We start from the raw sequence: 54455 nt of genomic DNA, 5'->3' as shown, positions 1-54455 counted from the left end.
TCACTTGCTCCCAGCGTCGAAATCAGCTTCATCAAGAAGAACCCCCGCCACGACCCTTTCCATCCCATCCTGTACGTGGGCGGGCGCCTATCTGCCATCTGGCACCAAGATATGCGTACTGCAGCGCAGATGCAGTGGGATGGCACGGTGCGGTTCCATGTGCAAAGTGGTCTGCGGCGCGTCAATGTTTTTGCGGAGTACGGGCCCTCGGGTCTGCTGCATCTGCGCACCGAGCCGGATGGCACGCTCGCAAACAACCTGCTCAGCCTGCCCGAGTTTCCTTTCTTCTACGACTTGCTCCTCGGGGGCACGCCCGCACCGCAGGATACTTTTTCCGGTCTTGGGCTGATTGGTGGAGCGCTCAGAGATCGTGCCTTCGGGCCGATCAACCGCTGAAGGCGCTGGACCGCGCGCCCTGCCCGAAGCGGCAATGGCGTGGCGAAGGGCAAGTAGATTGAGAGCGTCTTCTCGCCTGGTCAGTCCACATCCACGCAGAAATCCACTCGGAACTGCGCATTTCGCATGCGCCCCCCAAGGCGCCCGTAACCTCTGGGATTGGTGACGATCCGCGTCCCCCGCACCAGGTAGTCCAGGCTCTCATGGATGTGACCATGAATCCAAGTCCCGGCCTTCCCCATCAGCGCTTCCAAGTCGCTTGCGTAGCAAGGTGACAAAGGATGTTCCGCGAACTTTGCTGGGATGGATTGGGCATGGGGTGCATGGTGTGTGACTACTACCGTGTTCTCTGGATCGCCCAGACGCAACTGCTCCTCCAGCCAGCGTCTGTTCGCGACATGCCGGAGCCCAGCCATCGCCGGAGCCAGACGTTGCTGATGCTGGCAGTGCAGCTCCGGTGGCAGAGTGACCCCGATGCGCTTGTAGTCACTCATGCGATAGCGCGCCGTGTCCATCGCCATCAGCTTCTCCTCGGCGCCGTGAAGGGCGTAGTCCGTCCATAGCGTGCATCCCAGAAACCGCACACTACCGATCACGACTGCATCGTTCTCCAAGTAGTGGATCTGATGATCCTGGGCCAGTTTGCGCATCACGTCGATGTGCTTGTCCCAATGCTGGCCGTAGAACTCATGGTTGCCGTCCACGTAGATGATGGGCTTGTCTGGGAAGGTCTCTCGAGCCCAGCGCAGCCCACCTGTACCTTCGATGGTGTCGCCCGCCAGAACCACCGCATCGATGGTCTTGAGGAACCCTGCGCTCAGCTGCGGTTTGAAGGGAGACAGGTCCAGGTGCAGATCCGAATAGACAAGCAGATTCATAGAGGTTCCGTTGGAGGTGTCGTATGGACTCAAAGCCAACTCAACGGCGGCGAGGCTTCCTACTGGCCCGGACCAGCGGCGCGAAGCCTGCGCGCTGAATTCGCCCAGACATCCATCGACCTTTAAGCAGGGCTCCAGGTTCGGTCGAAATCACAAACTCTGGTGGCTCATCTCCATCTCTCTTGCCTCTGGCCTGCGAGAAATACACGCGGGTCCCTACCGTCCACCCCATACCTGACGGCAAGGGGATGCGATTGCGACTGTCGATATGCACCCTGCGCGTGGGCTCAGATCGCTTTTTGACGGATCGAGGGTTCAGAGGCATGGAAATCCTTGGGTGATGTCGCAACTCATATTCAGGAACCGGGGTCCGGTTTTGGCGTCGCGGTGTGCAGAAGGTGACGGGATCGCTCCGTGGCCAGCAGCAATGCGGGCGTAGAGGTACCAAATTTCCACCTAAATGCGACTAGTTAGACGTGGTCTTTTTAGTCGCTATCAGCGGAAATCGAGTGGATGCCAACTCGAAAGTCAGATCCGCCAAAAGCTGCCGTCGGTCGTGCGCTCAAGGAGCTGCGCACCGCTCGCGGCTTCACGCAGGAGGATCTGATGTCGTCGATCAGCCGTCGGCACGTTGGACGTCTTGAGCAGGGCGAACAACTTCCCAGCATTGGCATGGTGGAACACCTCGCTGAAGGCCTGCAGGTCCATCCCGTGACCCTCCTGGCCGTGGCATATGCGCGCCGATTTGATGCAGCATCGGTTGAAAAGGTACTGAAGTCGGTGAAATCCGACCTCTCTACACTGCTGCCCGAGGACGCGTCCTAGACTTCTTTGCCCGCTGTGGGTGGCTTGCTTCGTCCATGATGGCTTTGATGCCTGTCAACATGGTCAGCGATTCGTCGTCGTTTGGACGATTGAGCAGCCTGTTCACAATCTCGCGGTCCGCAGCAACGCTCAGGACCATCAGCACTTCGCGCAACTGTTGCATGCTGCCTTCAAAGAGCTCGCCGTTTGCTGGAGGTGAGGGATGGCTCTTTGCCATCAGCAGCAATGCCATGGCAATCGCCGCGTTGGGTGTGCCGTCAGGCTCTTGCGTGACTTCGCCCCACAACATCGCCCGAAGCTGATCGGAAACGCAGACCAGTTGGCTGTCGCTGAGGCTCTTCGGTAGGATTGCGCTCCAGCCACCGGCGTCAAGGATTCCTGCGAGGTCCATCTCACTGAAATGGCCTATCTGTTCTCTGTCTAACTGCAGCATACTCGTCAAATATTTAGGGGACTAGTTGGTCCCATTTGGGACTGAGCGTGCGAAGATAGCTGAACTTCTTGCGCGCAAACACCGTTTGAAACCGGCCGTGCGCAAATGGAAAGTTACCGGTTGTCTTGCAGTCACATGTACGCAACCGAAGCGTTGTCTTGAAACTTTTGCCACCCGCCCTTGACGAGTCGATTGGATCTTTCCCGCTTGGTTGAACTTGACAGCCAGCTTCGCGAATTGGCGAAGCTGCAAGGTGCAAGCACGCCCAGGAGCGGCTGGGTGAAGACTGTGCGCCTGGCACTTGGGATGAACTCCAAGACCTTGGGTCGCCGCATTGGCATTTCTCAGCAGGGAGTCAGGAGGCTTGAGCAGTCGGAAGCTGAAGGCTCGATTTCTCTCAACACGCTGGCCAAGATTGCCGATGGACTGAACTGCGACGTGCGGTACGTTCTGGTCCCCAGGATCAGCTTGGTCGATCAGGTGATGGCGCGCGCCATTGAGCACTCCAAAAGCACAGACCCAATGGGAGCCGGCAGTACACCCATGAACATTGACGGCCAGTCGCTGGTTTTGCTCGCGTCGCTTCTTTCGCGCATCGACAAGCAAGCATTTTGGTCGTCATGACCGATGGCAACTGGCTGCCGACCGACTGCCATCTGTGAATCGCGCCCCCTCAGCTTGGTGGCCAGTTTGCAGAAATTGTCCATGCTGTCCAAAACGCCCGAACTGCGTGTCCAACTCCTACCGGGTGACGTGTCCAGGACAAATTGCTCTCCCTGTCCAAGTGACTCCGAAATATGCAAGCTAGCGTTGTGCGAGTGACAAGCAGAGTGTGCGGCCTGGCGATTTGCCAATCGGCCGGCCTATACCCAATAGGTTGCGGTCGATGACCCGCCTTGCCTATTCAGGCCTTTTTGCCCCAACCTGTTTCTGGTCGATTGCAAACGAGGCCTTGATGAGCAATCGTCGCAATTGCTGCGAGCGAGGCTAAATGAACTATTCCGATAGGCGTGCCGCGTTGCGGCACGCAGGCTTATCACTTGATCTCGAATTGAGCGCGGTCCTTGTTGGCTATCCACAGCGGTGCCTTGCCGCGGCCAGTCCAGGTCGCGCCGGTGCTTGGATCCCGGTACTTCGGCGCTACGGTCGATCCCTTCGACGCGCTCTTCGCACGACCTGCTGGGAAAACGTCGGAGGCAGTCAGTCCGAATTCCTTGACCAGGCCCTGAATCGTGGAAAGCGCTTCGCTGATCTCGGATTTGCGGGCAGCTTCGATCTGAGCTTCGAGGTTTTGTTTTTGAGCGAGGAGTTCTTTGTAGCTTGGCATGTTGGCTTTCAAAAAGGAATAGCGAAATTGGTCCGTCGCGGATTGTGGCGACTGGTCACAAATAGTTCTGTAGGCGAAGTTCGCATGCGCTGCGAAACAGTTGTTCCCTCAATTCCCGATTATGCAGCCTTGTCGCTGTCCCGTTGCACACTCGAAATTGCAAACTGCACTCTCCATGAAAATACTTGTTCTCTCAGAACTTCACGTCGAGTTCGCACCCTTCCGTTCATCGCTTGAATCAGCGGCATCTGCAGATGTGGTGGCGCTCGCCGGCGATATTCACCAGGGAACTATGGCTCCATCGTGGGCTCGCCGGACATTCCCCGACAAACCCATCGTGCTGGTGGCTGGTATCCACGAGTTCTACAACGGCCATTGGGAAAGGACGCCCGCCTCCATTCGACAAGCTTCGTACGCGCATGAGGTGCACTTACTGGAGGACTCCGCTGTCACGATCAGCGGGGTGCGCCTCCAGGGGCCCACTTTGGACCGACTTCGAGTATATCGGCGAGGCGCTTCGCCATGCCGCCCCGCTGGCGGCGCAACGCTGCATGGCCGACTACCGGTTGGTCGAGGGTTGAACCCCGCAGGCCACCGTTGAGTGAACGCCATGCAAGCAAGCCCAGGAGCACGGCTCCCTTCGTCCTGCCCCAGGAGGAGTGGCGTGGGCCTCAGAACCAGCCTCTCCTTGCTCGGATATGGACGCAGCCAGACAGAACTCATCACGCTGGCTCGGCGCCCATGCTGGCGCCGCCAAGAATTGTGAAAGATCCCCATGCATCACCCCATTTTTGGCAATGACCGCCCCGCGCCAGATGTGCAGACGCAACCTCATGTCGAGCTGCAGCACTGGCGCATCTTGCAGCGCGGCAATGGAACATTGCATATCGCCGCGCAGCTCGCGTCCGGATCCTTCAGGCTGACCTCGGCGTTGATCGCCATCGATCTTCAGCGGGCCCTGGTCAGGACGGAGTCCGGTCGCTGCTATCACTTGTCCGTGCCACCGGAAGAGGATGAGTTCCTGCGCAACGTGATAGATGCCTGCGCAGCACGGGAACTGATTGTTGTGTCGAGCGATGCAAGTGACGTCATCTGGGGGGCGGTCTTGGCTGGGAGCTGGCCTGCGCAGGGCACGCTGTTGCCGCCGTTTCAGTAGACTTTTGGACGATGTCCCTTCACCTGGTCGTGCCAGGGGCGCCATGGAGCAAGTTCAATTGCAGGCGGAGCTGCCATTGTCTGGGGATACGAAATTGAGTGGTAAGCCGATCATTGCGCTGGATGGAGACGGCGTGCTTCTGGACTACAGCCTAGCTTACGCGCCGCTGTGGGAGCGTGCTTTTGGATACCGGCCTGTAGAACGAGACAAGGATGCCTACTCTCCACTTGACCGTTGGGCCGTTGAGCGGCTGGAGGGGGAGCGCCTTGCTACGCTGCAGGCGTGTATGGATGAACACTTCTGGTCTACTATGCCGCCTTGCGCTCGCGCTGTGGCGGATTGTCATCGGCTCCACGATGCTGGGTTTGAACTGGTGTGCGTGTCCGCCCTGCCTTTGCAATTCGAAGCTGCGCGGCTGAGGAATCTGCGAGAAGTTGATTTCCCCATTGAACGAGTGATCGCGACGGGAAGCGCAGTCGAAGGAAGAAGCCCGAAGGCGGATGCGCTGGAGTGAAAATTGCAACTGACGGCCGAGGGATGCCCGCTATATCGCTGGTGTGGACGCCCCAAGGCCTCATCTGCGCGGTCGATCGCTGGTAGCCGCACTTCCTAAGCCTAGATGGCGGCGCGATGGCACAGCCATGCTACGCACTCAACCATCTCATGCCCAATGGCCGTTGTCTCAAGTGGTTGGACTCCTGGCCGGGCCGCGGTTCGAGAACAAACATCGATGCAAAATATCTTCCAAACAATCGCTTCAATCCCATCTCATCTAGGCGCGCTCTCATATGAATGACCACTCCATGGGCTTCGTCTCTCCTGGAAATCCAACTCGGGACATATGATATAGGTGCTGGAATATCATTCCAGTCTAGCGCGGTCAATGATGTTCCTCGGCGAAAACTGGCCAGCAAAATCCCAAATAGACCAATTATTTCCAGCTGCAGCAATCGCACATCGGCCGCATGAAAAACCAATATTTCTTGGGTAAAGCGCTTAAACCCAGACTCCCTGGTTCTACGCGAAAGTTGTTGAATTTCTCCCAAGTGAATTCTACGAAAATCTTGCATCAGTCCATAGCAATATAGGGTTTTACACAGGAGTGCCGCGATCGCGCTAGATTGCAAATTTATCGCACAACCACCCGGATCGTGCCCTAACCGCTCCGCAAGACGGCATGCCTCATCGGAAAATGGGCAATTCTCACTTAACCATTTCAGCGTTATCGCCACGCCACTAGCCAAGACATCTTGAGAATAAGGCTCTCGATCCTGGGATATGGGAAATTGCATTTCATCAAACTTCTGCGAGCAAAATTCACCTGCATCGTAAAAGACAACTGCCCGCCGGATGTATCTACTCTCAACTGCTGTAAATCGCCTATATTGATTCAGACTGCTGTTGATGTGATGTACATTTTTGACTTCTGCGGCGGATTTCGCCAGGAAACCACGTCCTTGCGAAAGAGCTGCATCGCTGAAAAAACTGGATCTAGACTCATTAATATCAACCCCCAGCAGAGAATATTCACATTGCGGGCAATACCATGGAAAGTTTCTCGCATTTCGGATTGTAGGCACGATAGGACTACTGCAGTGCGGACATCCCTGAACAAGTCGCTGCGCATGCAACTCACAGTGAGAGACTGCAAGATGCTGATACGTGATGGAATGGTAGCCAAGCTTCAAGCATTGAGGGCAAAACCTGACATCCTCGCATAATGACAGACCGAGCGCACTTGTACCCTTTAAATCCTGGCCACTCAGGCTAGAGAATTCATCTGGCGTGCATCCGATGAACATTGATACCTCCATCGCGTCGCCTGCAGACCAGTTCGAAAACAATGGTCGATCCAGCAAGTGCCATGACGGCAAGCTTTCATCCAATCGATCCAGGTGAACATGAAAAAATGAGGCAGTACGACTATAGAGCGATTCATTCAGCAAGTCTTTGCGAAGCCCTATAGGTGAACAACTAAGCTGTCGCAGGGAAATTGGATTCTTCACAAAATCCCATCCTTTCAAAAAGGTTTCAAATAATATTTTATCGCTTGATGTAATACGCGAGGCTTGAAGTAAAGCCAGTATCCTTCAGAGCCTGAAGCACTGACGCCGTGGAAACCTGTCGGGGATCCTTTTTTTCCGTAATCACTCGATTAAGTACAAGCAACAGAGAGGAGCGAAGCATTTGCATGGGCAAATGCAATCCTTCTGGGATATTGTGCTCCACCATCAGCACCTCCATCGCCTCCTTATACAAAGACGCCCATGCTGACATCCTCCATTCAGTCCCCAAAACTTGAGGCATCAATTGACCGCTGAGAAACCCGTCATCCTCGTTGGGCTCATCAAATGCATCGAGAACCACTTCAATATCATCAATTCCAATCCCATAAAACCAATGGCGCCTGGTGAAAAATCGGCCTATCACTTGCATTCCGTTCGTTTCCTTCCAGCTTTCAGTTGCATTCCCCAGTTCAGGCTGCCCGACAAGCATGAAAAATGGTCGTATATTTAGGTCCTCCAACCCATTAAAGCAGTGAATTAACCAGTTATATTCTTCATATTGCAGATTTTGCGCCTCATCAATCATAATTACGATTGATCGGGAGCCTGCCGAGATCGCCATTTCGGACAAATGCATTAGAAATCGCCGCCATAAAATTGCCACGTCTCGATGTGCTACGGCCATGCATCCGCTCTGAATTAGCCTATCCTGAACGAACGCTCTCTCCTTTCTGGCTATCCGGCCTCCAGATCCTGCAATACTCCATCGCACCACAGCGACCCGATGACCTAGCGACATCGGCAAAAGACTCATGAGATAGCGAGTGGCGAAGCTTTTCCCATTGCACTGCTGCCCCATCACTGCACAACCTCGCGACTGCATCCTCATGGACTCAATGATGAATTGGTTTACCTTCTCAATCTCCGGCGTCCATATGATTTTATCCGGGAGTAAAAACGAAAAATCATCTTCCGAACCGCTCTTCCAATCAATCATTCGATTTCCTTTAATATATTCATTTATAATCCAATATCAGTCTCAACGACCTATACTTGGTCGCGGCTTGAAAATTTTCTTGTCCGCCCTACCGTCTTTCAAAGCTCCTTCTGGAGGAAGGCTTTTGGCAGGTTCTACCTGACTTTTTTGAGGCGCCGCAAGAACAGGCGGCAGCGCCGATTGCACTGATGCAGGTGCCTTTATAGGTAAAACACCAATATCATTTTTAGCCTGCTGAAAACCACGCCATTCGTTGACAGCTTCATTAAGTTCAGGACCAAGCGCTACGAAATTTCGCGTCAGGTATTCCAGAATATAGCTAAGTTGGAGCGCAGCTTTGCGATCTCTTGGTGCTTTCTTGCGCAAGTGTTCAAACAACGCTTCCAACGGGTAGTCATCTGCGCGATCACCCAACTCTCCGAGGCGCTTAAGCCTGCCAAAAATTCTTCTCATCCGCTGATCGTGGGGAAAAGAACTCCAACTTCCAAGCACTTGCGCTACTCCATAGAACCTTCCATCCTCGCGAAATAACATTACTGTTCTTAAATTTCGAAGATCAGGACGTAGTAGCAGCGTCCCTCCTTCCATTGAAAAATCCCTTCCCAATTGTGCACTGCTATACCGCATATACAGATAGTTCACATACGGTCTAACCCCTTTGGCAATATTCCCCTTAACAGCCACACGCACCGGCTGTGAAAAAAAGTAGGGCTTTCGCTTATCAGAGTCGAGGTAGACGGGCTCCAACACACCCGCTTCCAACTGGCGACGAAGCCTTTCGAGGGGTGCGATGTTCCCAGAGGCCGCAGCAGGTGTCACATTCTCATTTCGGCAATACGCGTCGAGCACTTGCAGCAACTCATTGGCTCGAACCAATTTATCAACAGGCACGGCAGCTCGTTTGCGTACTGGGTCCTTCGGCCCGGACCCAGTCGTTCCCGGAAGCTGGTGCAAGACCCTTCGCGCTTGCAGAGAAAATCGACTTTCAATTTCGGCACGCTCCCGCGGTGTCCTGGCCGGACCTAAAATCACCGTCCCTCCGAACAAGCTGGTAACAACACTTTGGACGTGCCCAGCCAAATGTGAAAGCGCGCGGTCCATATGAACCACCGCAGGAAGCGCAAAGCGCAATTTCGACAGTATCACCGAAGGATATCCTGCGCCTTCAAGAAGTGTCTCACCCTCAATTGGCTTTGAAACTTCCGGCGGACCATTCAGTGCATCCCAGAACAATTCTGAAATATCATCCGCAGTTGCCTGCGGAGCAAATATCAGACGCATCGCCAAGTTAGCTCCCGATCCCTTATCGATAAGACGGATCATGAAAAATCGAGCCAACTCCAGTTCTTCCCAGTCGCCAGCGGCACTCGGGATCTCGTACCGTGCAGAAACATCCATGGTAACTTCGTCGAAAGTCCATTCACGGAATTTCGCTACTGGTCGGCTTGCACTACCATCACCCTCTCCATATCGGCTAAGCGATTCCGCCTCAGGCCCATGCTCCAAGCCAACAAATCTATTTGCATTAAGTGGCAGATAAACATTGTCAATCCAGCCACGCAGAGCCTTTCTACCGCGCTCGTTGGTACAGAAAGGATATTCCTCTTCCGTAATTCCTTCGCCCGCACAGATCTTTAAAAACCTCCTGTGGATTGCTCGAAACTCCACCCTGTTCGGACGCGTTGATCTCTTTTTTCCTGGCGCGTTGAGATATTCAGTAAGCGCTCTTGCAATACCAGGCTTATCTGACAGCAACTTGCCAAAAGCGCCAGACCATCCACCTTTCGAACCTGGAGATGCCGAAATGCTTGCTATTCGCTTACGCCCGCCAATGGAACGGCCTGCAACCAAGGCGGACCAGCCATAAATCCTACCATCAGGAGTCAGCTCTCCACATTTATGAAAAATCTTAAAAAATCGCCCTTCACTCATTTTCAGATCTGTTAGAACAACCTCCATAGATGAAAAATTCAAATATTTACTGATCGCACTTTTCAACAGATTGAATCTCTTTTTAACCTCAACATCCAAGCCCTTTTCATCGAATGGCGGCCAGTTTTCTGTATTCAAATAGTACTTAGGCATCTTTGTGCGACCACCTTCAAAGCAATTTGATTTTTGTTTCTTTTCCATAGATGGCCTCATCAATATTTAGATTAATTACTTTCTCGCGATAGAGAAAAATAACGGCGTACTCTGCCTCCAACTGCGCCAAACCCTGCGACTGAAAGCCTTCCAGAACTTCTCGCACGGTCGCGTTTGGCGCATTCTTTAATATTCCTAGAACGTGGCGCATTGCCATCCTATCCAAGACTCTAGGAAGTGACTGAACAAGCTTTTGCCTAATTCGGTCCAAATTGTCCAATAGAATATTGTTTTTTCGAATATCATCAGGCAGACGAAGACAAGGAATAAATCCATGCGCCTTTGCAATCTTTTGAAAATCAGTCCACTTTTTATGGCCTTTCTCATCCATTTTTCGCAAAACCAAATCCCCAACTACTCCTTTCGGAGTTTTCAAAATCAATGAGCATCGAGTGCTGATAATTTTCCCGTGATCAAGAGCCTTGAATGACTCCATGGGTACATGGCACTCCAGGCTTCGACTGAAGCAACTCAAAATCCAGTTTTCGGAATGAAGAACAGTAGGAAAATGCAGCATGCTGCCGCCAAGGAATGGATCAACCATTCGGACTTCTTTGAAATGTCCGTGCCTACGCAATCCTTTCAATCCGCCAAATCGATATAGCTCGATTTCGCTGAAAGCTGAAGCGGTAATTTCAGGCGACTTTGAAACCCCCTCTCCCTGAGGGGCAACGACTGGCGCAAGTGAGCGCGCCGACAGATGTTTGGCCAATGCGGTCTCTATCTCTGCGCACGAGCTTGCCTGCGCTGGCTACCGTGCGCTGTGATCTAGGCTCGATGGGCACCAATCGAGCGGAAAGGGCAGGACCGGGCGGGCTTGACGGCCAGCCAAAGGGGCTTCACAATAGAGGCGTACTAGGACCTTCTGTGAAGCTGCTTTGCAGGAAGAGCAAAAAACGACCGTTGCGTTGGCGCGCTTCGGTCGTTTTTCCTTTTGTACCTGGTCTCTTTCTTGGTGGATTAGCTCACAGCAAGGGGTTCCTTTCCATGTTCGAGGGATAGCTCTCAAGACCGAGCGAGGCCTGCCAGACCATGACATCAATGGTCCTGGCGAACCAGCCGCGCCGCCCTTCTATCTTTTTCAATGGCACCTCAATGCGTCCGGAGCGAAGCGCCGCCCGGAAAGCCTCCCCACTTCTGAATCCCAGCGCCACCCTCAAGTCTTGCCCCCCGAGAAGCTCCGTCGGGTGTGCTGCAGCTGCATTGAGCGGACTAACGTTGTTCATACAGAGAGGGTCTGCAAAGGTGCATTGCGTATTTAACGGTAGATACGAACAGTACCGGCTCATGCGTGTTCGGACTAGGGCAAAGATTGCGTACACAATTCGTTCCCTAGACAGACTTCTCGATTCGCGCTAGTGCTGCTTGCCCTGGCAGCACATCACGTTCGGCATGCACTCAATTCCCATCTTTTCCAACGGTTTCTCCTACGCTGCGATGAGCCAATGCTGACCCTTGTGGACTTAAGTGGCTTGCCTTCGATCACCGAACGGGAAATGGAGCGATCCATCGAATGCTTGCAAACCAAGGCTTTCGTGTTCGAAGCAAGGAAAGAGGCTGGCGCCACATCCAACTACAAGCTGGAGGAACTCATGATGGAGGGCCTCGACAGCGTAGTTTTCCCGGATGATCGGCCAAAAATATGCGATCGCATGGCTCGCAGCGGGCGACCATCTGTGGCGAAGATCTTGAACTCGAAGACGCGGACAGATCCTCGCAATAACGAGTGGATCGATCGAATCTTGGCGCTGGCTCCTCGTTCTACCGAGGCTATCTCTTTGCCACTATGGAGGGCAATCGATCCCAGGCCAATGACGCATGTTCAATGGCACGCCGTAAGCTCAGATTTGGGTGAAGAAATTTTGCGACTCCAAGAGTCCGAGGAACACGCTAGGGCTCAGTGCGCATGGATGGTGAGGACAAAGGCAAGCGAGAGCGAGGATGAGGTCGAGCACTACATTCCCTTCATCGGCGAGCGCCCCGATCGACTATCTCTCGCAATTCTGACAATGCAGATTCGTAGATGGGAGGCGATAGGCGACCTTGTCGGCTACACCCTCGCCCTTCAACAAACACTGCGAGTGGCAAAGCACAAAACTGCCGCGCCCAACCTGGCAGCCCTCCAGCCCGACGTTGGGAAATTTATTGCCCAGTGCTATGGCCCAGTGTTGATCGCATATCCCGAGTCCAATCTCGAGTATCAACGTGATCGGGTCACTGCAGCAAACAACGCATGGGAAAAGCGTGTGCTGGTGGGAGACGATGCAGCTAGCCAAGCCAGCCAGTTTTAGACGTGGATGCAGCCAACGCGATCCCACGTCAATCAAATGCAATACGGCCTCTCTGCCGCTTGATCCGAAAGCAGTACGGCTTCACTTCCACTCTTTCAACTGCTCACCAACTTGTGTGCCTGCAACCGACAGGTGATCAACTTGTCCTCCGCTTCGCTCGGAGGGAGTTTGGCCATCACATTGAAAAACCCCTTATGAATCAATAAGGTTGAGCTCTCCAACTTCTCTACCGTCGCACACTTTTTTTGAGGCTGTTTAACCCCGTTTCCCCATGGTGTTCGTTTCATCCAGTACCAACACTTTGATTGATGGAGCTGCCATGAAATCCGGTTCAATGATTCTTCCCGCCCTGACGGCCCTGACCTCCGCGCTATTGCTGGCCAGCCCGCCGGCCCAGGCCATCGGTCGGCTGGCGGACGTCACCATCGTCGACCGCGACACCGGCGCCACGCTGCCGGTGCACTACGCCCGTGGCGAATACTGGGTTGCCGGGCGTCCCGGAGCGCGCTATGCCGTCACCGTGCACAACCGCACCGGCGAGCGGGTGCTGGCCGTGCCGTCGGTCGACGGCGTCAATGTGCTCAGCGGCGAAACCGCCGCCTGGGACCAGCGCGGCTACGTGTTTTCGCCTTATGAGCGCTACCAGATCACAGGCTGGCGCAAGAGCAGCAGCGAAGTCGCCGCGTTCGAGTTCTCCAGCATTGCCAACTCCTATGCCAGCCGCACCGGCCGCCCTGCCAACGTGGGAGTGATCGGCGTGGCGCTGTTCCGCGAGCAGCCACCCCTGCCCGCACCCGTGGCCACCCCCGAACCCTACAGCCAGCGCCGCGAAAGCAGCAGCGACAACAGCGGCGGCCTGCCGGGACGCATGCGCGAGGAGCCGGCCTCGCCGGCCGCCGCAGCGGCAACACCGCCCCCGGCGCCGGAGGCCGAGTCCTCGGCCCGTGCGCTCGGCGCGGGCAGCCTGGCGAAGGCCGCACCCGCGCCGTCGGCCAAGCTGGGCACGGCGCATGGCCAACGCGAGACCTCTGAGGTCTCGCACACCACCTTCACGCGCCTGCAGGAGCGCCCCAATGAAGTGATTAGCATCCGCTACGACAGCCGCGAGAACCTGGTGGCCCTCGGCGTGATCCGCGAGCAACCGGTGCGCCCGCCGATCCCGCGCGCCTTTCCGCAGTCGGACGCCGTGTCCTATGTGCCCGACCCCAGGTGAGCAACCCCGGCACCGCTTCGCCGGGGTATGAGGTCCCCGCATAATGCGCGGGTGCAGACCGCCCTGTCCCCCGACGATGCCGATGAGACGCTGATGCTGCGCTATGCGGCCGGCGACATGGGCGCCTTCGACACGCTGTACGGCCGGCACGAGCTGGCGGTATGGCGCTTCGTGCTGCGCAGCGTGAAAATCCCGGCAGTGGCGGACGACCTGCTGCAGGATGTCTGGTTTGCCGTCGCACGCAACGCAGGCAGCTATGAAGCCAGGGCGAAGTTCCGCACCTGGCTGTTCACCCTGGCCCACAACCGGCTGGTGGATCATTTGCGCACCGCCAGGAACCACGCCAGCCTGGATGCCGATGGCGACAACAACGAAGGCGGTGAAGGCAGGCCGGGCCTGGCCGACACGCTGGCGGCCGATTCCGGGTTCGGCCCGGTGCGGCAGCTGCAGTCGCGCGAGCAGGCGGCCGCCCTGCTGCGCGCGGTCGAGCAATTGCCCTTCGACCAGCGCGAGGCTTTTCTCCTGCAGGCCGAAGGCGATCTCAGCGTGCAGGAGATCGCAGAAGCGACCGGCGTCCATTTTGAAACCGCCAAGAGCCGCCTGCGCTACGCGCGCAGCAGCCTTCGCCAACAACTGCAGGAGTTTGCACCATGAGCGCGCGGGACGACGAGTTGACCCAGCGGTACCGCGAAGCCAGCGCACAGGAAGATGCCCGCCCCGGTGCGCAGGTCCGCGATGCCGTGCGCGCCCATGCGCAGATGCTGGCACGCGCCGCAGCCCCCCTGCCCGCCGCCCCGGCCCCCCGGCAGGCCGCGGCCAACCAGTCGCGCTGGAAGGTATCGGCCCTGGCCACCGTGGCCGTGGTGGGCCTGACCGGCCTGCTGTTGCTGCAGTTCCAGCGCGGCACGCCCGAGGAGCAGGAAATCGCCTATGGCCAGCGCCGTGCCGCCCCTGCGGCCAGCGTGCAGGCACCTGCCGCACCGGCAGCCGCGCCACAGGCCGCCCCTCCCGAACCCGCTGCGCCCGCCCCATTGCAACACAGGGTCCATAAGGAAGCCAGTCCACCGGCCAGGCCCTCGGTGCAAAAGCCAGCCGCACCGGCACCCAGCCCGACCAGGCCGCTGGCCAAGACAGCGCCGGCACCCGCCCCCCAGGAAGCTGAGGCCCCACCAGTACCCGGCAGGGTCGGTGCCGCCGTGTCGGGCTTCCCCGCCTCACCCCCCTTCACCGGCGAGCCGGCTGCTGGAACGGGGGCCGCCGCGCCAGCATTGCCTTCCACGCCCCCCCGCGCGGAAATGCGCGAACGCCTGGCGGCCCAGGACTCGGCCGCGGCCAGGCCGGTGGCGCCACCGCAGCCGGCCGCAACCGCCGAAGCCGCGCGCTCGTCCCTGCCAGAACCGGCCCGGCCAGCACCCGCAGCGCAGGCAGCGGGCAGCCTGCTGGGCGCCGGCGCGGCGGACAACCGCCTGGCCGCGGCCGCCCCGCGCGCCGACAGCGCACGCAGCAGTGCCGCGCTGCCGGGCGGCTTGCGCGAGGCGGCCCGCGCGGGCCGTACCCCGGAGGTCGAAAGCCTCATCGCCCAGGGCGCCGCCATCGACGCCCGCGACAACCAGGGCCGGACGGCGCTGATGCTCGCCGCCGCCAACGGCCAGACCGCCACGGTCCAGAAACTGCTGGCACTGGGCGCCAACCCCGCCCTGCTCGACCATGAAGGCCTGAACGCCGCCCAGCAAGCCCGGCGGATCGGGCACACGCGCATCGCGGAGTTGATCGAAGCCGGCTCCTGAACGAACACCCCCTGAGTCGCTTCGCGCCTTCCCCCTTTCTCGACTCGCTGCGCGAGTCGGGAGGGGGACGCCCCCAGTGCGGCGGGGCGGCCCTTGCACGGGGGCACTGGCCTTGGCCGCGCCAGTTTCATGCGTCGCGGGTGGCGCACAGCGCAATGAATAACTGATACGGATTCGCCCTCAACCGTCTAACTTGCGGGCCTGCAGCCTACTTCAACCCCTGGCCCGGGCCATCCAGGCTGCGCTGCGCCATGGCCATCTGCTCCAGCGGCGCCGGGCGGCCGAACCAGTAGCCCTGGGCGCTGCCGCAACCCATCTGCAGCAGGCGCCGGGCCTGGGCCTCGGTCTCGACGCCCTCGGCCACGACCGTCACGCCAAAACCCGTGGCCATGTGCAGCACGGCCGTGACGATGGCGGCATTCTGGGACGACTCGACCAGGTCGCGCACGAAGGTCTGGTCGATCTTCAGGCAGTCGAAGGGCAGCCGGCTCAGGTAGGCCAGCGACGAATAGCCCGTGCCGAAGTCGTCGATGGCGATCTTGAGCCCCAGCGCGCGCAAGCGCGACAGCTGCTGGTGGGTGACGGCATCGCCCTCGATCAGCACCGATTCGGTCAGCTCCAGCGTCAGGTGGCGCGCCGGCAGCCCGCTGGCCTCCAGCGTGCGCTGCACCTGCTCGACGAAGTCCGACTGGATCAGCTGCCGGGCCGACACATTGACGTGCAGGCCGAAGTCCCCGGGCAGTTGGGGCAGTTGCTGCGCGATGTCCTGCGTGGCCCGGCGCAGCACCCAGTCGCCCAGCGCCAGGATCAGGTCGCTTTCCTCGGCCATGGCGATGAACACGCCCGGAGGCACCATGCCGCGCGTGGGGCTGCGCCAGCGCAACAGGGCCTCGGCACCCGTCACGCGGCCCGTGGCCAGGTCAATCACCGGCTGGTAGTGCACGAGGAACTGGTCCTTGTCCAGGGCCTGGCGCAGCTCGGACGCCAGCCGCGTGCGCTCCATCGCCTGGTCCGCCATGCCGGCTTCGAACACCATCCACTGGCTTTGGCCATGGCGCTTGGCTTCGCCCAGGGCGATGCTGCCATTGCGCAGCCATTCCGCCAGCTCCTCGCCGCGCAAATGCCCGGCCACGATGCCCACCGAGGCATGCACCATGACCTCGTCGGCGCCGGCCGAGAACGGGGTCGCAAACAGGCCCAGCACGGCCTTGCCAAAGCGCTCCGCCGTGTGTTCCCCCTCGTCCACCAGGCTCAGCAGGGCAAATTCGTCTCCGCCCACACGGGCCAGCAGCACTGGCGCAGGAAAATGCCCGCGGAGCCGGTTGGCAACGGCCTGCAGCAGGCGGTCGCCCGTGCCATAGCCCACGCTGTCGTTGATGGCGCGAAAGGCGTTCAGCCCCACCAGGCTGAGCACCGCGCGTTTCGGCTCCGCCCACTGCGCCTGTTCCAGCAGCCCCCGGCGCGTGAGCAACTGGGTCAGGCTGTCATGGGTGAGCAGCTCCTGCATCTGCTGGAACGAGCGCTGCAGCCGGTGCGCCATTTCATTGAAGGCCTGCACCAGGACTGCGGTTTCCCGCAGCGGGCTGGGGGCGGCGATGTCGGTGTCCCAATCGCCCCGCGCGATCCGGTTGGCTGCCTCTGCCGTCCTGAGGATGGGCCGCGCTGCCCACTGGATCACCCACAGGCCCAGCAGCAGGCCGATGATGGCAATGGCACCGGCGGCCAGCAGCGCCCCCTGGCCGGCACTGCGGGTGTCGCCCAGCAGGTCGGATTCGGGCAACAGCACCACGATGCGCCAGTCGATGCCGCGCGGGTCCGCATAGGGCGTGACGCGCCCGAAGTAGCTGGCGTCCTGGTGCTCGAAGTGGAAGCTTCCGCCCTCCACCGCCGTTACTTCGCGCAGAAACGATTCGGCCGTGCGGATCTGGGGGCTGGTGCTTTCCGAGATGCGCAGGCGCTCGCGCTGGCCCGCAGCATTGCGCCGGTCGCCGAGCACGGCGCCCGGTTCCGAATGGGCCACGATCAGGCCCTGCGCGTCGACGATGAAGATCTGCCCCTGCCCGCGCAGCGGGTCCTCGCGCAAAAAGCGGTTCAGGCTGTCCAGCCGCACATCCGCCTCCATGACGCCCAGCAGGTTGCCGTCGGCCACCACCGGCGTGGCGGCCGAAATGGTGATGTCCCCCCGCTCCCCTGCCGTGGTGTAGATCGGCGACCAGCGCGACTGGCCCGAGCCGGCCACCGGCGCATACCAGGGGCGCACGCGCGGATCGTAGTTGGGAAAGGCCGCCGCCACCTTGCGCGGCGTGTCGTCCTCGTAGACATTCATCATGCCGTTCGTCGTGGCATCCTTGAGGATCAGGCGAAAGCCTTCGCCCGGTTCGCGGCGGATGCCGGTGTACTCCCCGGCCCGGCTGCCAAAGCTCAGCAGGCTGATCTGCTGCTGCCCGGCATACAGGTCGGCAAAGACACCACGCAGGTGGTTGTACACGGGGCGCAGATCGCCTTCCTGGTACAGGCCATGGCGGCTGATGGCGTCGGCTACCGTGCCCTGGATCAGGAACGGGGTTTCGAGGAATTCGGCCAGCCGCGCGCGCGAGTTGCTGGTCAGCGCCTCCAGCACGCGCACGCTCTCCTGCTCGATCAGCTGGCTGATCTGGCGGTGCTGCGTGACTGCCTGCAGCACGACCGTGGCCACGAACAGTGCCGCAAAAGGCACTGCAATCGCGGTCCGCAGAGACAGCTGGAAGGCACGCATCCTCATTGGCTCCGATTACGCGCTCGCTGCATGCAACACGCGTGCCTGCGCGGGCGGCGCCATGGCGTACCGGCCTTTCACACCAGGGGATGGGTCGCACCTGCCAGGGCCCAGCACCGCATGGCAGGACTGGCGGGTGTGTGTCATGTTGTCCCGCCCAGCACATGCGCGAGCGGTACCGGGTGGCCTAGGGCATAACCCTGGGCATAGTGCACCCCTATGCCCTGCAGCAGCTCCACCAGGGCCTGGCTCTCGACGAACTCGGCCACGGTGCGCTTGCCCATCAGGCAGCCGATCTCGTGGATCGATTTGACCATGGCCAGGCTCACCGGGTCGCGGTCGATGTCCCGCACGAACTGGCCATCGATCTTGAGCACGTCCACCGGCAGATTGCGCAGGTAGGCAAAGGAAGACAGGCCGCTGCCGAAGTCGTCCAGCGAGATCTTGCAGCCGCAGGCACGCAGGGTCTCGATGAAATGCTTGGCCGTGTGCAGGTTGCTGATGGCCGCCGTCTCGGTGATTTCAAAGCACAGCTTGGAGCAAGGCACCTCGGCACGCGCCAGCGCCTGCAGCACGAAGGTGGTGAAGGCCGCATCCCCGAGCGACTGGCCCGACAGGTTGATGGAGCACTGCCCGATCCGGTCCTGCTGCTCCACCACCCAGCGCAGCGCATGGGTGACGACCCAGCGGTCCACGCGTGCCGCCAGGTGGTAGCGCTCGGCCGCCGGCATGAAACGGCCAGGCAGCACCAGCTCGCCCTGCTCGCTGCGGATGCGCAGCAGGATCTCGCAGTGCAGGCCCTGCGACGTGTCCTCCTGCAACGGCACGATGGGTTGCGCAAACAGCTCGAACCGGTCATGCAGCAGGGCATGCTCGATGCGGCTCACCCACTCCATCACGCCATAGCGCTGTGCCAGCGCCGGGTCATCGATGGCATACACGTGGATGCGGTTGCGTCCGGCCTCCTTGGCCACATAGCAGGCGCTATCCGCGGCCTGCAGCAAGGCGCCCACGCTTTCGGTCTGTGCATCGAGCGCCACCATGCCGATGCTGACACCCACGCCAAAGCGCTGCTCCAGCCAGACGAAGTGGTAGCGCGCAAGCGCCTGCTGCAACCGGTCGGCCAACTGCAGCGCACCCGCCATGCTGCGGCCCGCCAGCAGGATGCCGAATTCGTCCCCGCCGATGCGGCACAGCAGGTCCTTCTCGTCCAGCAGGCCGGCAAACAGGCGCGATATCTCGCGCAGCATCGTGTCGCCCGCCGCATGGCCGCAGGTATCGTTCACCACCTTGAACTCGTCGAGGTCCAGGTAGCACACCACGTCGTGCTGCGCCGTGCCCCGCGTGCCCTCGAAAGCCAGGGCCAGCGCCTGCTCGAAGGCCCGCCGGTTGCCCAGCCCGGTCAGTTCGTCATGCAGCGCCTGGTAGGCGATCTCGTGGCTCAGGCGGCGCTGCTCCGTCACGTCGCGGAACACCAGCACGGCTCCCTGCACCTCGCCATCCGCGTCCCTGATGGGCGATACCGTCGCCTCCACCAGCACCCGGCCACCGTGCAGGGGCTGCAGTTGCAGCTCCGGGTAGCGCTGGGCCTGCGCGGCGGCGATGGCGCCGGCCATCATGTCGGGCACCGGCTCCCCGGGGCCGTCCGCTCCGATCAGCCTGAACACCTCGCCATAGGGCTTTCCCACCGCGGCGGTCAGGTTCCAGCCCGTCAGTGCCTCGGCAGCCGGGTTGATGTAGAGCAGATCTCCATGGGCATTGGCGGAGATCACCGCATCGCCGATCGAATGCAGCGTGACCTGCAGGCGCTCCTTCTCGTGGTACAGCGCATCCTCGGCCTCCTTGCGGGCCTGCATGAAGCGCACGCGGTCCATGGCCACGGCCACATGCGCCCCCATGGCCTGCATGAAGTCGATCTGCCAGGGCAAGGGCGGGCGCACGCCTTCGGCATCGCCATAGGTGCCCATGCCCACGGAGCCCAGCCGCTGCTCGGCCATGATGAGCGGAATGTTGATGATGGTGCGGTTGTGCAGCGCCGCCACGATCTCCTTGTTGGTGCGCGGGTCGGTGCGCGCATCGGCCACCACCACCACATGGTCCGCCGCCATGATCTCCTGCACCATGCTGTCGCCGGCAATGGGGATTTCCGTGGTGTCGATGGCCCGGGCGAGCGCCGGGTCCTGCATCTGGCTTGAATGCAGCAGGATCGACACGAACCCCGGTTTCAGCCCGTAGATTCCCAGCCAGCAATGGGGGTAGCCCAGCACCTGCTCCGCCACGGGCGACACCGCATCCAGGATGTCGGGCAGGGTCCACGCCCGCTCCAGGCGCCTGCACAGCTGCAGCAAGGCCTTGGTAGGGGAAGGCGCTTCGGTCGCGGTGGCCGTCAGGTCGCTCATGGTCGCAGTGTATCCAAGGGTTTCAACAAAACCCGGGTGACAGGCCAGTTTGTTGATGATTGTTTACACCCATGCGACGAGACTTCGTGCTGTGATAGCGTGCGGCCCCATGGAGTATCTGGAATTCGCGGTGTCCTGGCTGGCAGCCAACCCCCGCATGGTGACGGCCTGGGCGGTGGTCCTCATGCTGGCGCTCGCCTGGCTGTGGCGCGGCCACCGGGCCAGCAGGGAGCGTGCCCGCCTCAAGCCCTTGCGGCGGGCCCGTACGGCGCACGCCGCCCGCAAGGGCCGCAGCCCGACCCACGCCGCCAAACCGCCCCGGCGCTAGGCTGAAGCCGGCGCAGGGCCGGCAACCCGCTACCATCCGGGCATGACATTTCCTGCCACGCCCTCTTCCGTTTCCCCCTCCATCGTCCATTTCGGCCACCAGGGCCGGGCCTGCATCGTCACCGGCGGCGCCCAGGGCATTGGCGAGGCCTGCGTGCGGCGTTTTGCCCGCGAAGGCGCCCATACGGTGATCGCTGACGTCGACGACACCCGTGGCACGGCGCTGGCCCAGGAGCTGGGCGCCCTCTACGTACGCTGCGATGTGGGGGACAAGGCCCAGGTGGACGCCCTGGTGGAGCGCACCCTCGCCGCCCACGGCCGCATCGACGTGCTGGTCAACAATGCCGGCATCTTCCGCGCGGCGGATTTCCTCGAAGTGACCGAAGAAGACTTCGACGCCGTGCTGCGCGTCAATCTCAAGGGCTCGTTCCTGGTGGGCCAGGCCGTGGCGCGGGCCATGGTGGCCTCGGGCGGCGGCTCCATCGTCAACATGAGCTCGGTCAACGGCGTGCTCACCATCCCCAGCATCTCCAGCTACAACGTGAGCAAGGGCGGCATCAACCAGCTCACGCGCGTGATGGCCCTGGCCCTGGCCGACAAGAACGTGCGCGTGAACGCCGTCGCCCCCGGCACCATCGCCACCGAACTGGCCGCCAAGGCCGTGCTCACCAGCGAGGAGGCAAAGGCCAAGATCATGTCGCGCACGCCCATGAAGCGCCTGGGCGAGCCCTCGGAAATCGCCGACGTGGTGGCCTGGCTGGCCAGCGATGCGGCCAGCTACGTCACCGGTGAGATCGTCACGGTGGATGGCGGGCGCATGACGCTCAACTACACCGTGCCCGTCTGACGCCGCAGCAGCCCCGCCGGGCTGCTCGGCCAGCCCACGCGGCCGAACCAGGCGCCGCCGGCAATCGCCCAGCCGATCACGATGCCATAGACCAGCAGCGCCAGCGCCTGGGCGGCGAACACGCCGGCCAGCCCGCCATTCCAGCGCAGCGCCAGCCAGCCCCCCACGACCGCCACGGCCAGCCGCGCCAGGTTGCCGGCCACGGGCCAGAACAGGCGGCCCGCGCCCTGCGAGGCAAAGTACAGCACCAGCCCCAGGCCGAAGAAGCCATAGACCGGGCCCACCATGCGCAGGTACTGGCTCCCGGCTTCGATCATGGCCGGGTCGCTCGCGAACAGCGACAGCCAGGTGGCCGGAAACAGCGCGGCCCACAGGCCGATGGCCTCGGTCATGCCGAATGCCATGGCGGCACCGATCCAGGTGGCACGCAGCGCGCGCTCGCGCTGGCCCGCCCCGATGCAGGTGCCGACCATGGCCACCAGCGGCGCGCCAAAGCCGAACACCAGCGGCACCAGCAGGTACTCGAGCCGCGACGCCGTACCGTAGCCGGCAATGGCCGCCGTGCCGAAGCCGCCCACCATGGCCGTGGTCACGCCGATGGCGACATTGGTCGCCACGGTGGAAACCGCGCCCACCAGGCCCACGCGCAGGATGTCCGCAAACAGCGGCCAGCGCAGTTGCAGCCCCTTGAAAGAGGGCCGCAGCAGGCTGCGCGGCGACCACAGGTACCAGGCCAGTACGGCGCTGCCCAGCACGTAGTAGGCCATGAGCGCAATCGCCCCGCCCGCGATGCCCAGGCCCGGCAACGGGCCCCAGCCAAAGATCAGCAGCGGCGACAGTGGGATGAGCACCAGCGCCCCCCACACCGTGACGTAGGCCGGCACGGCCATGTTGCCCGTGCCGCGGATGATGGCCGCCAGGGTGTTGAACACCCAGACGCAGATGGCGCCGGCAAACACCCAGTTGGAATAGATGAGCGCCGCCTCCAGCGCACCCCCTGCCCCGCCCATGCGGGTGTAGAGCCAGCGCCCGCCGCCCACCACCGCCACGCTGAAGCACAGCGCAAACACCAGGCCGATGACCAGGGCGTGCAGCACCAGGGCATCGGCATCGTCGCGCCGGCGCGCGCCCAGGGCCCGCGCAATGGCTGCCGCCACCCCGCCGCCAATGGCGCCGGCCGACATCATCTGCATCAGCATCACCACCGGGAACACCAGCGCCATGCCGGCCAGCGCGTCCGTGCCCAGCTTGCCCACAAAATAGGTCTCGATCAGCCCGACACCGGCCTGGGCCAGCATCACCAGCACATTGGGCAGGGCCAGGCGCAGCAGCGTGGGGGCGATGGGCGCCTCCAGCAGCATGCGCGTGCGCGGGTTCATCGCCGCAGCACCCGCAGGGGCTGCCGTGGTTGCAGCAGCATTCATGACACAGCTCCAGGCTTGCGCGGCACGACGATGCGCACGGTGGAGATCTGCAGCACCTCGTCGTTCTGGTTGCGCGTCTCGCTGCGGATGGTCACCATGCCCCGGTCGGGCCGGGACTTGGAGGGCGTGGCCTCCACCACCTCGCTCACCACATGCAACACGTCCGTAGGCCGCGTGGGCCGGGGCCAGGCCACGTCACCGCTGGCACCGATGATGCCGCCGGCAATCGGCAGGCCCGTGGTCACCTGCAGGCGCATGGTGATGGCCGCCGTATGCCAGCCGCTGGCGGCCAGGCCGCCGAACAGCGTGCCTTGGGCAGCGTCGTCGTCCATGTGGAAGGGCTGCGGATCGAACTGCCTGGCAAAGGCGATGATCTGCGCGGCGTCCATCGCATGCTCGCCGCTTTGGAAGCGGCGGCCCACGGCCATGTCATCGAAATACAGGGGTTGCACGGTGCTTGTCATGGTGGAAGGTGTTTGGACGGTGTGTGGATTCAAGCGGCGGCAGGCACCAAGCGCTGGAGCGGGGCCTCGCGTATCGGCAGGTTCACCAGCGCAGCACCCATGGCCAGCGCGATGTCGATGTACCAGACCCAGTCGTAGCTGCCCGTGGCCTGGAACACGCTGCCGCCCAGGTAGGCGCCGAAGAAGCCGCCGATCTGGTGCGAGAGCATCACCACGCCGAACAGCATGGCCATGTTGGCCGTGCCGAACATCTTGGCCACCAGCCCGGCCGTGGGCGGCACGGTGGACAGGAAGGTCACGCCCATCACCGCCGCGAAGATGAACATCACCGTGGGCGTCTTGGGCGCCAGCAGAAAGGCCAGCACCGCAATGCCGCGCGTGGCGTACAGAATGGAGAGCAGCGACTTCATGCGCCAGCGCCCCACGGCCCAGCCCATGGCCAGGCTGCCGACGATGTTGAACAGGCCGATGATGGCCAGCGACCAGCCCCCCACCTCGGGCGGCAGACCGCAGGCCGCCACCACGCCGGGCAGATGGGTGGCCAGAAAGGCCACGTGGAAGCCGCAGACCAGGAAACCCGCCGCCAGGTACAAATAGCTGGGCGTGGCCAGCGCTTGGCCAATGGCCTCGCGGGCCGTGAGCGCCTTCACGCCAGACGCGGCAGCCGCCTGGGCCGCCAGCGCCTTGGAATTGCCCTTGAGCACATAGGCCGCCGGTAACGCCAGCAGCACCAGCACGCCCAGCCACTGCATGGCGCTGGCCCAGCCCACGGCGGCGGTCAAGCCGATGGCGATGGGCGCCATCGCGAACTGCCCGAACGAGCCGCCCGCATTCACGATGCCGGTGGCCAGGCCGCGCTTGGCCGGCGGCACCAGCCGGGTGCTGGCCGCCATCAGCACCGAGGGGCCGGCCATGCCCGCCCCACCCGCCGCCAGAACGCCGATGGCCAGGATCAGCCCGGCCGTGCTCGTCATCAGCGGTGTGATGATGGTGCCCAGCGCGACCAGCGCCACGCCCAGCAATATCACCCGCCCGGTGCCGATGCGGTCGGCCACCGCGCCCGCAAAGGGCTGGGTCAGCCCCCACCACAGCTGGCCAAAGGCAAAGGCCAGGCTGATGCTGCCCACGCCCAGGCCGGTGGAGGTATTGAGGGACGAGAGGAACAGCCCCATGGTCTGGCGCGTGCCCATGGTCAGCGCAAAGGCGCCGGCCGCGGCCAGCAGCACCAGCCAGATGGCGATGGATCGGTTGTTGGGAGAGGTTGGATTCACATCATTCGCCATGGTCAAGCTCCGACACGGGGGACAACAATTCAAGGCACTCGTCGGCCAGGGTGTGCAGGGCCAGCACGCGCTCCACGCCCAGCAGGTCGTTGAGCGACAACTGCGCCACCTTCCAGCATCGCTGGGCCTCGACGCGCTTGTCGCGGCCCGCGTCGGTGATGTGCACCAAGCGGCTGCGCGCATCGGTACCCGCCTCCAGCGTCACCCAGCCGGCATCCACCAGCGGGCGCAGGTTGCGCGTGAGGGTGGAGGCATCCATCTTCATCTCCGCCGCCAGGTCGCCCGGCCGGATGGGGCCGAGCTTGAACACATGCGCCAGCAGCGAGTACTGCGTGGTCTTGAGACCGCACTTGGCCATCTCGGCGTCGTAGTGCTGGCCCACGCGCCGCAGCAACTGGCGCAGCTTGAAGTTGGTACAGCCCTGGGGACGCCCGGCTGCGGTGGGCGGGATGGTGATTTCGGCTTGCATGGATTTGATTGTATCTGCAATAATTGCATATGCAACACACTGATCGGAAAAGCACATGACGCAGCACAACCAACTCGAACAATGGCTTGCCCTGGAGCAAGAGGTGATGGCCCGCATGGACGCAGGCGTGGGCCCCGGCGTATCGCGGCCCGATCAGGTAGCGGGCCTTACCGGCCTGCAGATGATGCAGGCCATGCTGCGCGGCGAACTGCCCTACCCGCCCATCGCCCGCACGCTGGACTTTCGCTTGGTGGAGGTGGGTGAAGGCCTGGCCGTCTTCCAGGGCACGCCCGGCGTGGAGCACCTGAACCCCATGGGCACCGTGCACGGCGGCTGGTTCGCCACCCTGCTCGACTCGGCCCTGGGCTGCGCGGTGCACACCCGCATGCTGCCCGGGCGCGGCTACACCACGGCCGAACTGGGCGTGAACCTGGTCAAGGCCATCACCCCCAAGGTGCAGCGCGTGCGCGCCGAAGGCCGGGTGATCCACTGCGGCCGCCAACTGGCTACCGCCGAGGCCCGGCTGGTGGGGCCTGACGGCACCCTGTACGCCCACGCCACCACCACCTGCCTGGTGTTCGATCTGCCCGCGCAAGCAAAGGCATAAGACGCATGCCTGGTGCTACCCTACGCAACCACAGTGAAACATCACCAAGGGACGTATGGCACCAGAATTCAGCGACCAAGGTCAGCAACTTGTTTCCAGTTTGGCATCGCGCACCGGCTTCAGCCCCGATGCGGTAAGCCAGTTGCTGGCCGCCCTGCAGAGGGGCAACGGCACCATGGCGCAGTTCTCGCACCCCGAGTTCGGCGGCGACGGCCAGTGGACGCGTGGCGGCATGCTCATGATCGGCGACATGTTCAACGACGCGTTGAAGGCACGCGTGAATGCACTGGTCACCGAACTGGCCAGCGCCCTGGGGGCCAGTTCGCCGGCCCCCATGCAGGCAAGCCCTCCCCCATCGCAGTCCCAAAGCAGCGTCGCAATGATGGGGTTCGCCAGTGCGCCGCCAGCATCGATCTTCGCCACCCACCCCCAGCCCACCTGGTACCCAGCGGACCTGGGCACGCCCAACAGCAGCGGCGCGCAGAACACCACCCGGTATGCCTACTTCGCCGGCAAGCGCCGCCTTGCGGTGGATGTGGCTGGCAGGGTGTCGCTGTACGACACCCTGGAACACCAGATCAACGGCTTTGGCCAGCAGCAAGGTGGTGCCGGCACGCTGACCTTCACCAGCCAGCACGGCACCGTGGACCTTTCGAGCCTGCCAGAGGTTCGCGGTGGTGGTGACGCCCCAGGCGAGCAGGTGGGTGCAACCCAGGCCGTGGCCCCTGCCAAAGACGCTTCCGGTAACCGCAGTAGTGCGCAGGCGTCCATCATCGATGCCATCGCGCAAGTTTCAGCGCTGAAAGACCGAGGCATCCTCACCGAGCAGGAATTCGCAGCAAAAAAGGCCGATCTGCTCGCGAGGATTTGAGCTTGTGCACAATCAAGGGCATGAGATTCCTCCACACGATGCTCCGCGTTGGCAACCTTCAACGCTCGATTGACTTCTACACCCAGGTGCTGGGCATGCAACTGCTGCGCCAGTCCGAAAACCTCGAGTACAAGTACTCGCTGGCGTTTTTGGGCTTCGACGGCGGCAACCCCGGCCAGGCGGAGATAGAGCTGACCTACAACTGGGGCACCGAGAGCTATGACCTGGGCACGGCGTATGGCCACATCGCCCTGGGCGTTCCTGATGCGTATGCGGCCTGCGACAAGATCAAGGCTGCGGGAGGCAATGTGACGCGCGAAGCCGGTCCGGTCAAGGGTGGCACCACGGTGATCGCGTTTGTGACGGACCCTGATGGGTACAAGATCGAGCTGATCGAGCGCAAGAACGACACGGGTGGCACGGGATTGCGCTGAGCGCCTGCCCCCCACGAAAGATGCCCGGCGATGCCGGGCATTTGCGTTCATGCCTCTGCACGCCGGAACGCAGGTGCAACCTCTACGCGGCACGATTCGGCAAAGTCGATGCGGCACTCGCCCACGGCGAAAATCTGTATGCGATTTTGTTACATACAGGCATATGCACCGGCCACTGGACAATTTGTCCAGCCGTGAACCTATGCTTTGCATACCATGGGGCTAGCCTGCTGCTGGGCAGCACCTTCTTACCCTGCGCGAAATCTCACAGGCCTGCGACCACACTGGGGTGAAGAACGCTACGCACCGGGGTACGTAGACAGCACAGCCACCGAACCCATTTCAAAGTTAAACCATGATCTACCCAACCCAGTAAAGCCGCTTATATTTTGGCAGCCTTGGCACATAATGATTTGTGAAATTTCCAGCCGATCCAGACGCCGAAAAAATCACTCATGATCGCCACGGTAGACTTTTTGAATAAATATTTCAAATAGCAGAAGCCAAATTCCCTCTGGATTTTTCAAGACGGTTTTTTCTACGCAAAATGCGATTTTTTTCTTGCTTCACCAGCTCCAAATCTTTAAAAGTAAAATCTAGTTTTATCCCTTTTGCCGTTATATGCCCCAGCGGCGCTGAAGGCAAGCTTTCAGGAAATTTTTTTGTTCGCTGGATCTCTTCGTACAATCCATCTGTGAGACCAAACGTAGTTCCTGCCGGAATTGTCAATTCGATGGGTAACTTGGGTTTTTCGTTCTCGTTGCGAACAGAAGATGTGGTGTCTATGCGCGTCAAGAAATTTTGCATTCCTTGAAATGCAGCCATCGCCAAGCCTTCAGCTTCACTGCAATCCTCTTTGAATATAATATAGCTTGAAAATCGGGTAATATATTTGTTTTCCAACGCTATCAAGAAAGGAAAATGAATTTGCAGCCAAAAGAGAGTCGGCGGTTTATCGTCAATAGAGAAAATCTTGGATTTGTTTAGATTTCCTGCAATTCCAAGAAGCTTATCTTGGAGAATTTTTTAGAGTGTGGCGCAATCGGGGTCACTCCGAGTCCGTTAAGTGGAAATGAAGCCTTTGTAACATCTGCAGCTATGCAACCAATCGTTCGCCGTCCGTTATATGTGATGGGCATCCTAGCCTGAAGTTGCTTGGTCGCTGCACTTAATCTCTTTTCCAATTGCTTTTTGTTTGCGATACGCTTGCACTCCCAGAAATAGGCGAAATCTCCCAACAATGCGATCACATCAGTCTCGGATAGTATAACGTTTAATCCCAGTTGGCAGAAGTAGCTGGCAATTCTTAACTCAAACTGCGTATCTCTTGCTCTTGTATTTGAGTCAAACGCGGAAAAATCATGACCGGACAGAACAATTTCTAGCTTTTCATCTATTCCAGTCGGTGCTTTTACCTTGAGGCCTTTCCAAATCCACTCAAGTTCATGTACCTCTCGAATTACGTGAAGGATCCAATCATGCTCTGATTTGAAGCGCCCATCGTGACTGCTTTTAAACGTTCTTGAGCCAGCGCCCTCGTGGTCACTCTGCAGATAATCGATGAGATAGCTAATATATCGATCAATACGTGTGTTCGCCGTTTGAATTCCTCTGGAATTTATGTAGAGCCTAAAATTTTTTAGCTCCTCAAGGCTTTTATTAAATGATACACCCGCCTCTAAATTTTCCATTTGTTGCTCCTTGGGCCCTTTATTGAATTTGATCATACTTTGCTACAATAGTCACATCCTAGCTGACACATGGGAGATGCAACGTTGATATGCTAGTAAACCGCCTCACGATGGACCATCCTGCCAAGCCCGAGGATATAAAATTGCTGCTGATAAAGGTATTTAGGCGCGGGCACTGGCGGAAATAAGCATTGCATTAACCTTTGAGCTTGGGTGATCGATGCGACTATCGCAGCATGACTAGACACCACTGGATTGGCTTATTTTTCTACACAATTCTCGATGAATCGCAGCCCTAGTTTGGGTGCTTCGCACTGGCCGAAGTCTGTCTTTTTAAGACCAACGGCATCCTATGTACCCGCGACCATTGGTCTCCTATCTCCGTGCTGCACAATCAAGGGCACGAGATTCCTCCACACGATGCTCCGCGTTGGCAACCTTCAACGCTCGATTGACTTCTACACCCAGGTGCTGGGCATGCAACTGCTGCGCCAGTCCGAAAACCCCGAGTACAAGTACTCGCTAGCGTTTTTGGGCTTCGACGGCGGCAACCCCGGTCAGGCCGAGATCGAACTGACCTACAACTGGGGCACCGAGAGATACGACATGGGCACGGCCTATGGGCACATCGCCCTGGGTGTGCCGGATGCCTACGCGGCGTGCGAGAAGATCAAGGCGGCGGGCGGCAATGTGACGCGCGAGGCGGGGCCGGTGAAGGGGGGCACCACGGTGATCGCGTTTGTGACGGATCCGGATGGGTACAAGATTGAGTTGATTGAGCGGAAGAGTGATACTGGTGGCGGCACCGGATTGCGCTGAGCACGCCCCTCCGCTTTAAACGACAAAGCCCGGCAATGCCGGGCTTTTGTCCATGGGCTGCGTGCCCGGTAAAACGCAGATCAGCTCGCAGCCAACGCCACTTCCACCCGACGCGCTTCCGCATTGCTGCCACTCGCAGTAGTGTCCTCAGGCTTCTTCAACTCGATCTTGTCCTCGGCCACACCCAAACCCTTGAGCGCATCGCGCACAGCATAGGCGCGCTGCTTGGCCAGTTCGGCATTGGCGGCCGCGTCGCCCGTGGCGTCGTTGAAGCCCGAGACCACGGCCTTCTTGCCTTCGGCCACGCCCTTGACCACGTCGGCCAGGGCTTCGTTGGCGCCGGCGGCGAGTTCGGCCTTGGCGGTTGCGAAGTAGAACTTCACGATGCCGTTCTCGACACGCACACTGGCGGCGTCTGCCGCTGGAGCCGTTGCTGCAGCGGCCATGTCAGCCACGGGCGCGGCTGGCGCGTTGCTTGCAAGTGCGGTGGCTGCAGGGGCCGCCTTGGCGGCCTTTGCGGCGCCGATGCGCTTGACCACCACGGTGCCTACCGCGGTGGAGATGACCAAAGCGATCAGGATGAACAAAAAACCGAGTGCAAAACGTTCTTGGCTGTCGTTGTCGGAACTACCGGACATGAAGTCTCCCTGTGTCTCTATCAATGGTGGATGTTATCGGCTACCAATGCTTGGTTACCTTCTTCATTGTAGAGTGATGCCATGACAAGCAGTCTGCCCGCGCCCCTGCGTGATCCCGCCCCCATGCTGGAGCGGGCCCTGCAGCAGTGGGGCGGCCACCGGGACCTGTGGGTGTTCGGCTACGGCTCCCTGATCTGGCGCCCCGATTTCGAGTTTGCCGAGCGCCGCGCGGCCCGCGTGCATGGCTGGCACCGCGCGCTCAAGATGTGGAGCCGCATCAACCGCGGCACGCCCGAATGCCCGGGGCTGGTGTTCGGCATGCTGTCGGGCGGCAGCTGCCGGGGCATGGTGTTCCGTGTGGACAAGGCGCATGCGCGCCAGGTGCTGATCAACCTGTGGCAGCGCGAGATGATGACCGGCGTGTACGACCCGCGCTGGCTGACCTGCCACACGCCGCAGGGCGCCGTGCAGGCCCTGGCCTTTACCCTGTCGCGCAAAAGCCCGAACCACACGGGCGAACTGCCCGACCATGAGTACTGCCGCATCTTCGAGCAGGCCTGCGGCAAGTACGGCACCACGCGCGACTATGCGCAGGCTACCTACGACGAGCTGCGCCGCCTGGGCATCCATGATCGCTCGCTGGGACGATTACTTTCGCTTACCGACAAAAAGCAGGCATAGTGGTGCACCTTGAAGGTGCGAAGACCCCTTCGCAGCTTCCGCCGCCCCCAGCCCGGGGCGGTGCGCAAACTCTCTGCCTTCTTTCAGGAGCCTGAATAACCATGAAGAATCTTCGTCTTGCATCGCTGGCCGTTGCCGTTGCCTCCCTGGCGGGCTGCGCCGCCTTTTCGTCGTCCGGCCCCGCGGCCGTGGCCAGGCTCGAATCCACGCGTGGCAACACCACCACCGGCATGGTGACCTTCACCCAGACGGGCGAGACGGTCAAGGTGATGGGGGAAGTGCGCGGCCTCAAGCCGAATGCCGAGCATGGCTTCCACATCCATGAAAAAGGCGACTGCTCCAGCGGCGACGGCATGAGCACGGGCGGCCACTTCAACCCCGGCGGCAAGCCGCATGGCAGCCACGGCGGCGCCGAGCACCACACGGGCGACCTGCCCAGCCTGAAGGCCGACGCCGGCGGCGTGGCCAAGATCAACTTCGAGTCGCGTTCCATCCGCGTGGGCAGCACCGCCAACGACATCGTCGGCAAGGGCCTGATCGTGCACCGCGACCCGGACGACTACACCACCCAGCCCACCGGCAATGCCGGCCCGCGCCTGGCGTGCGCGGTGATCACGGCGAAGTAGGCAACCGGCCGGCCAGGATCCGCTCGGCCCGGGCCAGGTCCTGCACGGTGTCCACATCGGTCACCGTGCCTTCGTCATCCACCTCCACCAGCCGCAACCTGCCTTGCGCCGCCTGCTCGCGCACCACGCTGGCGGCGCCCTGCTCCCCTGCCAGGGCCAGCAGGCCCGGCAGGCACAGCGCAGAAAACGCCACCGGGTGGCCGCGCTCACCACGGTGCACTGGCACGGCCACCGCACACCCGTACAGCGCGCCCACCATGCCGCGCAGGGTTTCCGGCCGCACCAGGGGCAGGTCCCCGGGCAGCACCAGCCAGCCGGGCGCCGTGGCCGTGGCCCGCACTGCGGCCGCGATGGAATCCCCCATGCCCGGGTGGCCCGCGTCTTCCAGATGCCAGGGCAGGCCGCTGTCGCGCACCGCGGCCAGCGTGTGCTCCAGCACCGGCACGCCGTTGAGCAAGGCACTCAGCTTGTGCACGCCCCCACCCGACGCCGCGAAGCGCTCGCCCCGGCCCGAGGCCAGGACCAGCACCACGGGGGACGGCAGCGGGTCGGGAACGTCAAGCATCACGCCAGCTTGAAGGGCAACTCGCGCGGCGTCTTGCCGGTGAGCTGCGCGATGGCATTGGCAAACGCCGGCGCCAGCGGCGGCAGGCCGGGCTCGCCCATGCCCTTGGGTGGGTCGGCGCTGGGCACGATGTGCACGGCCACCTGGGGCATGTCGGTGATGCGCGGCACGGCGAAGTCGCCGAAGTTGCTCTGCTCCACCATGCCGTCCTTGAGCGTGATGGCGCCGCCGGGCAGGCACATCGACAGGCCCATCAGCGCCCCGCCCTGCACCTGGGCCTCCACGCTCTTCGGGTTGACCGCCAGGTTGCAGTGCACCCCGGCGGTGATGCGGTGCAGCTTGGGCGCGCCGTCCTTGACCGAGGCCTCGACCACATAGGCCACCACCGATTCGAAGGATTCGTGCACCGCCACGCCCCAGGCGCGGCCGGCGGGCAGCTTCTTCTTGCCATAGCCCGACTGGGCCACGGCCAGCTGCAGCGCGGCCTTGTGGCGCGGGTGCTTGTCGCCCATCAGGCGCATGCGGTAGGCCACCGGGTCTTGCTTGGTGGTGCGGGCCACCTCGTCGACCAGCGTTTCCATGGCATAGGCGGTGTGGGTGGACCCCACGCTGCGCCACCACAACACGGGCACGTTGACATCCGGGTGGTGCACCGAGAGCTTCATGGGCACATCATAGGGCTCCTTCATGCCTTCGGTGGCCGTGGCGTCGATGCCGTTCTTGACCATGAAGCCCTCGAACGGCGAGCCCTTGACGATGGACTGGCCCACGATGGTGTGGTCCCAGGCCAGGATGTTGCCCTGGGCGTCGAAGCCGATCTCGGCGCGGTGCACGTGCATCGGGCGGTAGTAGCCGCCCTTGATGTCGTCCTCGCGGCTCCACAGGGTGCGCACCGGCACGGCCAGGCCCGCGGCCAGCGCGGCCTTGGCCACGCTGCAGGCCTCGACCACATAGTCGGCCGTGGGCACGCCGCGGCGGCCAAAGCCGCCCCCGGCCATCTGCGTGTGCACCTTGACGTTCTGCGGCTGCAGGCCCAGGGTCTTGGCTGCGGCCACGGCGTCCATGCCCGGCATCTGCGTGCCCATCCACAGCTCGGCCTTGTCGGCATTGAGCAGCACGGTGCAGTTCAGCGGCTCCATGGGCGCATGGGCCAGGTAGGGAAAGACGAACTCGGCACTGATCTTGTGCGGCGCCGCCGCCAGCGGCGCCATGTCGGCCTGCCGGGCGACCATGCCCGGCTTGGCTGCCAGCTCACGGTAACTGGCCAGCATCTGCGTGGTGTCGGCTTTCTCGACTGCGGCAGTGTCCCACCCCACCTTGAGCGCATCGCGCCCCTGCTTGGCGGTCCAGTAGCCGTCAGCCACCACGGCCACGCCCTCGCCGCCCCGGTCGGTGGGCACGCGCAGCACGGCCTTCACGCCCTTGATGGCCTTGGCGGCCGAGTCGTCGAGCGACTGGAGCTTGGCACCAAACACCGGCGGGCGCGCCACCACGGCGGTCAGCATGCCGGGCAGGCGCACATCGATGCCGTAGTCCTGCAGGCCGCTGGACTTGGCCTTGGCGTCGATCCGCCCCGTGGGCTTGCCGATCAGGCGGAACTGCTTGGGATCCTTCAGCGTGACCTTCTCGGGCACGGGCAGCTTCATGGCCGCTTCGGCCAGCTCGCCATAGCCCAGCTTCTTGCCGCCAGGGCCCACGACAAAGCCGCTTTGCGTGCGCAGGGTCGAGGCATCCACACCCCACTGCGCGGCGGCGGCCGAGACCAGCATGGCGCGGGTGCGGGCCCCGAGCTCGCGGTACTGGGTGTAGGAGTTCTTGATGGAGTTGGAGCCGCCCGTGAGGTGCATGCCCATGTTCGGATCGGCGTAGGCCATGTTGGCATCGCCATGGGTGCTGCGCACCTTGGACCAGTCGGCATCGAGCTCCTCGGCCAGGATCATGGGCAGGCCGGTCTGCACGCCCTGGCCGAAATCGAGCCGGTTGATGGTGACGGTGACCGTGCCATCGGGCTCGATGCGCACGAAGGCCGAGGGCTGCTGGAAGGGCTTGAGGCCCGCGGCCGGTGCAGCCGTGCCCTGGGCGACGGCGGCCAGCGGAAACGCGCCCAGCGCAAATCCGGTGGCGGCCGTGACCTTGAGGAAGCTGCGGCGTGCGAGGCCTTCATTCAGTGCGGCTCCGGCGGAATCGCATGGCGTCGCCTCCATCAGCGCGCGCAGGTGGCGGGGCATGTGGGCCTGAACGGCCTGGGTGTCGAAGTGCATGGTGTGTTCTCCTCTCAGGCCAGGCTGCGTGCAGCGTCGTGGATGGCCGCGCGGATGCGCACATAGGTGCCACAGCGGCAGATGTTGCCGGCCATGGCAGTGTCGATGTCGGCATCGCTGGGCTTCTTCTTGCCCTTGAGCAGGGCCGTGGCGCTCATGATCTGGCCGCTCTGGCAGTAGCCGCACTGCGCCACGTCGTGCTTGACCCAGGCGGCGTGCACGGCCTTGCCGACCTTGTCGCTGGCGGCAATGGCCTCGATGGTGGTGATCTTCTGGCCTGCCGCCGCCGAGATCGGCGTGACGCACGAGCGGATCGGCGCACCGTTCAGGTGCACCGTGCATGCCCCGCACAAAGCCTGGCCGCAGCCGAACTTGGTGCCGGTCATGCCCAGCGTGTCGCGCAGGGCCCAGAGGATGGGGGTGGATTCGTCGGCGTCGACGGCCGTGTCTTTGCCATTGATATTCAAGGTGGGCATCGTGGGTTCTCCGTGGGGGATGTTTTTTGGGGGAAACGGGTAGAACGGTAAAGCGGCGACATGTCAGCGGCGCCATCGCCTGTGATCGGGGCGCAGCAGGTACAGGGTCAGGTCGTGCGGCGGCATTTTTAAGAGAATGTTTATTCGATCAAAGCGCAAATCGCTGGCTCATGCTTTGAGGGCGTCCCAGCACAGCGTGAAGGCCATCTGGTGCAGGGCTTCGTCGTCGGGCAGCACGCCCGTGCGCACCAGGGTGGCGGTTTCGCGCACCGATCCGATCAGGCTGGCCGTGAGCAAGGGCACCGGCACGGCTTTCAATATCTCCTGCTGCTGGCCCTCCTGCATCAGGGCGTAGAAGCCGGCCATCAGGCGCGTGGAGAACTCGCGGTTGCCCTCGGTGAACCAGGGCGAGTTGTAGTACTGCTCCTGGAACACCACTTCGGCATGCTGGTCGAGCCGGTGGCGCAGCAGGTTTTCCCAGATGCGGCGCACGCGCGCGCGGTACGGCAGGCTGGGCACCACGCCTTCCATGATGCGGGCGGCGGTCACGGTCTTGGCGTCCTGGTAGAGCTGGCTGATGAGTTCGTCCTTGGACGGGTAGTACACATACAGCGTGCTCGTGGCGATGCCCGCGGCGCGCGCAATCTGGGCCATGGTCAGGCCGCTCAGCCCGGTCTGGCCCACCAGGTCGAAGGTGGCCTGCGCAATCGCGCGCTGCTTTTCATCGTCTTTGGGTTTCATCGCCATTCCAATATAAGCGAATTTTTATTCGGCAACAACAGGCCTCCCCAAGGGCGGTTTGTGCGGGTGCACAATCGTGGACATGACCACCTCCATCGCCGATCTGCGCAAGAGCTACGAACGCGCCGAACTCAACGAAGAAGCCTCGCATGCTGCACCCCTGCAGCAGTTTGATCAATGGCTCAAGGAAGCCATTTCCGCCCAGGTGCCCGAGCCCAACGCCATGACCCTGGCCACCGTGGGCGGGGACCTGCGGCCCAGCACGCGCATCGTGCTGATCAAGGGCTATGACGAACGCGGCATTGTCTGGTTCACCAATTACGAGAGCCGCAAGGGCCGCCAGATCGCAGGCAACCCGTTTGCGGCCCTGCAGTTCCATTGGGTGGAGCTGGAACGCGTGGTGCGCATCGAGGGCGTGGTGGAAAAGGTCAGCGACGAAGAAAGCGACGCCTACTTTGCCAGCCGCCCGCTCGATTCACGCATCGGCGCCTGGGCCAGCCCGCAAAGCCAGGTCATCTCTGGCCGCAGTGTGCTGGTGGCCAACGCGGCCAAGTACGGCGCCCAGTTTTTGCTGAGCCCCCCGCGCCCGCCGCACTGGGGCGGCTACCGACTGAAGCCCGAGCAGTGGGAGTTCTGGCAGGGCCGCAAGAGCCGCCTGCACGACCGGCTGCGCTACCGCCTCGACGGCGCGGACTGGGTGCGAGAGCGGCTTGCGCCCTGAATTCAGACCAGGTACCTGGTCACCAAAATGATCACCACCGGCATGGTGATCAGAGCCAGAGCGGTGGATACGGCCACACTGGCCGTCACCTCGTCCTGCGCCACCTCGTAGCGCTGCGAGAACAGGAACACATTGGCCCCCACCGGCAGCGAGGCCGCCACCACCATCACGGCCAGCGGCATGCCCGACAGGCCCATGGCCCAGCCCACCGCCGCCATGGCGATGGGGTGCACCAGGCACTTGACCAGCGCGATGCGCATGGCCGCGCGGAAATGGGTGCCCACCTTGGTGAAGGCCAGCGTCACGCCCACCAGCAGCAGCGCCAGCGGCCCCAGGGCCTGGCCCAGCAGCTCCAGGGGCTTGTCGATGACCAGCGGGATCGGCAGGCCCGTCTGCGCATACAGCAGGCCCGCGATGATGGGCAAAGGAATCGGGTGGATGATGCCGTTGCGCACGGCCATGAGCACCGTGCGCAGCATGGACCGGCCTTCATGCCCCGGGGTGCCGGCGCGCTCGCGTGCCGCCGCCAGCTCGAACACCACGGTGGCGGCGGTGAGCAAAATCAGCGCGTGCAGCGAGATCAGGGTGAACAGCGTGACCAGACCGGCCTCACCGAACACCAGGCCCACCAGCGGCACACCGATCATCACCGTGTTGCTGAACATGTTGGCCAGCGCCCGCGCCGCCGCCAGGCTGGTGAAGCCCTGCAGCAGCATGGTGCCGCCGAATACCAGCCCCGCCGCCGCGAAGTACGCGGCGATGGGCGCGAAGTCCACATCGCCCAGGTGCACTGAACCCATGGTTCGGAATAGCAGCGCCGGGGTCAGCACCATGAACACCAGGTTAGAGAGGTCCTTGACCGAGCCCGCCCGTATCCAGCCCCGGTTGCCCGACAGGAAGCCAATGGCGATGAACAGGACGACGGGGATCAGGGAGGCGAAGACGGGGGAGTTCACGAGGGAAGCAGCGGCGCGGGGGAAGGCAGCGAGTGTAGTGCCTACAAGGGTTTTCCCTCAGTCCAGTCCATCAAACACGGCATCGTCCGGCCCGATGTGCGAGGGCGAGCGCCAGCCGGCATCGCGCATGGAGCGCGCTACCTGGTTCTCGACCCCCATCAGCACCGCGAACAGCGCCATGCGCACGGGGATGCCGTTGTCCGTCTGGCGGAAGATGGCCAGGCGCGGGTCGTGGTTCAGGTCGGTGCTGAGGTCGTTGGCGCCCGGGCGCCCATCGCGCGGCAGCGGGTGCATGAGGATGGTGTCGCTCTTGCACAGCTCGTCCACCAGCGACTTGCGGATCTGGAACTCGGGCGTGTAGCCCTCGATGGCCTCGCCCACGAAGCGCTCCTTCTGGATGCGCGTGGCGTACACCACGTCGGCGCCGCGCAGCCCTTCCTGAAGCGACGAAGTCTGCTCGATCACATGGCCGTTGCGCGCCACCAGCTCCAGCAGGTAGGGCGGCATCTCCAGCGACGGCGGAGCCACCAGGCTGAACTTGAGCCCTTTGTACAGCGCCAACAGCCGGATGAGGGAGTGCACCGTGCGGCCGTACTTGAGGTCGCCGACCATCGCCACATGCGTGCCGTCAACCAGCTTGCCCAGGCGCGAGAACTCGCGCTGGATGGTGTAAAGGTCCAGGATGGCCTGGCTCGGGTGCTCGCCCGGCCCGTCGCCGGCGTTGATCACGGGGATGTTGGTGGCACGCGCGAACTCGGCCACGGCCCCCTGCTCGGGGTGGCGCACCACCAGCGCATCCACATAGCCGGCCATCACGCGGCTGGTGTCGTAGATCGACTCGCCCTTGGCCATGGACGAGAAGGTGAATCCCGTCGTGTCGCACACCGTGCCGCCCAGGCGGCAGAACGCCGCGCCAAAGCTCACCCGGGTGCGCGTGCTGGCCTCGAAGAACAGGCTGCCCAGCACGGCCCCTTCGAGCACACGCGAGACCTTCTGGCGCCGGGCGATGGGCTGCATCAGGTCGGCGACCTGGAACAGTTCTTCCAGGCTGCCCCGGTCGAACTGCGCCACCGAGAGCAGGTGCGGCCGGCCCTCGGCCGCGATGCGCTGCGCCAGCGGCTGGGCGGCGGGCGCCCTGCCCCGCTCTGCGCCAGTGCTTTGCGCGGCATGCGTGAGCAGGATCTCCGAGACGAACTTCTCCACCATGTCCGGCATGCTGCGAGCCTCGCCTGAATCGGCCGGCAGCAGCCAGGTGTCCAAGGCCCGGCGGCGCACGCCCAGCCGGTCGGAAAACGCATCGCGCGTCAGGTTGAGGCGGCGCATTGCGTCGCGCAGGAAGTCTTGCTGGCTGTTCATGGCCCTGAATTATACGCAATGAGCAAATTCATGAAACGCATTGCGTATATTTATGCAGCGGGTGCCTGGTCGCCCACAATCATCAACTAAGGTAAACCCAGTCCCTCGCAGCCGCCAGAAGAGTAGGATGAAAGCACTTGTTACCGCGGCCGGGCATCGCTTACAGCGATGACCGGACAGGCCCACGTCAGGGACGCCATGACAACAACAACCCCATGTGCACAAAGCAGTCGGCTTGCCCTCGGGATCTGCATGGCCGTCTGTCTGGTGCCCGGCGCCCGGGCCGAGGCCGATGTCGCCCAGCTGCCGCTGGAGCAGTTGATGCAGATGGAGGTTCGCACCGCGAGCCGCTACCTGCAAAGCGCGCTGGAGGCCCCCGCCGCGGTGAGCGTGGTTACTGCGGAGGACATCCGCACCTTCGGCTACCGCAACCTGGCCGAGATCCTGGCCAGCATGCGCGGGCTGTATGTGTCTTACGACCGGTCCTACCACTACCTGGGCATGCGCGGCTTTTCCACGCCGGGGGACTACAACACCCGCGTGCTGTTGCTGGTCGACGGGGTGCGCTTCAATGACAACCTGTACGACCAAGCGCCGGTGGGCACGGACTTCCCCATCGACATCGACCTGATCGAACGCGTGGAGTTCGTGCCCGGCCCGAGCGCGGCCGTCTATGGCGCGAATGCCTTTTTCGGCGTGGTCAACATCATCACGCGTGAAGGCCGGCAGATGAAGGGCGCGCAGCTCGGCACCGAACTGGGCAGCCACGGCCACGCCCGGCTGCGCTTTTCGCTCGGCACGGTGGACGGATATGGCGGCGACTGGCTGGTGTCCGCAACGCGCTCCACCCCAACGGGGCGAGGACCTGTACTTTCCGGCCTACGATACGCCCAGTCAGAACCACGGCATCGCACAGGGTCTGGACTATGACCGCAGCACCAGTTTCTTTGCCAAGTTCCAGCGCGGGGGCGTCACGCTGTCCCTGTCGCACGGCGAGCGCCAGAAGGGCCTGCCCACGGCGGCGTTTTCGCAGGTGTTCAACGACCCGCGCTCGCGCGTGATCGATTCCAGCACCCGCCTCGCGGCAGAATACGCCGGGCAGTGGAACCCCACCCTGCATTTCACGGCAAGGCTCCATGGCGGCCAGTATCGGTATGCGGGCGACTATGTCTACGACTACCCGCCCATCACAGCCAACCGCGACATCGGCCGCGGCCGCTGGGTGGGCTCGGAACTGCAATGGGTGAGCACCGCGTTCCAGCGGCACAAGATCTCCTGGGGCATGGACTACCGGCGCGACCTGGACATCACCCAGCGCAACCTGGACCTCGCGCCCGAAGCACACTACCTCGACACAAGCAGCAGCGGCGACGTCATGGGCTTCTACCTGCAGGACGAGGTGGCCCTGCGCCCCGACCTGGTGCTGCATGCCGGGCTGCGCTGGGGCAAGCACTCGGACAGCCGGGGCAGCCTGCACCCGCGCCTGGGCCTGGTGTACTTGGTGGGGCCGGCCACGGCCGTCAAGCTGCTGTATGGAACGGCCTACCGGCCGCCCAACGCCTATGAGCGCGACTACCGGGTCGAGACCCCCGGCGGGGTGGTGGGCACGGACAGCCTGCGCTCCGAGCGCATCCGCACCACCGAGCTGGTACTGGAGCATGCCCCCGCGGGAGCCACCCGCGCGCTGGTCACGGTATTCCAGTCGCGTGTCTCGCATCTGCTGGCCATTGGCGATGCGCCGCAGCCGGACCGCCTCATGTTCAGCAACGCCGGCAACAGCGTCGGCGTGTACGGGGTGGAGACGGAGGTCGAGCAGCGCCTGGGCCCCGATGCCCGGCTGCGCCTGGCCTACAGCTGGCAGCGGGCGCGCGATACCCTGACGCGGCAGACCCTGGCCAATTCGCCCCGGCACCTCTTGAAGGCGCAGTGGTCCACCGCCATCGGCAATGCCGACGCCGCCCCCTGGGCACGGGGGCGCCTGGGGCTGGAGGCCATCGCCATCGGCGCGCGCAGCACCCTGGCATCGCGCCTGCCGGCCCATGCGGTGGCCAACCTGAGCTACACCACGCGGCTGGCGGGAACGGAGGTGTCCTTCGGGATCTACAACCTGCTGGACCGGCGCTATGCCGACCCTGCATCCTTCGAGATCCGGGGGGACTCGATCGTGCAGGACGGCAGGACCCTGCGCCTCAAGCTCACCCATGCGTTCTAGGCCATGCCACACCTGCACCGCCTGTACCAAGCCCTGCTGGTGGGGTTGTGCGCACTCGCGTGCGGCCAGGGGGCCGGTGCGCAGGAGCGGGTGGGCGAAAACGAGCTGAAGGCGGCCTATGTCTTCAACTTCATCCAGTTTGTCGAATGGCCCCAGGGCGATGGCCGTGCCGGCGCCGACTGGACCATCTGCGTATCCCCCTTCAGCCCCCTGAAGCGCAACCTGCTGGCGCTGGAGGGCAGGCCCGCGCGCAAGGACAACCCCATCCGCATCCGGTTGTGGGAGGCCAATGAGCTCAACGACTGCCGTGTGCTGGTCCTCAGCGGCGCCGACACCGACCGCGCCCTGCGTGCCTTGCGCGCCCTGCCCGGCAGGACAGCCGTGCTGACCATCACCGACGACCCGGCCGCCGCCCCGCCAGAGATCATGATCGTCCTGCACCGCGAGGGCGACCGCATCGTCTTCGACATCAACGCCGACGCCATCGGCAAGGCCGGCCTGTCGGTCAGCTCGCGCCTGCTGCGCCTGTCCCGGGGGGCGCGATGAACCGCGACCACCCCGCCACCGCCGACTCGCCGCAGCTGTCGTCGCGCGTGGTGGCGACCGGGCTGCTCGCCACCGGCCTGGCGCTGCTGACCATGCTTCTGGCCCTGACGGCGTTTGACTACTGGAGCAGCCGCCAGGCCATGCTGGCCGATAGCCGGGTGGAGGCCGCCATCGTTGCCGACAATGTCTCCACGGCCGTGATGTTCCGCGATGCGCACACGACCGAGGAGATCCTGGGCGCCCTCAAGGCCTCGCCCATGGTGCTGATGGCGGCCATCTACGATGCCCAGGGCGTGCTTTTCGCCTCGTACCAGCGCGATGGCGACCAGGTGGCGCCGAGCACGCTCCCGGGCGGCGGCAACGGGGATTTCGAGTACCAGGGCCTGTACCTTCTGGAGATGGCCAAGCCCGTGAAGTTCCGGGGCAAGAGCTCGGGCAGCATCTACCTGCGCAAGTCGATGGCCGAGGTCTACACCCACCTGGTCATCCGCTTCGGCGGCGCGCTGCTCATCGCCGGGGGGACGATGGCACTGGCCACCGCGCTGGTACTGCGCAGCCGCGCGGAGGTCGGCGAGGCGGAACGCCGCCTGCAGGTGCTGGCGCACCAGGATGCGGTGACGGGCGTGGGCAACCGGCACTATTTCAACGAGCGGCTGGCGCATGAAATCGACCGGGCCGCTACGCTGGGCAGCAAGCTGGCACTGGTCTACATCGACCTGGACAATTTCAAGACCCTGAACGACACCTTCGGCCATGCCGCCGGCGACGGCCTGCTGCGCCAGGTGGCGCAGCGCCTGCAATCGGTGGTGCGCGAAGGCGATGACATCTGCCGCATGGGGGGCGACGAGTTCTCCGTCATCCTGCGGCTGGACATGGACGAGGCGGCGCTCGGCAACTACGGCGAGCGCATTGTCGCCGTGTTCGAGAAAGGATTCGTCGAGTCGGAGCAGGAGGTGATGGTGACCTGCAGCGCCGGCATCGCCACCTACCCGGGGGACGCGCCGGACCGCGACAGCCTGATCAGCAGCGCCGATACAGCCATGTACCGCGCCAAGGACCTGGGCAAGAACCGCTGCGAGCGCTTCGACCCGTCGATGAACCTGGCATCGGTGCGGCGCCAGGCCATCGAGCAGGCCCTGCGCCAGGTGCTGGAAGACGGGGACGGCCTGGCCCTGCACTACCAGCCGGTGTTCTCGGCCAAGGACCGCGCGATGATCGGGGCCGAAGCCCTGCTGCGCTGGTCGCACCCGCGGCTGGGCGCGGTTCCGCCGCTGGAGGCGGTGATGGTGGCGGAGGAATGCGGCCTGATCGTGCACCTGGGCTACTGGGTGGTGCGCACCGCCTGCCGGGACGCCGCGCGTTGGCAGGCCCAGGCCCCTGGCCCGCTGCGCGTGGCGGTCAACGTCTCGGCGCGGCAGCTCATCGACCCGCAGTTTCTGGAGCGCGTGATGGACATCCTGCGCGAGGAAGGCCTGCCGGCCCACCTGCTGGAAATCGAGCTGACCGAGACCGTGCTCATGGAGAACATGGATGCCTGCGCCAGCACCCTGCACCGCCTGAGCCAGTTGGGCGTGCACCTGGCCATCGACGACTTCGGCACCGGTTATTCCTCCCTGGCCTACCTGCGGCGCCTGCCGATGAAGCGCCTGAAGATCGACCGCAGCTTCATCCGCGACCTGCCGGGGCAGGAACACAGCCGGATGATCGTCAACGCCATCATCGCCCTCTCCCACGGCCTGGGCCTGGCCGTCACGGCCGAAGGCGTGGAAACGCGCGAGCAGGCCGACTACCTGGTGGACGCCGGTTGCGACGTGCTGCAGGGCTTTGCGTTTGCGCGGCCCATGCCGGTGGAGCAGTTCGAGGCGATGCAGGCGGCGCGGTAGCCGCGGATTCGCGGCCCCCGCACCCCGCATCAGCCCGGCATGCGCACGATCACCTTGCCCCGCGCGTGCCCGCCGGCCAGATGCACCAGGGCTGCGCGGGCCTCTTCGAGCGGGTGGATGCTATCCAGCACCACCTGCAGTTGCCCGGATGCGAGGCGCGTGAGGATGGCGTCCAGCACCGGCGCATCGTGCTGGAAGAAGGCGAAGGCCGCGCGCACCCCATCCTGCCCTTGGATGGCATGGTCCACCACCGACACCAGCAGGCCACCGGGTCGGATCAGCGGCCAGGAGCGCTCGGTCGCGCCACCGCCCACGGTGTCGATCACGAGGTCCAGATCCTGGGCCCTCGCCTCGAGCTCGCCCGTGCGGTAGTCGACCACCTCGTGCGCACCGAGCGCCGTGACCAGGCCATGGTTGCCCGCCGACGCGGTGGCCACCACGTGCGCCCCAGCCTGGCGCGCCAATTGCACGGCAAAGCCCCCGACCCCGCCTGCGGCGGCGTGGATCAGCACGCGCAGCCCGGCCTGGAGCCGGCCCACGCCAAACAAGGCCAGCCAGGCGGTGCCCGCAGCCGTGGGCAGCGCAGCTGCCTGCTCGAAGGCAATGCCATCGGGCAATGGGCTCAGCGCCAGCTCCGACACCAGCGCGGCCTGCGCCAGTGCACCGCCCGCCGTGGGCTCCAGGCGCCCCACGACCCGGTCACCCGGGCGAAAGCGCGTTGCCTGCGGCCCGGCGGCCTGCACCACGCCCGCGAAGTCGGTAGCCAGGGTATACGGCAGTTTCACCGGAAACACCGTCTGCATGTGGCCCGCGAGCATCTTGAGGTCCAGCGGATTGATGCCGGCGGCCTCAATGCGCACTGCCACCTGCCCTGCCGCGGGGGCCGGCAACGGGGCCACATCGTCCCATACGGCCCGATCCGGCGTGCCGAATCCGTGGATACGCAGCGCTTTCATGCAGCCTCCTTGTCTGCGGCCGGTGGAAAGCTGCCCATCTGCCGGAAGGCACCGAACCAGTCTTCCAGGTGCCAGGTGCGCTGGATGCGGTCGCCACGCAGTTCGTGGAACTCATGGATGGGAATGCTCAGGTGCCGGCCCGTTGCGGCAATGCCGAACAGCGGCCCCTGGTGGGTACCGGAGATCTCGGCACGCACGGCCAGCCGGCCCGGTGCCTGGATCACGTCGTGGATGGTGATGTGCACGTCCGGCATGGCTTCGATGAAGCTGCGGATGATGGGCTTGAGCCCGTTGGGTCCTGGGCCCTGGCCGGGCGCGAGGGGAATGTCGTCCCAGTCGGGGGTGACGGCCTGGTCCAGCAAGTCGGGGTTCTTGTCGCTGAAAGCGCGGTACAGCGTTTCCACGGCCTGGCGCTCGCGGCGCAGTTGCAGGGATGGGGTCGAAGCGGTCATCGGTAAGTCCTCTAGAGGTGTTGGGAAAGCGATGACCTGATTCTGAAAATTTACCTAAAATCTGTCCAACAAATGATAAATATGAATCAATATTTGATTTATGAATTTTCATGGCATCGACCTGAACCTCCTGGCCGCATTTGATGCATTGATGGACGAGCGCAATGTCACCCGCGCCGCTGTGCGCGTGGGGGTGAGCCAGCCGGCCATGAGTGCAGCGCTGTCACGCCTGCGCACGCTGTTTGCCGACCCGTTGTTCTTGCGCAGTGCCGAGGGTTTGCTGCCCACGCAGCGCGCACGGGATCTGGCCGAGCCGATTGCGCAGGCGCTGCGTCAGATCGAGGCCGCTGTCGTGCCCCGGCCGCAGTTCGATGCGGCGCGCGCGTCGTTCACCTTCAACCTGGGCCTGTACGACTACCCGGCCATGGTGCTGCTGCCGGCGCTGGCCGAGTCGCTCAGGGCGCAGGCGCCGGGTGTGTCATTGAACGTACACGCCTTCAGCGCCCGCGACAGCGCGGTGGATCTGCTCGACGCGGGCACCATCGACGCGGCTGTGGGTGTGCCGCCGACCCAGGCCGATGGCCGCATCTTCACCCGCCCGATCCTGCAGGACGAGTTCGTCACCATCGTGCGGCGGGACCATCCCCAGGTCCGCCAGGGCCTGGATCTGGATGCCTACCTTGCGCTTTCGCATGTGCTGGTCTCGCCCGAAGGCGACCGCCATGGCCTGGTGGACCAGGCACTGGCGCAACTGGGCAAGCGCCGCCACCTTGCGGTGACCCTGCCACAACTGTTCGCAGCCCCTGCGCTGGTGGCCCGCACCGACATGGCGGCCACGTTGCTGCGGCGCGTGGCACTGCATGCGGCCGAGCACCGCCAACTGGCGGTGTTTGCCCCGCCTCTGGCGTTGCCCGCCATCGGCTTCCATCTGATCTGGCACCGGCGCAACGAATTGCATGCGGCGCAGCAGTGGCTGCGCGGCCTGATCACGGGCCTGGCGAACAGCTTGCAACCCGGCGATGTACCGGATGCGCCGGGTCAGCCAATCGCCGGATAGCTCCCCGTCCCCTCGGGCCAGGCCGTCAGCACCTCGAAGCCATCGGCCGTCACGGCCACCATGTGCTCCCACTGGGCCGAGAGCGAATGGTCGCGCGTCACCACGGTCCAGCCATCGGGCAGCTCGCGCGTCTCGCGCCGGCCCACGTTGACCATGGGCTCGATGGTGAAGACCATGCCCTCTTCCAGCACGATGCCCTGGCCGGGCTGGCCGTAGTGCAGCACCTGCAGGTCCTCGTGGTAGATCTGCCCGATGCCATGGCCGCAGTAGTCGCGCACGATGCTGAAGCGCTCGCGCTCGGCCACCGCCTGGATCGCGTGGCCCACATCGCCCAGCGTGGCTCCCGGGCGCACCTGGCGGATGCCGGCGCACATGGCCTCGTAGGTGGTCTCCACCAGCCGGCGGGCCAGGCGGCTGGGCTCGCCCACGTAGTACATGCGGCTGGTGTCACCGAACCAGCCGTCCTTGATGACGGCCACGTCGATGTTGATGATGTCGCCCTTCTTGAGCACCTTGTCGGCCGCGGGCACGCCGTGGCAGACGACATGGTTGACGGAGGTGCAGACGGTCTTGGTGAAGCCCTGGTAGCCGATGTTGGCCGGGGTCGCCTGCAGTTCGTTGACGATGAACTCGCGGCATCGGTCGTCCAGCGCCTCGGTGGAGACGCCGGGCTGCACGTACGGGCCGATCATCTGCAGCACCCGTGCCGCCAGTTGGGCGGCAATGCGGGACTGCGCGATTTCGGCCGGCGTCTTGATGATGACCTGGGGGTGCCGGGCTCCCATCACTGCACCCGCCTGACCTGAAGGCTGGGCTTGCTGTCGCCAGCGCCACTGCCGCCACCGGCGGATGGCAGCGCCTGCGCAAGCGCGGCCAGATCGAACCCACCGGCCTGCTCGGCGCGGATCAGCAGCTGGCAGATCTGGCTGTGGCTGAGCTCGGGGTGCAGCTCGGCGAGCATGCCCACGCGCATCCAGTGCTCGGCCTGGGAGTTGATGGAACGAGACAGCGCATTGCTGGCAATGCGCAGGTTCTCGTGCATTTGGTCGGAAATTTTGACGATGCCCATGTCGTGAATTATACGAAACATATACGTTTCGTGTAAACCATGGTCTGCTGGCCGACCGTGCGGCCGGCCCGGGTGTCAGAAAGCGACCTTTACGCCCAAAGTGATGTTGCGACCCATCAGCGGCGCCGCGTTCTTGATGAACGAGGTGTGGGCGTACGCCAGGCGATCCGTCAGGTTGTTGGCCTTGAGGTAGACCTGCCAGGGCGTCTCGCCGTTGTACTTGCCGCTGTAGCTCACGCCCAGGTTGAGCATGCCGTAGCCGGGCGTGGCCGATTCGAACTCGGCCACGCGGTTCTGGCGTGCCACCTGCACCCACTCGACCTGGCCTTCCCAGGCATTCCAGTTCGCATCCATGCGCACACCGGCGCGTGTGGCGGGAATGCGCGGCAGCAGGCCGCCGCCGGCCAGGCGGGCACGCACCGTGTCGCCGAACAGGGTGACACCCAGGTTGCGCGTGATGCGCTGGCGCACCTGGCCTTCGATGCCGGTGAAGGTGGCATCGGCCTGGGCGTACTGCAGCAGCTGCAGGCCGTCGACTTCGTCGAGCGTGCGGCCGTAGATGTAGTTGTTCACCCGGTTGCGGAACACGCTGGCACTGAAGGTGGTGTCGCCGCTGGTCTTGCGCAGGCTCAGGTCGATGTTCTGCGAGGTCTCCGAGCGCAGGTCGGCGTTGCCGCGCTCGTACGTGCTGGTGGCCATGTGCAGGCCGTTGGCATACAGCTCCTCGGCCGAGGGCGCGCGGCTGGCACGCGTGAGCGAGGCGCCCAGCGAATAGCCCGGCGTGAACTGCCACACCGCACCCAGCGATGCCGAAGTGCCGTTGTGGCTGCGCTCGATGCCCGAGTCCTGCGCCTCGGCGGTCTGGCGGTCGTGGCGTAGCGCGCCTTCGAAGCGCCAGTCGCCCATGCGGTATTCCTCGAGCACGAACAGGCCGGTCTTGCGCGTCACGGTGGGCTGCACATAGGCCTCCTCGCCTTCGGCGCTGAACTTGCGCTGCGAGGTCTGCAGGCCGAACACACCCTTGAAACCGGCGATGGGTTCGTGCTGCAGCTCCACGCGCGTATCGTAGGCCTTGTTCTTGAAGGTGGTGCTGATGGCGCCGTCTTCCACCTCGTCGTGCTTGTAGTCGGTGACGCCGGCGCGCAGGCGCAGGGCCGAAAAGCCGGTGAAGGGGTTGCGCAGCTCGCCGCGCACGTCGAAGCGCTCGCTGCGAAGGTCCACCACCGGCACGTCGGCGGCGCCGTGCTCGTCATGGTCGTGGTCGTGCCCGTCGTCGTCGCCGTGGGCACCGCAGTGCAGGTGGTCGCCATGGGTGTGGCAGCCCTCGAAACTGTGGTTGTGGCCCGGCAGGCCGTAGCGTGCCGTCTGGCGCGTGTAGGCGGCGCCCAGGTAGCCGCGGTCGCCCACCCAGGACAGGCCCACGCTGCCCGTATCGGTGCGGTTGAAGCTGCCCAGCACCTTGCGCGCCGGCTCGCCATTGGGGGCCCAGCCCTTGCCCACGCGGTAGTCGCTGGCATCGCGCGACACACCTTCCACATGCACGGCCAGGTTGCCGGCCCCGCCGGTCAGCGAGAAGGCCCCTGCCCCCTCCCGCGCACCGCTGTTGGCGCGCAACTCGGCACTGCCTTCGTAGCCCTTTTCCGGGACGGCAGTGGGAATCTTGCCGTCGAGCACATTGACCACGCCACCCACGGCGCCGTTGCCATGCACCAGGGCCGAGGGGCCGCGCAGCACCTCGATCTGCGTGGCCAGCAGGGGCTCGGACACCACGGCATGGTCGGGGCTGATGGTGGAGGCATCGTGCAGCTCGGCACCGTCGGACAGCACCTTGACGCGCGGGCCATCCATGCCGCGGATGATGGGGCGGCTGGCGCCCGCGCCGAAGTGGCTGCTGGTGATGCCGGGCTCGCTGTTCAGCGTCTCGCCCAGCGTGGCCTCGCGGCGGCGCACGAGATCATCGCCTTCGAGCACGCTCACGGGCGTGGTCATTTCATTGACACCCAGTTGCAGGCCGCTGGTGGACACCGTGACGGACGGCAGGCTGGGGGCATTGGCCGCCGTGTCGGGCGCAGCCGGCGGCGCCGTCTGGGCCAGGCTGCTGCCGGCAGACAGGGCCAGCATGGCAGCCAGGGCGATGGGATGCAAGGCGAGATGCAGGGTGGGACGGCGGGAAGAGGAGTGGAGCGAAAGTGTCGTCATGGTATTCAGTGCAAAAGCGTGCGCGCAGCGAGGCAGCGGCCGGTCACGGGCGCACGCCTTCATGCCGCGGGGCATGAATCAAAGGAAAGAAAAAAAGAAAAAAACGGGAATGCAGTCAGCCGCCTGGCGCGCAGGCGTCTACCGCAATGGATTCAGGGAAACAGAGGCTGCAGCAGCGTGCGCGACAAGGCCCTGCCCTGCCGGCCAGGTGGCCCATGCGGGGAGAGAAAAGGCTGTCAGGCGCGCAACGCAGGCGGCGGGGCGCGCGCCTGGAACAGCGCCGCATGGCGCGCCTGCACACCATCGGCGTGCGCGGCCACCGGCGCAGCGGCCGGCGAATGGGGCAGCAGCACCAGGACGGCGCTGTGCAAGGCATCGCCCAGCGCGAGCTGGTCGAGCAAAAGGCAATCGACCAGGCTGTGGCTGGACAGGAAGCCGCCAGCATCGCCCGCCACCCCATGGGCGGCTGCGTGCTCTGCCGTCACCTGCGCAACCAGCGCGCCATGGCCCGCATGGATCTGGGCCAGCGGCTGGGCATGGGCGATCTGGTGCAGGCGACCGGCCGTGGGCACCCAGGCCAGCGCCAGCACCAGCCAGACCAGGGCCAGCCGGGCCGCCCACGCGCGCGCACCCGTGCCTGGGGCCAGGGATTCCATACGGGTGGAGACGGCCGGCAAGGCCATCGGCGGGGTGCGCGAGCGGTTCACGGGAAGGATGGTGGGCTTACTTCACCGGCACCGCTTCGACCACACGGTAATACAGGCCGTAGGGATCGTTGTTCAGCACGGTGAACCGGCCCTCGACCACCACGGGTTCGAGCGAATAGCGCACCGGCGTCTTGGCCTTGACCTCGACCATGCTTTCGGGGCCGCCCGGAATGCAGAACGAGCAGGTCAGCGGCACGGAGGTGAGCAAAAAGTGCGTCTGCGTGGCCTTGGCATCGAGCGGCATCATGAAGCCCTGGATGCGCTGCACTGTCTTGTCCATGCCCTGCTGCTGGGCGTTGAACACGGGCAGGATGCCATCCTTGGTGGTCTTCTTGGTCAGATCGCTGAGCACTGACCAGGGCACAACGTCGTTGCGCTGGGGCAGCGGGGCAATCGGGCTGTTGGGGCTGTGGTAGCCCGCACCCGAGCCCGTGGGCGCCGTGCCCGGCATGGGCGAGCTGAGCACCGGCGCGTTGAAGGGCGCGCCGGCCGTGGCCGCAGGCTTGCTTTCGGCATGCACACCTGCCACCCCGGCCAGGGCGCAGGCCGCCAGCACCAGCGCGGGCAGGGAACGGGGCAATCGAGGATGGTGGTGCATGGAAGTCCTTGGTAACAGGGCTGGCGTTATTTTCTTACAGTTGTGCAGGCGTTGCGCGCAACGGGTCAGTGCACATGGCGCATGCCGCAGAATTTTCCGATAGCCAGACCCTTGCAGGCCACCTGGAGTTCCTTCTGGCACTGGTCATGGCTCTTGCCCGCTTCCAGGCACTTGGCGGCGGCCTCGTGTGCTGCGGCCATGGCGCGGTGGCGCTGGATGTCGGCCTTGGTTTCCTGGTCGGAGTGCGCGCCTTGGGCGTGGGCAAAGGCGCCTGCCAGCAGCAAGGGGGCAATGGCCAGTGCGGTGAGCAGCTTTTTCATGGTGAACCTTTCAAGGACAGTTGGTAATCGAATCAGGGCTGGCTGAGCAGGTCGGCCACTTCCGTGCGGTAGGCCTGCATCGCGGGCAGCAGTGCTGCAAACGCGGCCACGGCGCCAGCGATCAGCGGCACCCCGGCCTCGGCCGGCAGCCAGACCAGGCCGGTCACGGGCAGCAGCCCCTGCGCCTGCAGCACCCAGCCCAGCACCTGGGCCAGGCCGTGGCCCAGCAGCAGGCCCAGGACGGAGGCCATGGCGGCCAGCCACAGGGCCTCGCACAGCACCAGGCCGGCCACGCGGCCCGGCGGTGCGCCCAGCATGCGCAGCATGGCCAGATCGGTGCGGCGCTCGCGCACGGCATTCCACAGGGCGATGAAAACGCTGAGCGCTGCCACGCCCAGCAGCACGCCGCCAAAGGCGCGCAGCACGTCGGCCCCCACGCCCAGCAGGCGCAGCAGGCGCGTGACCTCGATGGCCGGGGCCGCCGCCTGCATGGAGGTGTCGGCATTGATCTGGCGCGGCAAGGTGACGGCGGCCATGGGCGTGCGGTAGCGCAGCAGGGCCACGGTCACCTCGCGCTCTTCCTTGAGCACCTCCAGGTCCTCGGGCTCGGATGCCGTGGCGGTTTCGTGCACCATCCAGACCGATTCGGTGGACGTGAGGATCAGCCGGTCGAGCACACAGCCGCAGGGCGCCAGCACGCCGGCCACGCGGTAGGGGTGTTCGCCATGCGCATGCCCTCCCCCGCCCAGGCCATGGCTGCCAATGAAGGTGCCGCCCACGAGCGCAGCGCCTGCATGCCCCTCGCGGGCGATGCCGCGCGCCACGGTGGCGCCCAGCACGGCATCCATGGGTTGCGCCCAGGGCTGTCCATGGGCCAGGCTGGCGCCGTAGAGCGCCAGGTAGTCGGGCGTGGTGCCCACGATGCGGAAACCCTGGTAGCTGTCGCCCAGGCTCAGCGGAATCACCTGGGCCACCATCGGGTTCTTCTGCAGCGCCTGCACTTCCTGCAGCGGGATATTGCCCGTGGGCACGTCGATGTGGAACACCCCCGCCAGGATCAGTTGCAGCGGGCTGCCCTTGGCACCCACCACGAGGTCGATGCCATCGAGGTCGCGCTCGAAGGCGCGGTCGAGCTGAGTGGCGACCAGCAGCACCAGCGTGATCGCCGCCAGGCCGAGCGTGAGCACCAGCAGGTTGAGCGCAGCGGCCAAAGGGCGCGCCCACAGGTAGCGCCAGGACAGGGAGAACAGCTTGGCCATGGAATCAGGGGGCGGTGCGCATTACATTGAGGTCAAGTTGCTGCAGGCCTTGCACCGAAACCAGGGCCTGCACCACGCGCTGGTCGTGCGTGGCGATCACCAGGCTGGCATCGCAGGCGGAAGCGCTGGCCTGCAGCAGGGCCAGGGCGTCGGCGGCCGCCTCATCATCCAGGCTGGCAGTGGGCTCGTCGGCCAGCAGGATCTGGGGCTGCAGCAGCACCGCGCGCGCCAGCGCCACGCGCTGCGCCTGCCCGCCCGAGAGCTGGTGCGGCCGGCGCGCCGCCAGTTCGGCCACGCCCACCTGGGCCAGGGCCCGGGTGATGGCCGCATCGTCACGCGGCAGCCCGGCCGCAAAGTACACCAGGGCCAAATTGTCGGCCACGGTGAGCGCGCTGCTCAGGTGCAGCTTTTGCGGCAGAAAGCCGACTCTGCGCGCACGCCAGGCGTCGATCTCGGCGCCGCGCTGCGTGCCCAGCTGGGTGCTGGCCACGAACAGGTCGCCGCCCGCGGGCGAACGCAACCCCGCCATGAGCGCCAGCCAGGTCGACTTGCCCGTGCCCGAGCGCCCGCGCAGCAGCAAGGTGCCGCCCTGGCGCAGATCCACATCGGGAAAGCGCAGCGGCTCGCTGCCCTCGGTATAGCGGTAGGAGAGGCCTCTGGTACGGATCATGCGGCCGCGCCCCCGGCCGGGTGCGCACAGCCCGCGCAGCGGCCGCGCACGGCCACGTCCACCGCCAGGCTTTCGTGGCCCGCCGTGGCCAGCGCGGCCAGCACCTGCTTCAAGGCCGACTGCACGCGCGCCGAGCCCTGCGCCAAACGGAACTGGCGGTGGCAGTCGCCGCACTCAAAGCGCGGCACGGCGGAATCCTCATCCCGCGAGGCCAGCGCGAACCGGGTCACGCGGGCTGCATCGACCTGCTTGTTGAGCAGGCCGGCCGCGGCAAAGCGGTCCAGCATGCGGTAGACGGTGACCTTGTTGACGGGCGCGCCTGCCGCAGCCAGCGCGGACTCCACCTCGGATTCGGACAGCGCCGCATCGGGGCGCGCCTCGTACAGCGCAGCCAGGGCGCGCGTGGCCTTGGTGGCGCGCATGCCGGGCGGCAAGGTCCAAGTGCCCTGGCGGTCGTTGGTCGATGGAGTGGATCGGGCGGTAGGCATGGGTAGGGCCGGTGCGAACAGAGATGCCGGTAACGCAATTGGCTTGCATTATGCATGCACCATGGCGGCCCCTCGGCCATTTCCCGAGGGGGCCAGCGGGCAATGCTGGCCACCGTGCCCGCCCTCTCACTCAGGACCAGAGGCGATAAAACCAGTAGCTCTCATCCCCGTCGACACGCTGCACCAGTTCGCGCGGGCTGAGGCCGGTAACGCGCTGCGTCTCGCGGCAGAGGTGGGCCTGGTCGGCATAGCCGGCGTCGGCCGCCACGTCCTGCCAGCGGGGCTGCGCGCCACTGTGCTCGCTGGCCACGCGCGCTTGCAGCAGCGTGGATTCCGCGCGCGACAGCCAGGCCAGGCGGCGCATGGGCTGGCCGGCCCAGGTGCGGGCATGCCGCTCCAGATTGCGCAGGCTGGAACCCAGGCCGGCGGCCATGGCATGGGCCTGCAGGGCATCCCGCCAACGGCCCGCGGGGTCGTCGCTGCCGGCCAAGCCCGCCGCATGCGGCCGCCACCAGCCGGCCACCGCGCTCTCGACCAGGGACATGCGCTCGGCATCGCTTTCGGCCTGCCGCACCTGGGTGCAAAGCGCCGCCCAGTGGGATGGCAGCACATCTTCGGCCGGCAGCACTCCATCCACCAGTGCCCCCACATCCAGGCCTGTGATCTGGTGAAAGGCATGCGGTTGGAACACCACGCCAAAGCTGCGCACCGGCCCGGGGTTGCGGGTGACCAGCGGCCGGGATTGGGGGCCGAGCAGCAGCGTCGAGGCCAGAGGCTGGGGCGCCCCGCCCGCAGGATCCACCCGCTCCGAGCCACCCTGCAGGAGCCAGGCGACACCGCAATAGACGGAGGCAGGGTAACGGTTCAATTGCCCGCCCAAAGGTGCCGGCCGGCCTGTCGTGTCCTTGAGGATGTAGGCACGGATGCAGCCCGCCAGCGCAGGCGGCGGCAGCGCGATGGTGGCAAACGGAAGCGTGAGCTGCAGACGCATGGCCCTCGCATGGTAGTGGCTTTTACAGGCCGGGCACAGGGGCTGCGGATTGGCGAAAACCTTCAAGACAGCGGGCACATTGGTGCCCAGAATCGCGCCACCATGAGCCACAACCCTCCTCCCATCGCGCCCGCGCTGCAACCCCTTCTAGCTTCAGCCCGGCCCAGCCGCACGGCGCTGCTG

Annotated in this window: 60 protein-coding genes (2 of these 60 cut by a window edge); 25 read left to right on the top strand and 35 right to left on the bottom strand. The window is 64.0% G+C overall.

Annotated elements, in window-relative coordinates; genetic code table 11:
* On the top strand, window positions 1–396 hold the 3' portion of the coding sequence (locus AC07X5_RS10205) for a DUF3892 domain-containing protein (RefSeq protein ID WP_494770023.1). It extends 3 nt beyond the left edge of the window; the window shows 396 of its 399 coding nt (coding positions 4–399); the start codon falls outside the window, past its left edge; the stop codon is at window positions 394–396.
* Between the two features lie 80 nt (window positions 397–476).
* On the opposite strand, the gene AC07X5_RS10200 is transcribed toward AC07X5_RS10205, so the two are convergent.
* On the bottom strand, window positions 477–1274 hold the full coding sequence (locus AC07X5_RS10200) for a metallophosphoesterase (protein WP_494770022.1): 798 nt from the start codon (window positions 1272–1274) through the stop codon (window positions 477–479).
* Window positions 1275–1787: 513 nt separating this feature from the next.
* Between AC07X5_RS10200 and AC07X5_RS10195 the strand changes: the two genes are divergently transcribed.
* The gene (locus AC07X5_RS10195) at window positions 1788–2099 is read left to right on the top strand and encodes a helix-turn-helix domain-containing protein (RefSeq protein WP_494770021.1); all 312 of its coding nucleotides are present in this window, start codon (window positions 1788–1790) and stop codon (window positions 2097–2099) included.
* Here the strand turns inward: AC07X5_RS10195 and AC07X5_RS10190 are convergent.
* Complete coding sequence (locus AC07X5_RS10190) at window positions 2071–2532, bottom strand: hypothetical protein (RefSeq protein ID WP_494770020.1); 462 nt, start codon at window positions 2530–2532, stop codon at window positions 2071–2073. The two genes, AC07X5_RS10195 and AC07X5_RS10190, sit on opposite strands and share 29 nt — an antisense overlap.
* A 207-nt stretch (window positions 2533–2739) precedes the next feature.
* On the opposite strand from AC07X5_RS10190, the gene AC07X5_RS10185 reads away from it, so the two are divergent.
* Window positions 2740–3156, top strand: coding sequence for a helix-turn-helix domain-containing protein (locus AC07X5_RS10185; RefSeq protein WP_494770019.1), 417 nt, complete (start codon window positions 2740–2742; stop codon window positions 3154–3156).
* A 412-nt stretch (window positions 3157–3568) separates the two neighbouring features.
* Here the strand turns inward: AC07X5_RS10185 and AC07X5_RS10180 are convergent, their stop codons facing one another.
* Entirely contained in the window at window positions 3569–3859 is a 291-nt protein-coding gene (locus tag AC07X5_RS10180) for an H-NS histone family protein (RefSeq protein ID WP_494770018.1), read from the bottom strand.
* A gap of 121 nt (window positions 3860–3980) precedes the next feature.
* Here AC07X5_RS10180 and AC07X5_RS10175 point away from each other — a divergent pair, with 121 nt between their 5' ends.
* From AC07X5_RS10175 to AC07X5_RS10165, 3 genes are all read left to right on the top strand, one after another.
* On the top strand, window positions 3981–4460 hold the full coding sequence (locus AC07X5_RS10175; protein WP_494770017.1) for a metallophosphoesterase: 480 nt from the start codon (window positions 3981–3983) through the stop codon (window positions 4458–4460).
* Window positions 4461–4634: 174 nt separating this feature from the next.
* Window positions 4635–5015, top strand: a complete 381-nt coding sequence (locus AC07X5_RS10170) for a hypothetical protein (protein ID WP_494770016.1) — start codon at window positions 4635–4637, stop codon at window positions 5013–5015.
* Between the two features lie 43 nt (window positions 5016–5058).
* On the top strand, window positions 5059–5529 hold the full coding sequence (locus tag AC07X5_RS10165; protein ID WP_494770015.1) for an HAD family hydrolase: 471 nt from the start codon (window positions 5059–5061) through the stop codon (window positions 5527–5529).
* A gap of 130 nt (window positions 5530–5659) precedes the next feature.
* Here AC07X5_RS10165 and AC07X5_RS10160 read toward each other — a convergent pair whose 3' ends face one another.
* The 5 genes from AC07X5_RS10160 to AC07X5_RS10140 form a co-directional block, all read right to left on the bottom strand.
* Window positions 5660–7021, bottom strand: a complete 1362-nt coding sequence (locus AC07X5_RS10160; RefSeq protein WP_494770014.1) for a hypothetical protein — start codon at window positions 7019–7021, stop codon at window positions 5660–5662.
* A 37-nt stretch (window positions 7022–7058) separates the two neighbouring features.
* Window positions 7059–8018 carry an ATP-binding protein gene (locus AC07X5_RS10155; protein WP_494770013.1) on the bottom strand — a complete coding sequence of 320 codons (960 nt, stop codon included), beginning with the start codon at window positions 8016–8018 and terminating at the stop codon, window positions 7059–7061.
* A 42-nt stretch (window positions 8019–8060) separates the two neighbouring features.
* Complete coding sequence (locus AC07X5_RS10150) at window positions 8061–10151, bottom strand: hypothetical protein (protein ID WP_494770012.1); 2091 nt, start codon at window positions 10149–10151, stop codon at window positions 8061–8063.
* On the bottom strand, window positions 10120–10875 hold the full coding sequence (locus AC07X5_RS10145; protein ID WP_494770011.1) for a hypothetical protein: 756 nt from the start codon (window positions 10873–10875) through the stop codon (window positions 10120–10122). The genes AC07X5_RS10150 and AC07X5_RS10145 overlap by 32 nt, the downstream gene beginning before the upstream one ends.
* A 253-nt stretch (window positions 10876–11128) precedes the next feature.
* Window positions 11129–11389: a hypothetical protein gene (locus AC07X5_RS10140; RefSeq protein WP_494770010.1), complete on the bottom strand. Its 261-nt coding sequence runs from the start codon at window positions 11387–11389 to the stop codon at window positions 11129–11131.
* A gap of 219 nt (window positions 11390–11608) precedes the next feature.
* On the opposite strand from AC07X5_RS10140, the gene AC07X5_RS10135 reads away from it, so the two are divergent.
* The 4 genes from AC07X5_RS10135 to AC07X5_RS10120 all read left to right on the top strand — a co-directional run bounded on the left by AC07X5_RS10135 (window position 11609) and on the right by AC07X5_RS10120 (window position 15454).
* Complete coding sequence (locus AC07X5_RS10135; protein WP_494770009.1) at window positions 11609–12454, top strand: hypothetical protein; 846 nt, start codon at window positions 11609–11611, stop codon at window positions 12452–12454.
* A 319-nt stretch (window positions 12455–12773) separates the two neighbouring features.
* Complete coding sequence (locus AC07X5_RS10130; RefSeq protein ID WP_494770008.1) at window positions 12774–13667, top strand: hypothetical protein; 894 nt, start codon at window positions 12774–12776, stop codon at window positions 13665–13667.
* 27 nt (window positions 13668–13694) lie between these two features.
* Window positions 13695–14321, top strand: coding sequence for a sigma-70 family RNA polymerase sigma factor (locus tag AC07X5_RS10125; protein WP_409961039.1), 627 nt, complete (start codon window positions 13695–13697; stop codon window positions 14319–14321).
* Window positions 14318–15454, top strand: coding sequence for an ankyrin repeat domain-containing protein (locus AC07X5_RS10120; RefSeq protein ID WP_494770007.1), 1137 nt, complete (start codon window positions 14318–14320; stop codon window positions 15452–15454). Before AC07X5_RS10125 ends, AC07X5_RS10120 begins: the two co-directional genes overlap by 4 nt.
* 208 nt (window positions 15455–15662) lie before the next feature.
* Here the strand turns inward: AC07X5_RS10120 and AC07X5_RS10115 are convergent, their stop codons facing one another.
* Together AC07X5_RS10115 and AC07X5_RS10110 are read right to left on the bottom strand one after the other, a co-directional pair.
* On the bottom strand, window positions 15663–18209 hold the full coding sequence (locus tag AC07X5_RS10115) for a bifunctional diguanylate cyclase/phosphodiesterase (RefSeq protein ID WP_494770006.1): 2547 nt from the start codon (window positions 18207–18209) through the stop codon (window positions 15663–15665).
* Between the two features lie 143 nt (window positions 18210–18352).
* The gene (locus tag AC07X5_RS10110; protein ID WP_494770005.1) at window positions 18353–20608 is read right to left on the bottom strand and encodes an EAL domain-containing protein; all 2256 of its coding nucleotides are present in this window, start codon (window positions 20606–20608) and stop codon (window positions 18353–18355) included.
* Window positions 20609–20717: 109 nt separating this feature from the next.
* Here AC07X5_RS10110 and AC07X5_RS10105 point away from each other — a divergent pair, with 109 nt between their 5' ends.
* The gene (locus tag AC07X5_RS10105) at window positions 20718–20936 is read left to right on the top strand and encodes a hypothetical protein (protein WP_409961033.1); all 219 of its coding nucleotides are present in this window, start codon (window positions 20718–20720) and stop codon (window positions 20934–20936) included.
* 42 nt (window positions 20937–20978) lie between these two features.
* Window positions 20979–21782, top strand: a complete 804-nt coding sequence (locus tag AC07X5_RS10100) for an SDR family NAD(P)-dependent oxidoreductase (RefSeq protein WP_494770004.1) — start codon at window positions 20979–20981, stop codon at window positions 21780–21782.
* Here AC07X5_RS10100 and AC07X5_RS10095 read toward each other — a convergent pair.
* From AC07X5_RS10095 to AC07X5_RS10080, 4 genes are read right to left on the bottom strand one after another with little or no spacing between them, the layout of a single operon-like run.
* Window positions 21764–23206, bottom strand: a complete 1443-nt coding sequence (locus tag AC07X5_RS10095; RefSeq protein WP_494770003.1) for an MATE family efflux transporter — start codon at window positions 23204–23206, stop codon at window positions 21764–21766. The two genes, AC07X5_RS10100 and AC07X5_RS10095, sit on opposite strands and share 19 nt — an antisense overlap.
* Complete coding sequence (locus AC07X5_RS10090) at window positions 23203–23670, bottom strand: MaoC family dehydratase (RefSeq protein WP_409961027.1); 468 nt, start codon at window positions 23668–23670, stop codon at window positions 23203–23205. Before AC07X5_RS10090 ends, AC07X5_RS10095 begins: the two co-directional genes overlap by 4 nt.
* A 29-nt stretch (window positions 23671–23699) precedes the next feature.
* Window positions 23700–24953 carry an MFS transporter gene (locus tag AC07X5_RS10085; protein WP_494770002.1) on the bottom strand — a complete coding sequence of 418 codons (1254 nt, stop codon included), beginning with the start codon at window positions 24951–24953 and terminating at the stop codon, window positions 23700–23702.
* Window positions 24943–25422: a MarR family winged helix-turn-helix transcriptional regulator gene (locus AC07X5_RS10080; RefSeq protein ID WP_494770001.1), complete on the bottom strand. Its 480-nt coding sequence runs from the start codon at window positions 25420–25422 to the stop codon at window positions 24943–24945. Before AC07X5_RS10080 ends, AC07X5_RS10085 begins: the two co-directional genes overlap by 11 nt.
* Window positions 25423–25477: 55 nt before the next feature.
* Between AC07X5_RS10080 and AC07X5_RS10075 the strand changes: the two genes are divergently transcribed.
* From AC07X5_RS10075 to gloA (AC07X5_RS10065), 3 genes are all read left to right on the top strand, one after another.
* Window positions 25478–26029: a PaaI family thioesterase gene (locus AC07X5_RS10075; protein WP_409961021.1), complete on the top strand. Its 552-nt coding sequence runs from the start codon at window positions 25478–25480 to the stop codon at window positions 26027–26029.
* Between the two features lie 100 nt (window positions 26030–26129).
* Complete coding sequence (locus AC07X5_RS10070) at window positions 26130–26900, top strand: SHOCT domain-containing protein (RefSeq protein ID WP_494770000.1); 771 nt, start codon at window positions 26130–26132, stop codon at window positions 26898–26900.
* A gap of 20 nt (window positions 26901–26920) precedes the next feature.
* Window positions 26921–27334: a lactoylglutathione lyase gene (gene gloA, locus AC07X5_RS10065; protein WP_494769999.1), complete on the top strand. Its 414-nt coding sequence runs from the start codon at window positions 26921–26923 to the stop codon at window positions 27332–27334.
* Window positions 27335–27823: 489 nt separating this feature from the next.
* On the opposite strand, the gene AC07X5_RS10060 is transcribed toward gloA (AC07X5_RS10065), so the two are convergent.
* Together AC07X5_RS10060 and AC07X5_RS10055 are read right to left on the bottom strand one after the other, a co-directional pair.
* Entirely contained in the window at window positions 27824–28237 is a 414-nt protein-coding gene (locus tag AC07X5_RS10060; protein WP_494769998.1) for a hypothetical protein, read from the bottom strand.
* An 80-nt stretch (window positions 28238–28317) separates the two neighbouring features.
* Window positions 28318–29025, bottom strand: coding sequence for a hypothetical protein (locus AC07X5_RS10055; RefSeq protein ID WP_494769997.1), 708 nt, complete (start codon window positions 29023–29025; stop codon window positions 28318–28320).
* Between the two features lie 393 nt (window positions 29026–29418).
* Here AC07X5_RS10055 and gloA (AC07X5_RS10050) point away from each other — a divergent pair, with 393 nt between their 5' ends.
* Entirely contained in the window at window positions 29419–29844 is a 426-nt protein-coding gene (gene gloA / locus AC07X5_RS10050) for a lactoylglutathione lyase (RefSeq protein WP_494770096.1), read from the top strand.
* A gap of 80 nt (window positions 29845–29924) precedes the next feature.
* Here the strand turns inward: gloA (AC07X5_RS10050) and AC07X5_RS10045 are convergent, their stop codons facing one another.
* Window positions 29925–30482 (bottom strand): OmpA family protein, encoded by a 558-nt coding sequence (locus AC07X5_RS10045; RefSeq protein ID WP_494769996.1) that lies wholly within the window; start codon window positions 30480–30482, stop codon window positions 29925–29927.
* 81 nt (window positions 30483–30563) lie between these two features.
* On the opposite strand from AC07X5_RS10045, the gene AC07X5_RS10040 reads away from it, so the two are divergent.
* Window positions 30564–31163 (top strand): gamma-glutamylcyclotransferase, encoded by a 600-nt coding sequence (locus AC07X5_RS10040; protein WP_409955489.1) that lies wholly within the window; start codon window positions 30564–30566, stop codon window positions 31161–31163.
* Window positions 31164–31264: 101 nt separating this feature from the next.
* Window positions 31265–31789, top strand: coding sequence for a superoxide dismutase family protein (locus AC07X5_RS10035; RefSeq protein WP_409955488.1), 525 nt, complete (start codon window positions 31265–31267; stop codon window positions 31787–31789).
* Here the strand turns inward: AC07X5_RS10035 and AC07X5_RS10030 are convergent.
* From AC07X5_RS10030 to AC07X5_RS10015, 4 genes are all read right to left on the bottom strand, one after another.
* Window positions 31776–32354: a nucleotidyltransferase family protein gene (locus AC07X5_RS10030; protein WP_409955486.1), complete on the bottom strand. Its 579-nt coding sequence runs from the start codon at window positions 32352–32354 to the stop codon at window positions 31776–31778. The two genes, AC07X5_RS10035 and AC07X5_RS10030, sit on opposite strands and share 14 nt — an antisense overlap.
* A complete protein-coding gene (locus AC07X5_RS10025) occupies window positions 32354–34615 on the bottom strand; it encodes a xanthine dehydrogenase family protein molybdopterin-binding subunit (protein ID WP_494769995.1) in 2262 nt (753 codons plus the stop codon). Before AC07X5_RS10025 ends, AC07X5_RS10030 begins: the two co-directional genes overlap by 1 nt.
* Window positions 34616–34629: 14 nt before the next feature.
* A complete protein-coding gene (locus AC07X5_RS10020; RefSeq protein ID WP_409955482.1) occupies window positions 34630–35091 on the bottom strand; it encodes a (2Fe-2S)-binding protein in 462 nt (153 codons plus the stop codon).
* Between the two features lie 168 nt (window positions 35092–35259).
* On the bottom strand, window positions 35260–35832 hold the full coding sequence (locus tag AC07X5_RS10015) for a TetR/AcrR family transcriptional regulator (RefSeq protein ID WP_494769994.1): 573 nt from the start codon (window positions 35830–35832) through the stop codon (window positions 35260–35262).
* 82 nt (window positions 35833–35914) lie between these two features.
* Between AC07X5_RS10015 and pdxH the strand changes: the two genes are divergently transcribed.
* Window positions 35915–36553 carry a pyridoxamine 5'-phosphate oxidase gene (gene pdxH / locus AC07X5_RS10010; RefSeq protein ID WP_409955478.1) on the top strand — a complete coding sequence of 213 codons (639 nt, stop codon included), beginning with the start codon at window positions 35915–35917 and terminating at the stop codon, window positions 36551–36553.
* A gap of 2 nt (window positions 36554–36555) precedes the next feature.
* Here pdxH and AC07X5_RS10005 read toward each other — a convergent pair whose 3' ends face one another.
* Together AC07X5_RS10005 and AC07X5_RS10000 are read right to left on the bottom strand one after the other, a co-directional pair.
* The gene (locus tag AC07X5_RS10005; RefSeq protein WP_409955476.1) at window positions 36556–37509 is read right to left on the bottom strand and encodes an AEC family transporter; all 954 of its coding nucleotides are present in this window, start codon (window positions 37507–37509) and stop codon (window positions 36556–36558) included.
* Window positions 37510–37566: 57 nt separating this feature from the next.
* Complete coding sequence (locus tag AC07X5_RS10000; RefSeq protein ID WP_494769993.1) at window positions 37567–38865, bottom strand: aspartate carbamoyltransferase; 1299 nt, start codon at window positions 38863–38865, stop codon at window positions 37567–37569.
* Between the two features lie 252 nt (window positions 38866–39117).
* On the opposite strand from AC07X5_RS10000, the gene AC07X5_RS09995 reads away from it, so the two are divergent.
* From AC07X5_RS09995 to AC07X5_RS09980, 4 genes are read left to right on the top strand one after another with little or no spacing between them, the layout of a single operon-like run.
* The gene (locus AC07X5_RS09995; RefSeq protein ID WP_494769992.1) at window positions 39118–39795 is read left to right on the top strand and encodes a TonB-dependent receptor plug domain-containing protein; all 678 of its coding nucleotides are present in this window, start codon (window positions 39118–39120) and stop codon (window positions 39793–39795) included.
* Window positions 39677–41077 (top strand): TonB-dependent receptor plug domain-containing protein, encoded by a 1401-nt coding sequence (locus tag AC07X5_RS09990; protein WP_494769991.1) that lies wholly within the window; start codon window positions 39677–39679, stop codon window positions 41075–41077. Before AC07X5_RS09995 ends, AC07X5_RS09990 begins: the two co-directional genes overlap by 119 nt.
* A 3-nt stretch (window positions 41078–41080) precedes the next feature.
* The gene (locus AC07X5_RS09985) at window positions 41081–41623 is read left to right on the top strand and encodes a YfiR family protein (RefSeq protein ID WP_494769990.1); all 543 of its coding nucleotides are present in this window, start codon (window positions 41081–41083) and stop codon (window positions 41621–41623) included.
* The gene (locus tag AC07X5_RS09980) at window positions 41620–43506 is read left to right on the top strand and encodes a putative bifunctional diguanylate cyclase/phosphodiesterase (protein WP_494769989.1); all 1887 of its coding nucleotides are present in this window, start codon (window positions 41620–41622) and stop codon (window positions 43504–43506) included. Before AC07X5_RS09985 ends, AC07X5_RS09980 begins: the two co-directional genes overlap by 4 nt.
* A 29-nt stretch (window positions 43507–43535) precedes the next feature.
* On the opposite strand, the gene AC07X5_RS09975 is transcribed toward AC07X5_RS09980, so the two are convergent.
* Window positions 43536–44462 (bottom strand): NADP-dependent oxidoreductase, encoded by a 927-nt coding sequence (locus tag AC07X5_RS09975; RefSeq protein ID WP_494769988.1) that lies wholly within the window; start codon window positions 44460–44462, stop codon window positions 43536–43538.
* Complete coding sequence (locus AC07X5_RS09970; RefSeq protein WP_494769987.1) at window positions 44459–44914, bottom strand: ester cyclase; 456 nt, start codon at window positions 44912–44914, stop codon at window positions 44459–44461. The genes AC07X5_RS09975 and AC07X5_RS09970 overlap by 4 nt, the downstream gene beginning before the upstream one ends.
* A gap of 100 nt (window positions 44915–45014) precedes the next feature.
* Here AC07X5_RS09970 and AC07X5_RS09965 point away from each other — a divergent pair, with 100 nt between their 5' ends.
* Window positions 45015–45971, top strand: a complete 957-nt coding sequence (locus AC07X5_RS09965; RefSeq protein ID WP_494769986.1) for a LysR family transcriptional regulator — start codon at window positions 45015–45017, stop codon at window positions 45969–45971.
* Here AC07X5_RS09965 and map read toward each other — a convergent pair.
* From map to AC07X5_RS09915, 10 genes are all read right to left on the bottom strand, one after another.
* Window positions 45953–46756: a type I methionyl aminopeptidase gene (map, locus tag AC07X5_RS09960; RefSeq protein ID WP_494769985.1), complete on the bottom strand. Its 804-nt coding sequence runs from the start codon at window positions 46754–46756 to the stop codon at window positions 45953–45955. The two genes, AC07X5_RS09965 and map, sit on opposite strands and share 19 nt — an antisense overlap.
* The gene (locus AC07X5_RS09955) at window positions 46756–47040 is read right to left on the bottom strand and encodes a ParD-like family protein (RefSeq protein ID WP_409957174.1); all 285 of its coding nucleotides are present in this window, start codon (window positions 47038–47040) and stop codon (window positions 46756–46758) included. Before AC07X5_RS09955 ends, map begins: the two co-directional genes overlap by 1 nt.
* Window positions 47041–47115: 75 nt before the next feature.
* Window positions 47116–49161: a TonB-dependent receptor domain-containing protein gene (locus AC07X5_RS09950; protein ID WP_494770095.1), complete on the bottom strand. Its 2046-nt coding sequence runs from the start codon at window positions 49159–49161 to the stop codon at window positions 47116–47118.
* A 314-nt stretch (window positions 49162–49475) separates the two neighbouring features.
* Window positions 49476–49946, bottom strand: a complete 471-nt coding sequence (locus AC07X5_RS09945; protein WP_494769984.1) for a hypothetical protein — start codon at window positions 49944–49946, stop codon at window positions 49476–49478.
* Window positions 49947–49962: 16 nt separating this feature from the next.
* A complete protein-coding gene (locus AC07X5_RS09940; protein WP_494769983.1) occupies window positions 49963–50544 on the bottom strand; it encodes a DUF3299 domain-containing protein in 582 nt (193 codons plus the stop codon).
* 65 nt (window positions 50545–50609) lie between these two features.
* Window positions 50610–50864, bottom strand: coding sequence for a hypothetical protein (locus AC07X5_RS09935; RefSeq protein ID WP_409957181.1), 255 nt, complete (start codon window positions 50862–50864; stop codon window positions 50610–50612).
* A 32-nt stretch (window positions 50865–50896) separates the two neighbouring features.
* Window positions 50897–52123, bottom strand: a complete 1227-nt coding sequence (locus tag AC07X5_RS09930; protein ID WP_494769982.1) for an ABC transporter permease — start codon at window positions 52121–52123, stop codon at window positions 50897–50899.
* Window positions 52124–52127: 4 nt separating this feature from the next.
* Window positions 52128–52793 (bottom strand): ABC transporter ATP-binding protein, encoded by a 666-nt coding sequence (locus AC07X5_RS09925; RefSeq protein ID WP_494769981.1) that lies wholly within the window; start codon window positions 52791–52793, stop codon window positions 52128–52130.
* Window positions 52790–53215 (bottom strand): transcriptional repressor, encoded by a 426-nt coding sequence (locus AC07X5_RS09920; protein ID WP_409957238.1) that lies wholly within the window; start codon window positions 53213–53215, stop codon window positions 52790–52792. The genes AC07X5_RS09925 and AC07X5_RS09920 overlap by 4 nt, the downstream gene beginning before the upstream one ends.
* 196 nt (window positions 53216–53411) lie before the next feature.
* A complete protein-coding gene (locus AC07X5_RS09915; RefSeq protein WP_494769980.1) occupies window positions 53412–54272 on the bottom strand; it encodes a DUF6597 domain-containing transcriptional factor in 861 nt (286 codons plus the stop codon).
* Between the two features lie 102 nt (window positions 54273–54374).
* Here AC07X5_RS09915 and AC07X5_RS09910 point away from each other — a divergent pair, with 102 nt between their 5' ends.
* A protein-coding gene (locus AC07X5_RS09910; RefSeq protein WP_494769979.1) for a class I SAM-dependent methyltransferase crosses the window boundary here: on the top strand, window positions 54375–54455 show its start. Its footprint extends 888 nt past the window's final position; 81 of the gene's 969 nt are visible here — the first part of the coding sequence; the start codon lies at window positions 54375–54377; its stop codon lies beyond the right edge, outside the window.

The organism is Acidovorax sp. GW458-11-26-14-TSB4 (assembly GCF_059423865.1).
Note: the sequence above shows the minus strand (reverse complement) of the source record. Positions and strands in the feature narration are given on the sequence as shown.

Excerpts from the sequence above, each read along its gene's own strand:
- AC07X5_RS10200 (WP_494770022.1), bottom strand. The coding sequence starts at position 1,274 with ATGAATCTGCTTGTCTATTCGGATCTGCACCTGGACCTGTCTCCCTTC.
- AC07X5_RS10195 (WP_494770021.1), top strand. The coding sequence starts at position 1,788 with ATGCCAACTCGAAAGTCAGATCCGCCAAAAGCTGCCGTCGGTCGTGCG.
- AC07X5_RS10190 (WP_494770020.1), bottom strand. The coding sequence starts at position 2,532 with ATGCTGCAGTTAGACAGAGAACAGATAGGCCATTTCAGTGAGATGGAC.
- AC07X5_RS10180 (WP_494770018.1), bottom strand. The coding sequence starts at position 3,859 with ATGCCAAGCTACAAAGAACTCCTCGCTCAAAAACAAAACCTCGAAGCT.
- AC07X5_RS10175 (WP_494770017.1), top strand. The coding sequence starts at position 3,981 with ATGCAGCCTTGTCGCTGTCCCGTTGCACACTCGAAATTGCAAACTGCA.
- AC07X5_RS10170 (WP_494770016.1), top strand. The coding sequence starts at position 4,635 with ATGCATCACCCCATTTTTGGCAATGACCGCCCCGCGCCAGATGTGCAG.
- AC07X5_RS10165 (WP_494770015.1), top strand. The coding sequence starts at position 5,059 with ATGGAGCAAGTTCAATTGCAGGCGGAGCTGCCATTGTCTGGGGATACG.
- AC07X5_RS10155 (WP_494770013.1), bottom strand. The coding sequence starts at position 8,018 with ATGATTGATTGGAAGAGCGGTTCGGAAGATGATTTTTCGTTTTTACTC.
- AC07X5_RS10150 (WP_494770012.1), bottom strand. The coding sequence starts at position 10,151 with ATGGAAAAGAAACAAAAATCAAATTGCTTTGAAGGTGGTCGCACAAAG.
- AC07X5_RS10140 (WP_494770010.1), bottom strand. The coding sequence starts at position 11,389 with ATGAACAACGTTAGTCCGCTCAATGCAGCTGCAGCACACCCGACGGAG.
- AC07X5_RS10135 (WP_494770009.1), top strand. The coding sequence starts at position 11,609 with ATGCTGACCCTTGTGGACTTAAGTGGCTTGCCTTCGATCACCGAACGG.
- AC07X5_RS10130 (WP_494770008.1), top strand. The coding sequence starts at position 12,774 with ATGAAATCCGGTTCAATGATTCTTCCCGCCCTGACGGCCCTGACCTCC.
- AC07X5_RS10125 (WP_409961039.1), top strand. The coding sequence starts at position 13,695 with ATGAGGTCCCCGCATAATGCGCGGGTGCAGACCGCCCTGTCCCCCGAC.
- AC07X5_RS10120 (WP_494770007.1), top strand. The coding sequence starts at position 14,318 with ATGAGCGCGCGGGACGACGAGTTGACCCAGCGGTACCGCGAAGCCAGC.
- AC07X5_RS10115 (WP_494770006.1), bottom strand. The coding sequence starts at position 18,209 with ATGCGTGCCTTCCAGCTGTCTCTGCGGACCGCGATTGCAGTGCCTTTT.
- AC07X5_RS10110 (WP_494770005.1), bottom strand. The coding sequence starts at position 20,608 with ATGAGCGACCTGACGGCCACCGCGACCGAAGCGCCTTCCCCTACCAAG.
- AC07X5_RS10105 (WP_409961033.1), top strand. The coding sequence starts at position 20,718 with ATGGAGTATCTGGAATTCGCGGTGTCCTGGCTGGCAGCCAACCCCCGC.
- AC07X5_RS10100 (WP_494770004.1), top strand. The coding sequence starts at position 20,979 with ATGACATTTCCTGCCACGCCCTCTTCCGTTTCCCCCTCCATCGTCCAT.
- AC07X5_RS10095 (WP_494770003.1), bottom strand. The coding sequence starts at position 23,206 with ATGAATGCTGCTGCAACCACGGCAGCCCCTGCGGGTGCTGCGGCGATG.
- AC07X5_RS10090 (WP_409961027.1), bottom strand. The coding sequence starts at position 23,670 with ATGACAAGCACCGTGCAACCCCTGTATTTCGATGACATGGCCGTGGGC.
- AC07X5_RS10085 (WP_494770002.1), bottom strand. The coding sequence starts at position 24,953 with ATGGCGAATGATGTGAATCCAACCTCTCCCAACAACCGATCCATCGCC.
- AC07X5_RS10080 (WP_494770001.1), bottom strand. The coding sequence starts at position 25,422 with ATGCAAGCCGAAATCACCATCCCGCCCACCGCAGCCGGGCGTCCCCAG.
- AC07X5_RS10075 (WP_409961021.1), top strand. The coding sequence starts at position 25,478 with ATGACGCAGCACAACCAACTCGAACAATGGCTTGCCCTGGAGCAAGAG.
- gloA (WP_494769999.1), top strand. The coding sequence starts at position 26,921 with ATGAGATTCCTCCACACGATGCTCCGCGTTGGCAACCTTCAACGCTCG.
- AC07X5_RS10055 (WP_494769997.1), bottom strand. The coding sequence starts at position 29,025 with ATGGAAAATTTAGAGGCGGGTGTATCATTTAATAAAAGCCTTGAGGAG.
- AC07X5_RS10045 (WP_494769996.1), bottom strand. The coding sequence starts at position 30,482 with ATGTCCGGTAGTTCCGACAACGACAGCCAAGAACGTTTTGCACTCGGT.
- AC07X5_RS10040 (WP_409955489.1), top strand. The coding sequence starts at position 30,564 with ATGACAAGCAGTCTGCCCGCGCCCCTGCGTGATCCCGCCCCCATGCTG.
- AC07X5_RS10035 (WP_409955488.1), top strand. The coding sequence starts at position 31,265 with ATGAAGAATCTTCGTCTTGCATCGCTGGCCGTTGCCGTTGCCTCCCTG.
- AC07X5_RS10030 (WP_409955486.1), bottom strand. The coding sequence starts at position 32,354 with ATGCTTGACGTTCCCGACCCGCTGCCGTCCCCCGTGGTGCTGGTCCTG.
- AC07X5_RS10025 (WP_494769995.1), bottom strand. The coding sequence starts at position 34,615 with ATGCACTTCGACACCCAGGCCGTTCAGGCCCACATGCCCCGCCACCTG.
- AC07X5_RS10020 (WP_409955482.1), bottom strand. The coding sequence starts at position 35,091 with ATGCCCACCTTGAATATCAATGGCAAAGACACGGCCGTCGACGCCGAC.
- AC07X5_RS10015 (WP_494769994.1), bottom strand. The coding sequence starts at position 35,832 with ATGAAACCCAAAGACGATGAAAAGCAGCGCGCGATTGCGCAGGCCACC.
- pdxH (WP_409955478.1), top strand. The coding sequence starts at position 35,915 with ATGACCACCTCCATCGCCGATCTGCGCAAGAGCTACGAACGCGCCGAA.
- AC07X5_RS10000 (WP_494769993.1), bottom strand. The coding sequence starts at position 38,865 with ATGAACAGCCAGCAAGACTTCCTGCGCGACGCAATGCGCCGCCTCAAC.
- AC07X5_RS09995 (WP_494769992.1), top strand. The coding sequence starts at position 39,118 with ATGGCCGTCTGTCTGGTGCCCGGCGCCCGGGCCGAGGCCGATGTCGCC.
- AC07X5_RS09990 (WP_494769991.1), top strand. The coding sequence starts at position 39,677 with ATGGCGGCGACTGGCTGGTGTCCGCAACGCGCTCCACCCCAACGGGGC.
- AC07X5_RS09985 (WP_494769990.1), top strand. The coding sequence starts at position 41,081 with ATGCCACACCTGCACCGCCTGTACCAAGCCCTGCTGGTGGGGTTGTGC.
- AC07X5_RS09980 (WP_494769989.1), top strand. The coding sequence starts at position 41,620 with ATGAACCGCGACCACCCCGCCACCGCCGACTCGCCGCAGCTGTCGTCG.
- AC07X5_RS09975 (WP_494769988.1), bottom strand. The coding sequence starts at position 44,462 with ATGAAAGCGCTGCGTATCCACGGATTCGGCACGCCGGATCGGGCCGTA.
- AC07X5_RS09970 (WP_494769987.1), bottom strand. The coding sequence starts at position 44,914 with ATGACCGCTTCGACCCCATCCCTGCAACTGCGCCGCGAGCGCCAGGCC.
- AC07X5_RS09965 (WP_494769986.1), top strand. The coding sequence starts at position 45,015 with ATGAATTTTCATGGCATCGACCTGAACCTCCTGGCCGCATTTGATGCA.
- map (WP_494769985.1), bottom strand. The coding sequence starts at position 46,756 with ATGGGAGCCCGGCACCCCCAGGTCATCATCAAGACGCCGGCCGAAATC.
- AC07X5_RS09955 (WP_409957174.1), bottom strand. The coding sequence starts at position 47,040 with ATGGGCATCGTCAAAATTTCCGACCAAATGCACGAGAACCTGCGCATT.
- AC07X5_RS09950 (WP_494770095.1), bottom strand. The coding sequence starts at position 49,161 with ATGCTGGCCCTGTCTGCCGGCAGCAGCCTGGCCCAGACGGCGCCGCCG.
- AC07X5_RS09940 (WP_494769983.1), bottom strand. The coding sequence starts at position 50,544 with ATGCACCACCATCCTCGATTGCCCCGTTCCCTGCCCGCGCTGGTGCTG.
- AC07X5_RS09935 (WP_409957181.1), bottom strand. The coding sequence starts at position 50,864 with ATGAAAAAGCTGCTCACCGCACTGGCCATTGCCCCCTTGCTGCTGGCA.
- AC07X5_RS09930 (WP_494769982.1), bottom strand. The coding sequence starts at position 52,123 with ATGGCCAAGCTGTTCTCCCTGTCCTGGCGCTACCTGTGGGCGCGCCCT.
- AC07X5_RS09925 (WP_494769981.1), bottom strand. The coding sequence starts at position 52,793 with ATGATCCGTACCAGAGGCCTCTCCTACCGCTATACCGAGGGCAGCGAG.
- AC07X5_RS09920 (WP_409957238.1), bottom strand. The coding sequence starts at position 53,215 with ATGCGCGCCACCAAGGCCACGCGCGCCCTGGCTGCGCTGTACGAGGCG.
- AC07X5_RS09915 (WP_494769980.1), bottom strand. The coding sequence starts at position 54,272 with ATGCGTCTGCAGCTCACGCTTCCGTTTGCCACCATCGCGCTGCCGCCG.